General features: G+C 46.3%; 51 protein-coding genes, 2 CRISPR repeat arrays and 1 other annotated feature (2 of these 54 running past the window's edge). Of the genes, 22 read left to right on the top strand and 29 right to left on the bottom strand.

Translation table 11 applies throughout. The features are described from left to right. Positions 1-379 carry the 5' portion of a DUF554 domain-containing protein gene (locus tag ACYVUU_RS05600; protein ID WP_484500241.1) on the bottom strand. Its footprint begins 347 nt before the window's first position, so the window shows 379 of its 726 coding nt (coding positions 1-379); the start codon lies at positions 377-379; the stop codon falls past the left edge of the window. Positions 380-768: 389 nt separating this feature from the next. On the opposite strand from ACYVUU_RS05600, the gene ACYVUU_RS05595 reads away from it, so the two are divergent. From ACYVUU_RS05595 to ACYVUU_RS05575, 5 genes are all read left to right on the top strand, one after another. Continuing rightward, on the top strand, positions 769-1,845 hold the full coding sequence (locus ACYVUU_RS05595; RefSeq protein WP_484500239.1) for a carbamoyl phosphate synthase small subunit: 1,077 nt from the start codon (positions 769-771) through the stop codon (positions 1,843-1,845). Beyond that, on the top strand, positions 1,838-5,038 hold the full coding sequence (carB, locus tag ACYVUU_RS05590; RefSeq protein WP_484500238.1) for a carbamoyl-phosphate synthase large subunit: 3,201 nt from the start codon (positions 1,838-1,840) through the stop codon (positions 5,036-5,038). Before ACYVUU_RS05595 ends, carB begins: the two co-directional genes overlap by 8 nt. Positions 5,039-5,283: 245 nt before the next feature. Beyond that, a complete protein-coding gene (locus ACYVUU_RS05585) occupies positions 5,284-5,694 on the top strand; it encodes a MarR family winged helix-turn-helix transcriptional regulator (RefSeq protein ID WP_484500237.1) in 411 nt (136 codons plus the stop codon). Further along, a complete protein-coding gene (locus ACYVUU_RS05580) occupies positions 5,681-8,035 on the top strand; it encodes an ATP-binding cassette domain-containing protein (protein WP_484500236.1) in 2,355 nt (784 codons plus the stop codon). The genes ACYVUU_RS05585 and ACYVUU_RS05580 overlap by 14 nt, the downstream gene beginning before the upstream one ends. Next, positions 8,028-9,842, top strand: coding sequence for an ABC transporter ATP-binding protein (locus tag ACYVUU_RS05575; protein WP_484500235.1), 1,815 nt, complete (start codon positions 8,028-8,030; stop codon positions 9,840-9,842). The genes ACYVUU_RS05580 and ACYVUU_RS05575 overlap by 8 nt, the downstream gene beginning before the upstream one ends. Before the next feature lie 295 nt (positions 9,843-10,137). Here the strand turns inward: ACYVUU_RS05575 and ACYVUU_RS05570 are convergent, their stop codons facing one another. Then, a complete protein-coding gene (locus ACYVUU_RS05570; RefSeq protein WP_484500234.1) occupies positions 10,138-11,214 on the bottom strand; it encodes a DUF4767 domain-containing protein in 1,077 nt (358 codons plus the stop codon). Positions 11,215-11,708: 494 nt separating this feature from the next. Further along, the gene (locus ACYVUU_RS05565) at positions 11,709-12,458 is read right to left on the bottom strand and encodes a class I SAM-dependent methyltransferase (RefSeq protein WP_484500233.1); all 750 of its coding nucleotides are present in this window, start codon (positions 12,456-12,458) and stop codon (positions 11,709-11,711) included. Positions 12,459-12,606: 148 nt separating this feature from the next. After that, positions 12,607-12,822: a binding site (T-box leader), on the top strand. 60 nt (positions 12,823-12,882) lie between these two features. On the opposite strand from ACYVUU_RS05565, the gene ACYVUU_RS05560 reads away from it, so the two are divergent. Then, on the top strand, positions 12,883-14,502 hold the full coding sequence (locus ACYVUU_RS05560; protein ID WP_484500232.1) for a peptide ABC transporter substrate-binding protein: 1,620 nt from the start codon (positions 12,883-12,885) through the stop codon (positions 14,500-14,502). Between the two features lie 30 nt (positions 14,503-14,532). Beyond that, positions 14,533-15,438 carry a proline-specific peptidase family protein gene (locus tag ACYVUU_RS05555; RefSeq protein ID WP_484500231.1) on the top strand — a complete coding sequence of 302 codons (906 nt, stop codon included), beginning with the start codon at positions 14,533-14,535 and terminating at the stop codon, positions 15,436-15,438. A 51-nt stretch (positions 15,439-15,489) separates the two neighbouring features. Here ACYVUU_RS05555 and ACYVUU_RS05550 read toward each other — a convergent pair whose 3' ends face one another. The 3 genes from ACYVUU_RS05550 to ACYVUU_RS05540 form a co-directional block, all read right to left on the bottom strand. After that, a complete protein-coding gene (locus ACYVUU_RS05550) occupies positions 15,490-15,870 on the bottom strand; it encodes a VOC family protein (RefSeq protein WP_484500230.1) in 381 nt (126 codons plus the stop codon). A 143-nt stretch (positions 15,871-16,013) separates the two neighbouring features. After that, entirely contained in the window at positions 16,014-16,715 is a 702-nt protein-coding gene (locus ACYVUU_RS05545; protein ID WP_484500891.1) for a TIGR00266 family protein, read from the bottom strand. A gap of 173 nt (positions 16,716-16,888) precedes the next feature. Next, complete coding sequence (locus ACYVUU_RS05540) at positions 16,889-17,467, bottom strand: histidine phosphatase family protein (RefSeq protein ID WP_484500228.1); 579 nt, start codon at positions 17,465-17,467, stop codon at positions 16,889-16,891. Between the two features lie 358 nt (positions 17,468-17,825). Here ACYVUU_RS05540 and ACYVUU_RS05535 point away from each other — a divergent pair, with 358 nt between their 5' ends. The 6 genes from ACYVUU_RS05535 to ACYVUU_RS05510 all read left to right on the top strand — a co-directional run bounded on the left by ACYVUU_RS05535 (position 17,826) and on the right by ACYVUU_RS05510 (position 26,731). After that, on the top strand, positions 17,826-18,890 hold the full coding sequence (locus ACYVUU_RS05535; protein ID WP_484500227.1) for a DUF2399 domain-containing protein: 1,065 nt from the start codon (positions 17,826-17,828) through the stop codon (positions 18,888-18,890). Beyond that, the gene (locus ACYVUU_RS05530) at positions 18,877-20,397 is read left to right on the top strand and encodes a hypothetical protein (protein WP_484500226.1); all 1,521 of its coding nucleotides are present in this window, start codon (positions 18,877-18,879) and stop codon (positions 20,395-20,397) included. The genes ACYVUU_RS05535 and ACYVUU_RS05530 overlap by 14 nt, the downstream gene beginning before the upstream one ends. Next, complete coding sequence (locus ACYVUU_RS05525; RefSeq protein ID WP_484500225.1) at positions 20,385-21,383, top strand: hypothetical protein; 999 nt, start codon at positions 20,385-20,387, stop codon at positions 21,381-21,383. Before ACYVUU_RS05530 ends, ACYVUU_RS05525 begins: the two co-directional genes overlap by 13 nt. Further along, positions 21,370-24,264, top strand: a complete 2,895-nt coding sequence (locus tag ACYVUU_RS05520) for a coiled-coil domain-containing protein (RefSeq protein WP_484500224.1) — start codon at positions 21,370-21,372, stop codon at positions 24,262-24,264. Before ACYVUU_RS05525 ends, ACYVUU_RS05520 begins: the two co-directional genes overlap by 14 nt. 109 nt (positions 24,265-24,373) lie before the next feature. Then, positions 24,374-25,765, top strand: a complete 1,392-nt coding sequence (locus ACYVUU_RS05515) for an IS4 family transposase (protein ID WP_484499835.1) — start codon at positions 24,374-24,376, stop codon at positions 25,763-25,765. Between the two features lie 102 nt (positions 25,766-25,867). Then, complete coding sequence (locus ACYVUU_RS05510; protein WP_484500223.1) at positions 25,868-26,731, top strand: SbcC/MukB-like Walker B domain-containing protein; 864 nt, start codon at positions 25,868-25,870, stop codon at positions 26,729-26,731. Positions 26,732-26,786: 55 nt separating this feature from the next. Here ACYVUU_RS05510 and ACYVUU_RS05505 read toward each other — a convergent pair whose 3' ends face one another. The 6 genes from ACYVUU_RS05505 to ACYVUU_RS05480 form a co-directional block, all read right to left on the bottom strand. Then, entirely contained in the window at positions 26,787-27,134 is a 348-nt protein-coding gene (locus tag ACYVUU_RS05505) for a hypothetical protein (protein WP_484500221.1), read from the bottom strand. Positions 27,135-27,181: 47 nt separating this feature from the next. After that, positions 27,182-27,553, bottom strand: coding sequence for a hypothetical protein (locus ACYVUU_RS05500; RefSeq protein WP_484500220.1), 372 nt, complete (start codon positions 27,551-27,553; stop codon positions 27,182-27,184). Positions 27,554-27,698: 145 nt separating this feature from the next. Then, positions 27,699-28,268 (bottom strand): sugar O-acetyltransferase, encoded by a 570-nt coding sequence (locus tag ACYVUU_RS05495; RefSeq protein ID WP_484500218.1) that lies wholly within the window; start codon positions 28,266-28,268, stop codon positions 27,699-27,701. Positions 28,269-28,296: 28 nt separating this feature from the next. Then, positions 28,297-28,791, bottom strand: a complete 495-nt coding sequence (locus tag ACYVUU_RS05490) for a cyclophilin-like fold protein (protein ID WP_439775638.1) — start codon at positions 28,789-28,791, stop codon at positions 28,297-28,299. Positions 28,792-28,798: 7 nt separating this feature from the next. Further along, positions 28,799-29,791: an alpha/beta hydrolase gene (locus ACYVUU_RS05485; protein WP_484500890.1), complete on the bottom strand. Its 993-nt coding sequence runs from the start codon at positions 29,789-29,791 to the stop codon at positions 28,799-28,801. 21 nt (positions 29,792-29,812) lie between these two features. Continuing rightward, entirely contained in the window at positions 29,813-30,040 is a 228-nt protein-coding gene (locus ACYVUU_RS05480) for a hypothetical protein (RefSeq protein ID WP_439775639.1), read from the bottom strand. Positions 30,041-30,158: 118 nt separating this feature from the next. Here ACYVUU_RS05480 and ACYVUU_RS05475 point away from each other — a divergent pair, with 118 nt between their 5' ends. The 3 genes from ACYVUU_RS05475 to ACYVUU_RS05465 all read left to right on the top strand — a co-directional run bounded on the left by ACYVUU_RS05475 (position 30,159) and on the right by ACYVUU_RS05465 (position 32,190). After that, the gene (locus ACYVUU_RS05475; RefSeq protein ID WP_484500216.1) at positions 30,159-31,052 is read left to right on the top strand and encodes a LysR family transcriptional regulator; all 894 of its coding nucleotides are present in this window, start codon (positions 30,159-30,161) and stop codon (positions 31,050-31,052) included. Beyond that, a complete protein-coding gene (locus tag ACYVUU_RS05470; protein ID WP_439775641.1) occupies positions 31,049-31,471 on the top strand; it encodes a hypothetical protein in 423 nt (140 codons plus the stop codon). The genes ACYVUU_RS05475 and ACYVUU_RS05470 overlap by 4 nt, the downstream gene beginning before the upstream one ends. 80 nt (positions 31,472-31,551) lie before the next feature. Beyond that, on the top strand, positions 31,552-32,190 hold the full coding sequence (locus ACYVUU_RS05465; protein ID WP_439775642.1) for an NAD(P)H-binding protein: 639 nt from the start codon (positions 31,552-31,554) through the stop codon (positions 32,188-32,190). Between the two features lie 56 nt (positions 32,191-32,246). Here the strand turns inward: ACYVUU_RS05465 and ACYVUU_RS05460 are convergent, their stop codons facing one another. The 12 genes from ACYVUU_RS05460 to cas6 all read right to left on the bottom strand — a co-directional run bounded on the left by ACYVUU_RS05460 (position 32,247) and on the right by cas6 (position 48,870). Continuing rightward, on the bottom strand, positions 32,247-33,842 hold the full coding sequence (locus tag ACYVUU_RS05460) for an ABC transporter ATP-binding protein (protein WP_484500215.1): 1,596 nt from the start codon (positions 33,840-33,842) through the stop codon (positions 32,247-32,249). Next, positions 33,835-35,553 (bottom strand): ABC transporter ATP-binding protein, encoded by a 1,719-nt coding sequence (locus tag ACYVUU_RS05455; protein ID WP_484500214.1) that lies wholly within the window; start codon positions 35,551-35,553, stop codon positions 33,835-33,837. Before ACYVUU_RS05455 ends, ACYVUU_RS05460 begins: the two co-directional genes overlap by 8 nt. Before the next feature lie 762 nt (positions 35,554-36,315). Continuing rightward, positions 36,316-37,494: an IS256 family transposase gene (locus ACYVUU_RS05450; protein ID WP_484500213.1), complete on the bottom strand. Its 1,179-nt coding sequence runs from the start codon at positions 37,492-37,494 to the stop codon at positions 36,316-36,318. Between the two features lie 215 nt (positions 37,495-37,709). Further along, positions 37,710-38,676: a CRISPR direct-repeat array (repeat unit 36 nt; unit sequence GTTCTCGTCTCCTTCTAGCGGAGATAAGTTGTTAGC). 148 nt (positions 38,677-38,824) lie between these two features. Next, on the bottom strand, positions 38,825-40,285 hold the full coding sequence (locus tag ACYVUU_RS05445; RefSeq protein WP_484500212.1) for a hypothetical protein: 1,461 nt from the start codon (positions 40,283-40,285) through the stop codon (positions 38,825-38,827). Between the two features lie 538 nt (positions 40,286-40,823). Continuing rightward, positions 40,824-41,299: a CRISPR direct-repeat array (repeat unit 36 nt; unit sequence GTTCTCGTCTCCTTCTAGCGGAGATAAGTTGTTAGC). A 159-nt stretch (positions 41,300-41,458) separates the two neighbouring features. Beyond that, positions 41,459-41,764 (bottom strand): CRISPR-associated endonuclease Cas2, encoded by a 306-nt coding sequence (cas2, locus tag ACYVUU_RS05440; protein ID WP_484500889.1) that lies wholly within the window; start codon positions 41,762-41,764, stop codon positions 41,459-41,461. After that, positions 41,764-42,678 (bottom strand): type II CRISPR-associated endonuclease Cas1, encoded by a 915-nt coding sequence (gene cas1, locus ACYVUU_RS05435; RefSeq protein WP_484500211.1) that lies wholly within the window; start codon positions 42,676-42,678, stop codon positions 41,764-41,766. Before cas1 ends, cas2 begins: the two co-directional genes overlap by 1 nt. A 3-nt stretch (positions 42,679-42,681) precedes the next feature. After that, on the bottom strand, positions 42,682-43,725 hold the full coding sequence (gene csm5, locus ACYVUU_RS05430) for a type III-A CRISPR-associated RAMP protein Csm5 (protein ID WP_484500209.1): 1,044 nt from the start codon (positions 43,723-43,725) through the stop codon (positions 42,682-42,684). 2 nt (positions 43,726-43,727) lie between these two features. Then, positions 43,728-44,627, bottom strand: coding sequence for a type III-A CRISPR-associated RAMP protein Csm4 (csm4, locus tag ACYVUU_RS05425; RefSeq protein WP_484500208.1), 900 nt, complete (start codon positions 44,625-44,627; stop codon positions 43,728-43,730). 1 nt (position 44,628) lies between these two features. Then, the gene (csm3, locus tag ACYVUU_RS05420) at positions 44,629-45,297 is read right to left on the bottom strand and encodes a type III-A CRISPR-associated RAMP protein Csm3 (protein ID WP_484500207.1); all 669 of its coding nucleotides are present in this window, start codon (positions 45,295-45,297) and stop codon (positions 44,629-44,631) included. Between the two features lie 3 nt (positions 45,298-45,300). After that, entirely contained in the window at positions 45,301-45,792 is a 492-nt protein-coding gene (csm2, locus tag ACYVUU_RS05415; RefSeq protein ID WP_484500205.1) for a type III-A CRISPR-associated protein Csm2, read from the bottom strand. A 2-nt stretch (positions 45,793-45,794) separates the two neighbouring features. Beyond that, complete coding sequence (gene cas10, locus ACYVUU_RS05410) at positions 45,795-48,125, bottom strand: type III-A CRISPR-associated protein Cas10/Csm1 (RefSeq protein ID WP_484500203.1); 2,331 nt, start codon at positions 48,123-48,125, stop codon at positions 45,795-45,797. Then, the gene (cas6, locus tag ACYVUU_RS05405; RefSeq protein WP_484500202.1) at positions 48,118-48,870 is read right to left on the bottom strand and encodes a CRISPR-associated endoribonuclease Cas6; all 753 of its coding nucleotides are present in this window, start codon (positions 48,868-48,870) and stop codon (positions 48,118-48,120) included. Before cas6 ends, cas10 begins: the two co-directional genes overlap by 8 nt. A 181-nt stretch (positions 48,871-49,051) precedes the next feature. Between cas6 and ACYVUU_RS05400 the strand changes: the two genes are divergently transcribed. From ACYVUU_RS05400 to ACYVUU_RS05390, 3 genes are read left to right on the top strand one after another with little or no spacing between them, the layout of a single operon-like run. Then, positions 49,052-49,516 (top strand): MarR family winged helix-turn-helix transcriptional regulator, encoded by a 465-nt coding sequence (locus tag ACYVUU_RS05400; RefSeq protein WP_484500201.1) that lies wholly within the window; start codon positions 49,052-49,054, stop codon positions 49,514-49,516. Next, positions 49,513-51,240, top strand: a complete 1,728-nt coding sequence (locus ACYVUU_RS05395) for an ABC transporter ATP-binding protein (protein WP_484500199.1) — start codon at positions 49,513-49,515, stop codon at positions 51,238-51,240. Before ACYVUU_RS05400 ends, ACYVUU_RS05395 begins: the two co-directional genes overlap by 4 nt. Then, a complete protein-coding gene (locus tag ACYVUU_RS05390; RefSeq protein ID WP_484500197.1) occupies positions 51,240-52,997 on the top strand; it encodes an ABC transporter ATP-binding protein in 1,758 nt (585 codons plus the stop codon). Before ACYVUU_RS05395 ends, ACYVUU_RS05390 begins: the two co-directional genes overlap by 1 nt. A gap of 67 nt (positions 52,998-53,064) precedes the next feature. Here ACYVUU_RS05390 and ACYVUU_RS05385 read toward each other — a convergent pair whose 3' ends face one another. The 4 genes from ACYVUU_RS05385 to ACYVUU_RS05370 all read right to left on the bottom strand — a co-directional run bounded on the left by ACYVUU_RS05385 (position 53,065) and on the right by ACYVUU_RS05370 (position 55,831). Then, positions 53,065-53,373, bottom strand: a complete 309-nt coding sequence (locus ACYVUU_RS05385) for a rhodanese-like domain-containing protein (RefSeq protein ID WP_484500196.1) — start codon at positions 53,371-53,373, stop codon at positions 53,065-53,067. Positions 53,374-53,408: 35 nt separating this feature from the next. Then, on the bottom strand, positions 53,409-53,930 hold the full coding sequence (locus ACYVUU_RS05380) for a GNAT family N-acetyltransferase (RefSeq protein WP_439775822.1): 522 nt from the start codon (positions 53,928-53,930) through the stop codon (positions 53,409-53,411). A 258-nt stretch (positions 53,931-54,188) separates the two neighbouring features. Beyond that, positions 54,189-55,229 (bottom strand): YdcF family protein, encoded by a 1,041-nt coding sequence (locus ACYVUU_RS05375; RefSeq protein ID WP_484500195.1) that lies wholly within the window; start codon positions 55,227-55,229, stop codon positions 54,189-54,191. 71 nt (positions 55,230-55,300) lie between these two features. Then, a complete protein-coding gene (locus ACYVUU_RS05370; protein ID WP_484500194.1) occupies positions 55,301-55,831 on the bottom strand; it encodes a GNAT family N-acetyltransferase in 531 nt (176 codons plus the stop codon). Positions 55,832-55,998: 167 nt separating this feature from the next. Here ACYVUU_RS05370 and ACYVUU_RS05365 point away from each other — a divergent pair, with 167 nt between their 5' ends. The 3 genes from ACYVUU_RS05365 (at position 55,999) to ACYVUU_RS05355 (ending at position 57,441) form a co-directional block, all read left to right on the top strand. Then, the gene (locus ACYVUU_RS05365; RefSeq protein WP_484500193.1) at positions 55,999-56,475 is read left to right on the top strand and encodes a hypothetical protein; all 477 of its coding nucleotides are present in this window, start codon (positions 55,999-56,001) and stop codon (positions 56,473-56,475) included. A 165-nt stretch (positions 56,476-56,640) separates the two neighbouring features. Beyond that, a complete protein-coding gene (locus tag ACYVUU_RS05360) occupies positions 56,641-56,976 on the top strand; it encodes an ABC transporter ATP-binding protein (protein ID WP_484500192.1) in 336 nt (111 codons plus the stop codon). Between the two features lie 21 nt (positions 56,977-56,997). Further along, positions 56,998-57,441, top strand: coding sequence for a DUF1751 domain-containing protein (locus tag ACYVUU_RS05355; protein WP_484500191.1), 444 nt, complete (start codon positions 56,998-57,000; stop codon positions 57,439-57,441). Between the two features lie 50 nt (positions 57,442-57,491). On the opposite strand, the gene ACYVUU_RS05350 is transcribed toward ACYVUU_RS05355, so the two are convergent. Next, positions 57,492-57,671, bottom strand: the 3' end of a protein-coding gene (locus ACYVUU_RS05350) for a MurR/RpiR family transcriptional regulator (RefSeq protein WP_484500190.1). 660 nt of this gene lie beyond the right edge of the window; 180 of the gene's 840 nt are visible here — the last part of the coding sequence; its start codon lies off the right edge, out of view — the gene reads right to left on this strand; the stop codon is at positions 57,492-57,494.

Genomic DNA, 57,671 nt, shown 5'->3' with positions numbered 1-57,671 from the left:
CCATAGCGCCGATGCATACGACCAGGGATGCATCAACAAAAGCCGTGGTAAAGGCCGGGTCCTTGCTATTGCCGGTCTTATGCTTGAGGAAGTGACCAAAGGATTCAAAGTAGGCCTCAATGTTGAGTAATTCCCCCACCAAGCCTCCGATTGCTAGAGACAAAATCATCATCAAGCTGGAACCACTGGTCAGCTGACCGTTTTTGACCTGCAGCATTTTTTCTATCGCCCCTGCGATCCCTAAAAACATGGTCCCCAGACCGCAGGCGACCATTAGTGTTTCCTGCACCCGGGCCTTTAGCAGATGGCCGAAGTTCAAGCCCAGCAAACCACCGCAGATGATGGCGGTGACGTTGATTACAGTTCCGATTCCTGGCATGTGTTTCACCTCAGTCAAAAGTATAGCATAGGAAAAAGCGCTTTTTAATTTAAATATCATTTCAATAATTGAAAGGCGAATGTTCGTGATTATCCAGGCAAAAATTGTTTTTTCACTGTCACATCAACGATTACCAACTAAATGCATACAAAATATACGCCTTTCTTAATGAAAATCAAGAAAACTACTTGCATGCCTTGCATCTATCCTTTATACTATTGAAAAAACAGAAAGGAAGCAGCAAAAATGACCGCATTTATTAACGTTAATCCCGATATCTGCCCAGCTTCATTCGCTGTTTCTTTTCCATTTTTTCAATTTATTAATATTTCATCACTTAAGACATGTCACTCGTTGATATGTCTTTTTTTATAGGAGTCAAACAATCAATGAAAGCGCGTTTAATACTGGAAGATGGACACGTTTTTGAAGGCGAAAGCTTCGGCGCGGTCCATGATGTCATCAGCGAATTCGTCTTCAACACGGCGATGACTGGTTATGTAGAAGTCCTGACTGACCCTTCATATGCTGGCCAAAGCGTAGTCATGACCTATCCCTTGATCGGCAACTATGGCGTTCCCCTGGATGACCAGGAATCTGCCCACCCCTTTGTAGAAGCCTTTGTAGTAAGCGAGCTTTCCCGGCTGGGGTCCAATTTCCGCATGAACATGAGTCTGAATGACTACATGATTGAAAACAACATCCCCGGCATCCAAGGCGTCGACACCCGGGCAATTACCCGGATTCTGCGTAAAGAAGGCTGCATGAACGGGATGATCACCACCAAGGATTACGAAGTCAGCGAAGTAATCGACCAGATCAAGGCTTTCAAGATCCACGGTGTCGTTGAAAAATGTAGCTGCCTTGAACCCTACCATGTCGGTCAAGGTGACTACGAAGTTGCCCTCTACGACTTCGGTGCCAAGCGCAATATCGCTAGAGAACTAGCCAAAAGAGGCTGCCATGTCACTGTCCTGCCAGCTGACACCCCTGCCCAATATGTCTTAGACCACAACTTTGATGGAATCATGCTGTCAAACGGCCCGGGCGACCCAAGCGAATACACGGAAATCATTGACCAGCTGAAGATCCTCTCTTCTTCCGGTATCCCGATCTTTGCCATCTGCCTTGGCCACCAGCTTTTGGCCTTAGCCCACGGCTTTGCGACGGAAAAAATGGTCTACGGCCACCACGGCAGCAACCACCCAGTAAAGGATCTGACTACTGGCCGCGTCTACATTTCCTCGCAAAACCACAACTATGTGATCAAGGAAGACACAATCGACCCTGAGCAAGCCAAGGTTTGGTTCAGAAACGTCAACGACAAGACCATCGAAGGCCTGGAATACTTAAATGAAAACATCAAGTCCGTCCAGTTCCACCCGGAAGCCTGCGGCGGCCCGCACGACACGGAATATCTCTTTAACAGCTTTATTGAAATGATGGGAGAACACAAGAATGCCTAAGCGTGACGATATCAAAAAAGTTTTAGTGATTGGTTCAGGCCCGATCATCATCGGCCAGGCCGCTGAATTCGACTATGCCGGCACCCAGGCCTGCCGGGCCCTCAGAGAAGAAGGCATCGAGGTTGTCCTGATCAACTCCAACCCAGCCACGATCATGACTGACGGCGACATGGCTGACCACGTCTACATCGAACCTTTGACTGTCCCAGTCGTTAAGCAATTGATCGAAAAGGAAAAGCCAGACGCCCTTCTGCCAACGATGGGCGGGCAAAATGCCTTGAACATTGCCATGGCCTTAGCCGACGAAGGCTTTTTGGAAAAGCACAATGTCAAAACGATCGGTACTGACACCGACACCATCAAGATGGCTGAAGACCGGCTGGAATTCAAGAACTTGATGGAAAGAATCGGTGAACCGGTTGCTAAGTCAGTTGTTGTCAACTACGTTGAAGATGCCATCGCTTTTGCTAAGGAAATCGGCTATCCGGTAGTTGTCCGCCCAGCCTACACTTTGGGCGGTACTGGCGGCGGGATCGCCCACAACGAACAAGAACTGCATGAAATCTGTTCTAACGGCCTCCGCCTTTCCCGAGTTACTGAATGTTTGATTGAACAATCAATCGCCGGCTGGAAGGAAGTTGAATACGAAGTCATGCGCGACGGTGCTGGCAACTGCATCACCGTCTGCAACATGGAAAACATGGACCCGGTTGGTGTCCACACCGGTGACAGTATCGTGGTCGCGCCATCTCAAACCTTGTCAGACAAGGACTACCAGATGCTCCGGTCTTCCGCCCTCAACATCATCACTGCCTTGAACATCAAAGGTGGCTGCAATGTCCAATTTGCCCTTAACCCAGACTCCTTTGAATACTGCGTCATTGAAGTTAACCCTCGTGTTTCCCGGTCTTCTGCCCTGGCTTCAAAAGCAACCGGCTACCCTATCGCTAAATTAGCAACCAAGATTGCCCTTGGCTACACCCTGGACGAAATCGTCAACGCCGTGACCGGCAAGACCTATGCTTCTTACGAACCAACCCTTGACTACATCGTCTGCAAGATTCCTAAGTGGCCTTTTGACAAGTTCTACGACGCCTCCCGCCAGCTGGGCACGCAGATGAAGGCCACCGGGGAAGTCATGGCTATCTGCAACAACTTTGAAGGTGCCTTTATGAAGGCTCTCCGGTCTCTTGAACAAGACAGCTACTACCTCTACAATGAAGAAATTGCCCAGTTATCAGCCGATGAACTCCGGAAAGACCTCCGCAAGATTGACGACAAGCGGGCCTTCAGAATCGCTGAAGCCTTGAGAAAAGGCGTCTCCATCCAGGAAATCCACGCCATTACCAAGATCGACGTCTGGTTCATTGACAAAATCAAACACCTGGTTGAAATTGAAGACCGGCTGAAGGCTGAAGAACTGACTCTTGACCTTTTGAAACTGGCCAAGCGTTGCGAATTCCCAGACCGGGTTATTGCCAAGCTTTCCGGCAAGACGGCTGATGAAGTCTACTACCTCAGAAAGGGCTTGAAGATTACGGCTGCCTTCAAGACTGTCGACACCTGCGCGGCTGAATTTGACGCCGAAACTCCATACTTCTACAGCGTCTATGGCGGTGAACATGAAATCCAGCCAGACCAATCCAAGAAAAAAGTGATCGTCTTCGGCTCCGGCCCAATCAGAATCGGCCAAGGGATTGAATTTGACTACTGCTGCGTGCACAGCGTATGGGCCTTAAAGGAAGCCGGCTACGAAACTATTATCGTCAACAACAACCCGGAAACCGTCTCCACTGACTTTGACATCGCCGACCGCCTCTACTTTGAACCTTTAACGGCGGAAGACGTGCAGAGCATCATTGAACTTGAACAGCCAGACGGTGCAATCGTCCAATTCGGCGGACAGACAGCCATCAAGCTCTCCCAGGACTTGATGAAGATGGGCGTGCCGATCCTGGGGACCTCTGCCGACAGCGTTGACGCGGCTGAAGACCGGGAAAGATTCGACGAGATTTTGGAAAAGTGCCAGATCGACCGGCCAAAGGGGCAAACCGTCTTTACGGCTGAAGAAGCCTTAAAGGCCGCAAACGACTTGGGCTACCCGGTTTTGGTCCGTCCTTCCTACGTTTTAGGCGGGGCCGGGATGGAAATTGCCTTAAATGACGGCGACCTCAAGCGGTTTATCGACCACATTACGAGTCAATTCAACATTGAAGACCACCCGATCTTGATCGACAAGTACCTGGCCGGCAAGGAATGTGAAGTCGACGCCATCTGCGATGACGAAGGCATCTTGATCCCTGGGATCATGGAACACGTAGAAAGAGCTGGTGTCCACTCTGGTGACTCTATCTCCATCTACCCGCCGCAAAAAATCTCTCAGGAGATGAAAGACCGGATCGTTGAATACTCCAAGCGCCTGGCCAAGGCCTTAAAAGTCAAGGGTTTGATGAACATCCAGTTTATCGTTTACGAAAACGAAGTCTACGTGATTGAAGTCAACCCCCGCTCCTCCAGAACTATCCCTTACATCTCCAAGGTAACCGGGATTCCTCTGGTCGACGTGGCAACTAACGTCATCATTGGCAAGTCCATCAAGGAGCAAGGCTATGACTACGGCCTTGCTCCGGAAAAGAAGACGGTTGCCGTCAAGATGCCAGTCTTCTCCTTTGAAAAGATTACTGGGGCGGAAATTGCCCTGGGACCGGAAATGAAGTCAACTGGTGAAGTTCTGGGGATTTCTGAAGACGTTGAAGAAGCCATGTACAAGGCCTTTATGGGTACTGGCCTGGACCTGCCTAAGCACAAGAAGGTCATCTGCACGGTCAAGGATTCAGCTAAGGAAGAATTTTTGCCAATCGCCAAGGAATACCATGACTTCGGCTACGACCTTTACGCGACCCAGGGTACTTACGACTTCCTGCAAGAACACGGCATCCCTGCCCACCTGGTCAACCGGATCAACGACAAGGAGAACACCATTTTTGACTTGATCCTGACGGAAACGGTCGACCTGGTCATCGACATCCCAACCAGAAACAACAACTTGAAGGACGGCTTCCTGATCCGCCGCTTCGCCGTTGAAGCCGGCGTGCCGATCTACACTTCCCTTGACACGGCGCGTGCCTTGATCCACGCCCTGGAAGCCAAGCACGACAACAAGATCTCCTTGGTCGACATCACCAAGTTGTAAAAACGTGTATTCCTTAATACTCAATAGTTTAAGCGTCAGCGTTTGCTGGCGTTTTTTCTTTGCAAAAGTTACCTGATTTCCGCTTGTAATTGCTTAGCATATTAAGTATAATACTTAATGCGCTAATAATTAGGTTTCTAACAGTTAATCACCTAAGTAATGAATTGTGAGGTGTCATTGAATTGGATTCTTCAGAGAATTCCCAACAACAAAGTATTTTGAAAATTATCAGAAAGCAGGGTTATATGACCATGCTTTTGCACAAGGTCTACCATGCTGAGTTTAAGGACATGCAGCTGACCAGAGAATCAGGCGGCCTGCTCTACGCGATCAAGACCACCAAGTTCAATCAGACAGAACTTGCCCGCCTTTTTCACATTACCCAGGCCAGCCTATCTGGCCGGATCAAGCGGCTGGAAAGAGACGGCTACTTGATCCGGGTCACTGATCCAAAAGACAGGCGCAAGTACCGGCTGGAATTGACCTACAAGGCCAACCAGGAACTTGATGAGGTCATCGATAAAATGAACAAGTGTAACGCACAGATCTTCCAGGGAGTGAATGATCAGGATTTTGAACAGATCATGAGATTTTTTGACATGATCAGCCACAATCTGGAAGCAATGGTCGAGGAGGACGAGGATGATCAAGCTTAGAAAATACCTATTGCCCTACCTGCTTCCGATTTTATTGGCAATCGCTTTTATCTTCGGGCAGGCCCAGACGGAACTAGCTCTGCCGGACTATATGAGTGATATCGTCACCAACGGGATCCAGGCCGGCGGCTTTAAAGACAGCGTTGCTGATGTCTTGTCGCCTCAGACCTACCGGCAGCTACTGACTTATTCAAGTAAAAGTCACCAGCAGACGATCAAGGCCAGCTACCGCTATGTTAAAGCAGCTGACGTCTCAAGTGACTTGAAACAGACTTTTCCCAAAGGCAAAAATCTCTATGTCTTAAAGAAAAATGCCGACAGAGACAAGCTGAATAAGGCCATGCTGCGGGGGATGATCCTCTACTACACCCTCACGGGCAATAAGAATTCATCAACCAGCAAGAAGTTCCTTAAGAATATCTCCAAGGGCATCAAGACTGCCAAAGACCAATACGCCAAGGGTGAAAAAGCTTATCAGCAAATAGCTAAAGTTGCCCCGACCAGCCCGCAAGCCGTAAAAATGAAGAAGCAGCTAGGCCAGGCTAAAAAGCAGATCGCCGAAATGGAAGCTGCTTACCGGAAAAAGGACTTGGCCTACTTCTTCAAGCAGATGAGTACAAAACAAAAGCAGAAGATTTTTGACTCTATCGACAAGCAGATGAAGAATATGGGGACCAGCACCATGAACATGGCCGGCGGCCGGGCGGTCAAGCTGGAATACAAGCGCCTGGGTGCTTCAACCAGCAAGCTGCAGACCAGCTACATTAAAAATGCAGGTCTGAAGATGTTGGGCATTGCCCTGCTAGGTTCTGTTGTGACTATTCTGGCTGGACTTTTAGCTTCCAGAGTCGGGGCCGGCGTGGCCCGGGACTTGCGGCTGGCCCTTTTTGAAAAAGTTGAATCTTTTTCCAATACGGAAATGGACCGCTTTTCAACCGCTTCCTTGATCACCCGGTCAACCAATGACATTACTCAGATCCAGCAGGTCATTGTTTTGATGATCCGGATGGTGGCTTACGCGCCGATCTTAGGCATCGGGGCCCTCCTGCATGCTTTGGATTCCTCCCCATCGATGACTTGGATCATCGGTTTAGTCGTTTTGCTGATTTTAGTCATCCTCATGATTACCATGGGCCTGGCTATGCCGAAGTTCAAGATTGTCCAAAAGCTGATCGACAAATTGAACTTGTCCATGCGGGAAAACTTGACCGGGATGCTGGTCATCCGGGCCTTTGGCAATGAAAAAGTCAGTGAAGACCGCTTTGATGAGTCAAACCGCAATTTGACCAAGGTCAACCTCTTTACCAACCGGGTCATGTCAGCCTTGATGCCGATCATGATGTTTATCATGAATGCAGTTACTCTGGTAATCGTTTATGCTGGCGCCAAGCAGATCGACTTGGGTAAGATGCAAATTGGCGAAATGATGGCCTTCGTGCAATACGCGATGATGATCATCATGGCCTTCTTAATGGTTGCCATGATTGCCATCTTTATCCCCCGGGCCAGTATCTCAGCCGGCCGGGTGGCGGAAGTCCTAGAAACCGAACCGGAAATTGAATCTCCGGCTGAATACAAGGCAGGCAAGGAAAATACGGGTGTCGTTTTTGATGACGTGACCTTCACTTACCCCGGCAGCCAGGAAGCAGCCTTGGAGCATATCAGCTTCACTGCCCCAGCCGGCAAGACGACAGCCTTTATCGGGTCAACCGGGTCTGGCAAGTCCAGCTTAATTAACTTGATCCCCCGCTTTTATGACGCGACAAGCGGCAAAGTCCTGGTTGACGGAACAGACGTTAAAGATTATAACCTGCAAGACCTGCGGGAGCGGATCGGTTTAGTGCCGCAAAAAGGCCAGCTTTTGACCGGGACCGTTAAGTCAAATGTCTTATATGGGGCAAAGGATGATTCGCATTTAGAAGAAGCCCTGCGGGTATCGCAGTCAGAGGAATTTGTTGACCGCCTGCCAGGCAAAGTGGACGCCCCAATCTCCCAAGGCGGCAGCAACATTTCCGGTGGCCAAAGACAGCGGTTGGCAATCGCCCGTGCTTTGGCCAAGGATCCGGAGATCTTAGTCTTTGACGATTCCTTCAGTGCCCTGGACTTTAAGACTGACGCCAAGGTCCGCCGGGAACTGACTAAGATGGCTGCCAAGGAAAAGAAGACGGTTCTTTTGGTTGGCCAGCGGATCGCGTCAATCATGGATGCCGACCAGATCATCGTTTTGGATGAAGGCAAGATTGTCGGCAAGGGCACGCACCAGGACCTGCTCAAGAATTGCCGGGTCTACCGGGAAATTGCCTACTCACAGCTTTCAAAGGAGGAATTAGCTGATGCATAACCATGGCAACGCAAGAGGCAATGAAAAAGCAAAAGACTTTTCCGGCACTTTTGCCAGATTATTCCGCTACCTTAAGCCATATTACTGGTCTTTACTGGTGGTAGTGATCTTCGCGATCGCTTCGACCATCTTCTCCATTATTGGGCCGAAAATTTTATCAAAGGCAACTGACAAGCTGATCGCCGGGATCAGCGCCAAGATCCAGAATACTGGGGGAATCGATTTTACCTACATCAACAAGATTCTGCTGCTTCTCCTGGGCCTTTATCTCCTGTCCATGCTTTTCAACTACGTGCAAAGCTGGATTACCTCGGGCATTTCCCAGAAGGTCGCCTATTCCTTGCGAAAAGATATCGCGGAAAAAATCGACCGTCTGCCGCTCAGCTTTTTTGACAAGCATCCCAGTGGCGATATCTTGTCCCGGATTACCAACGACGTGGACACGATCGCCCAGTCGCTCAACCAATCCATGGCCCAGATCATTACTTCAACCGTAACAGTGGTTGGCGTTTTGGTCATGATGTTTTCGATCTCCTGGCAGCTGACCTTGATTGCTTTAGCGATATTGCCAGTGACTTTCGGCATACTTGGTATTGTCATGAGCCGGTCACAAAAGTACTATATCGGCCAGCAAAAGTCTCTGGGTGACGCGGATGGTCACATTGAAGAAATGTACGGGGCCCACCAGATCGTCCAGGCCTTTAACGGTGAAGCTGCCTCGGTGGCAACTTTTAAAAAGTACAATGACGAGCTTTACACTTCCGGCTGGAAGTCCCAGTTCTTCGGCTCCTTGATGATGCCGATTTCCAACTTGATCGGCAATATCGGCTACGTAGCAATCTGTATCGTGGGTGGCTTTTTAGCAGTAAACAGCGTGGTTACGATTGGTGACATTCAAGCCTTTATCCAATACGTCAAGAGCTTTACCCAGCCGATTTCCCAGATGGCTCAGATCATGAACATGCTGCAGTCAACGGCAGCGGCCAGTGAACGTGTCTTTGACTTCCTGGAAGCTGAAGAAATGCCGGAAGAAGTGGTCGAAATTTCTACTGAAGAAGTAGCTAAGCTGCCAAGCAATGTGACTTTTGACCATGTCCGCTTTGGCTACAATCCAGACAAGATCATCATCAAGGACTTCAGCCTGGATGTTTCTGCCGGGCAAAAGATTGCTATCGTTGGGCCGACTGGGGCCGGCAAGACCACCCTGGTCAAACTCTTGATGCGCTTTTACGAGTTAAACAGCGGGAAGATTATGATTGGCGGCCAGGATATCAGTAAGATGAAGCGGTCTGACCTCCGGTCCATGTTTGGGATGGTCCTGCAGGATACTTGGCTCTTCAACGGCACGATCAAGGAAAACCTCCGCTACGGGAATCTCAAGGCCAGTGATGAAGAATTGCGGCAGGCGGCAATTGATGCCCATGCTGACCATTTTATCGAGCAGATGCCAGAGGGCTATGACAGCATGATCAACGAAGAGTCCAGCAATATCTCTGCTGGGCAAAAGCAGCTGCTCACGATTGCCCGGGCTTTTGTGAAGGATCCAAAGATCTTGATTCTGGACGAAGCAACGTCTTCAGTTGACACGCGGACGGAACTTTTGATTCAGCAAGGAATGGACCGGCTGATGCAGGGGCGGACGGCTTTTGTCATCGCCCACCGCTTGTCTACGATTAGGGATGCAGACAGCATCATCGTTTTGAAGGACGGGGATATCGTGGAAGTTGGCAACCATGACAGCTTGATGGCAAAGAAGGGCTTTTACGCTGACCTTTATCAGTCACAGTTTGAACATGGCGAAGAATAAGAAAAAAGTAAAATTATTTGGATACAGTAAAAGAGTCTGGGAAAAAACTAGACTTTAGATAATTGAAAAAAGTGAAACTCGATGTAATATTTCGAGCTTCACCTTTTTTGCTTGTCGGTAAGATTCCCAATGCATGATAAAAAGAGAGCTTTAGCAGCTCTCTGCTCCAGTATTTCACTAGATTCATCATCATAAAGGCTAATCCTACATCAGTTTCTACTTTCTTCCTTCCGCGGAGGTGAACTCGGCGCATGCCAAATACATTCTTGCAATTAGCGATAAAATTGTATTAAGTCTATTGCTTTAAATTTGTAACCCATTGGTCAACCGCAGCCAATTGACCTTGGTAAGCTTGAATCAGTTCTGCTTTAGTATATGTCTTTGATGAAGTGCCAGAGTCAATAACCTTCCCGCTATCAATTTCAGTGGCAGTTAAGGCAGCGGCAAGTGATGATACTTTAACTCGATCACCTGAAATTATTACTCCATAGTTACTATCCATAGCCATATGGACGCGTCTGGTATCATTGGAAGATGTACATACAAAGAAACGACCATTACCATAATCTTTCATGGTTATCCCTGCATTTTCAGCTTCTGGAGTTGAGCTCTTGGTTGGTGCTGAAGGAACTTGGGCATTATTATCAAACTTCATTATCGCCATGATTGCTAGTTCCTCATTAGTAACTGAGCTAGAATTTGTTTGGCTAGATGACGTAGTATTGCTAATATCGCCTACAATTTGAGTAAAGCCGTTCTTTAGTTCATTATTCTTAGTTTCGCCAAAAACATAGCTGTTCTTTTCATTCCCTTGGTTCTGTTCAGAAATTAAGACAACAGGCTTACCATTGTAAATGGTGAACAGATAGACATGGTAGCCAAAGGTAGTCTTCACATTAGCAAAGTCTGAGTAGCAAGCCACTATTAAATATGTGTTACTAGCGCCTTGGCCATTCTCTGACCAAGCAGATGAAACTTGGTTATCAATATCAGAAATTGCTAAATGCCATGTACCATTGTAAATATCATTTGGAATTTCAACTCCATATACATTCCCAGGATTATTAGGAGTATACTTCACATACTTCTGATTCATGGTTGCTCCCCAGCTTGACATAAAGCTAGCAAGTTGCTGATCTTTAGCTGAGTTCCATGGCGTCTCTGCCTTCTTACTGTGACTAGTTGATTTACTAGTAGCTGAACTAGCAGATTTGGATGATGCTGACTTCTTTTCTTTAGACTTACTTGCTTTTTTACTTGATACCTTACTCTGTGAGCTCTCCTTAGTTTGTGACGATTGTTGCTTGCTGCAACCAGTTAATGCAATTGCACTTATTGCAGATACAACGATCAAAAATTCCTTAATTTCCATTTTTTCCACACCTCAGTTAAAAATACTTATACACTTAATTATATCATTAGTGACATCCGAAATATTCTTAGCACTGCCTAATGTTTCAATGATTTTCAACGGCAGGCAAGCCCGGAATTCCACCTGTTTCAATGGGTGGAGAAATAGGGCTTGACTGCCTTCCTTCTTACTTAAATTCGTACAGAGAAAGCTTTTGCTCTGCTTTTTGCCAGTTGCCGTTATACATGATCAGCCGGCACTGCTTTCTATTAATGTAATTCTTGCCATTGTTCAGTACGTAATTGCCTAAGCCATCCGTCAAATATACAAAATATCCGTTCGACTTAAAGCCTTGAACGTAGCCCTTGGCATTATTTCCAAGTACGCGAACGTAGTCATTCAGCCATATGCCGCGGGCATATTTCGTGTTCTTCTCATGCGCTTGGATGACGTATTCGGCTGCTTTCTGCCTTTTCTTACTTTTCTATGGCACTTCATAAACTTGATGGCTTTTGCTATTTCACGCTTCTGGTGGCAATGAAAGTCGGGACATTTAATTCGTGCAGGCGGCCTTCGCCATTGGTATCTTCATAGAGATTGGTTAAAGTAAATCCAGCCTCCAGCTGGCCGCCGATCTGTTCGTCCAAGGTATGAGAGAATTGGACACCAGAATCATCTTTTTCCAGCTGCTTCATCTGGTTAGGATTTTTCAGCGGATTAAAAGGCAAGGAGTTGGCGACATACTTTTCTTCATCGCTATCAAACAGGTAGTTGATCCCGTTATCCAGGCCAACCAAGAGGACTCCGCCCTTTTTCAAGACCCGGTAGCACTCTTTCCAGATCGGCTTAACTTCTTCAACGTAGCAGTTAGCAACTGGCTGGATGATCATGTCAAAGCTTTCGTCAGCAAAAGGAAGCGGCTGAGTCATATCGGCCTTGACTATATCGATATCGTAGCCTTCGCGCTTTGCAACCAGGCGCTCGCTTTCCAGCTGCTGGTCAGAATAGTCCAGGACTGTGCATTCTGCTCCCAAGGCAGTCAGGATCGGCATCTGCTGGCCACCCCCGCTGGCCAAGCCAAGAACCTTTTTGCCTTTTAAGTCGCCAAACCAGCTGTGAGGGACGTATTTAACAGGAGTTAGCTTGATCTCCCACTTTCCCTCTTTAGCAGCTTGGAAAATTTCGTGGTCAATCGCCTTCCCCCACTCCCAGCCTTCTTTGACCCAGCGGTCAATCGTTTCAGCGTTGATGTCTTGGTAGTTCATGGTTGGTTTTCCTCCTCGTAATTCATATTTTTAGTTTAACAAAGCGTTAAAATTCTTTCTAGTACTTATAACTTTAGGTTAACTTTTTTGTCATTTACTGTTGACTTTCTCAGATTTAGGATTAAGATATTAGACATGAAATCAAAACAACATTGCTTTGAAAAGGAAAAGTAGTTTTGGCGAGACCTGCAGAGAGCTTCTGGTTGGTGTGAAGAAGCGGTCAGACCAAGTGCGAAAATCACCTTTGAGCGGAAACTGCGATATTAGTGGTTTCGGGGTCCGCCCCTTAAAGCGGCAGCGCATTATCTGTGCGTGAAGGCCTAACGGCGAAAATAGGTGGTACCGCGCTAATAGCGCCCTATTGGATCGATTTGATCCAGTGGGGCGCTTTTCTTTTCCATGAAAGATGAAAAGAGGAACACAAATGAAAGTTAGAAAAATGGCAACAGTTGCACTACTTGGCATGTCAGCTTGCACGCTGGCTGCCTGCGGCAATAACAATTCCCAAGCATCCAACACCAAAACAAGTCTGAACTTGATGGAGACTGATGTAGTCAGCTCCCTCGATACCTCTGTGACTGCCTCAATCCCTCAATGGGACACTTTGGTGCAAACTATGGCCGGCCTTTACCGTTCAGATAAAAATGACCAGCCAGTTCCCGCGGTTGCCACTAGCTATCATAAGTCCAGTGACGGTAAGACCTATACTTTCAATCTGAGGCACAATGCCAAATGGTCAAATGGCGACACTGTAACCGCGCAAGACTTTGTGACTGCCTGGCGAAAAGGCGTTTCTCCCAAAGCAATGTCTGGCTATAACTACATCTTCAGCAACATCAAGAATGCTGACCAAATCTCTCAAGGCAAAAAGGCGGTCAGCAGCTTAGGCGTCAAAGCTGTTGGTAAGTATAAACTGGTCGTGCAGCTTGAGAATCCAGAACCGACCTTCATCGACAAGATGGTTATGCCAGCCTTTTACCCGCAAAACACCCGCCTGGTTAAAAAATACGGTGCCAAATATGGTACGGCTGCTAAATATACTGCTTTTGACGGGGCCTTCAAGGTCACCAAGTGGACCAACACCAGCGAAAAGTGGACTGCCGTCAAGAACCCATACTACTACGCTAAAAACGCGGTCAAGCTGCAAAAGCTTAATTACCAAGTCGTCAAAGACTCAAACACTGCCCACCAGCTCTTCCAGCAAGGAAGCTTAGATGACGCTGTAGTTTCCGGTACGACGGCACAAGGCCTACAAAACAACAAGAACCTGTACCACCTCTACCGGTCTGGCAACAACTTCGTAAATCTGAATATGGCTAAAGGTGCTACCTTGGCCAACAAGCAACTTCGGCAAGCCCTTTACCTGGCTGTTAATCGTAATCAGCTATCCAAAAAGGTTTTGGCCGATGGTTCAAAACCTTCCTACACCTTCTCAGCACCAAACGCCGCCAAGGATCCAGCCAGTGGTAAAGACTTCGCTGCAGCTGCTCAGCCAAAAGAAACTTACAATGTTGCCAAGGCTAAAAAGCTTTGGCAAGCTGGTTTAAAGCAACTGGGCAAGTCAAAGGTTGAATTGACCCTGGTGGCAAGTGACACGACTACTGACAAGAATGTCAGTGAATTCCTGCAGTCGCAGCTGGAAAGTAAGCTGCCAGGACTTAAAGTTACTGTCAAGAATCTGCCATCCAAGTCAGCCTACAATTTGGTCGCCAATGGCAAGTATGACCTCTACCTTTCCCTGTGGCTCAACGACTACGCTGACCCATACAGCGAACTGCAGACTTTGGAAAAGACCAACAGCCACAATTACGGTAAATACGCTAGTGCCGCTTACAACAATGAGCTTAGCCAAGCTAGAAAGAATGCCGCGACCAGATCAGTCTACTTCAGCCACCTGTTAAAGGCACAAGAGCAAATGAATCAAGATTACCCTGTTCTTCCGCTTTACACCATGGTTGAAGACCACCTGGTAAACTCCAACTTAAAGGGTGTACTTTGGCACAAGGTTGGCATGGTTGACTACACGAGAGCATATTTCAAGTAACAAGAGAATATTTGACTGAAGGAGAAAATCATGGATCAAACGAGAATCGTTACTTTAGACAATGGCTATCACCTTTTCACCCGCAAGGTCAACGAAGGACCGGTCAAGTTGCTCTGCGTACATGGAGGACCTGGTGACAACCATGAAGACTTTGACAATTTCAAGAATGGCTTAGCTGGCAAAGGCGTTGAGGTTTATTCTTACGATCAATTAGGTTCGTACTGGTCAGATCAACCAGATTTTTCCAAAGAGGAAAACAGGAAGTATTTAAACATTGACTACTTTGTTGATGAACTTGAGGAAGTCCGCCAGAAGCTCGGTTTGGAAGACTTCTACCTGTTAGGGCACTCCTGGGGCGGTCTACTGGCCCAGGAATACGCGGTCAAGTATGGCCAACACCTCAAGGCCGTTATTATTGAATCGATGATTGATAATTTGGATGAGTACACGGAGAACATCAACCGGGAAAGAGATGAAATGTTCAGCCCGGCTCAAGTGGAATACATGCGGGAATGTGAAGCAGAAGAAAATTTTGACGATGCCATGTACCAGGAACTGGTTGCCAAGCTTTACTCCGTTTACTTGATCCGTCACCCGGAAAATGGAAGCCGGCACGTTGTTAGCACGACGAATACACAAGTATACAATTACTTCCAAGGCAATAATGAATTCATGATGGTCGGCAAGTTAACTGAGTGGGATTTCAGAGACCGTTTGGGACAGATTACTCTCCCTACCCTCCTAACGGTTGGTGAATTTGACACCATGCCCCTTGACGCTGTCCGCCGGATGCACAAAACTTTGAAAAACTCACGGATGGTTGTAACGCCAGATGGCGGTCACTGCCACCACATTGATAATCCAAAGGCATTCTTTTCTTCCTTATATAAGTTCATCAGTGATGTGGAAGCAGGAAAGTTTACTAAGCATGAATAGAGAAAACAACAAGACCGCCACAATCGTGACGGTCTTTTGCTTGAAAATTTGTTATTTCTTCAAGCTCTTGAAGGCAAAGTAATGGCCTTCTGGGTCCGCGAAGTTGCAAGTTTCAGCACTGCCCATATCAACGACATCACCAACAGTGACGCCCTTATCCAGCAACTTTTGGCGAGTTTCCTTCATGTCTTCGCAGCTGAAAAGCAGTGATGGAGTAGCCAGGTCAAGTTCTGGTGAGTACTTGGCAATTACTTCCCGGTCAAACAGGCGCAGGCTGGCATCTGCATTGTCGCTGGCTGCAAGCAAGTAGGTCTTGCTTTGGTCTGGGCCTTCGCCTTCTTCCTTTAAAGCAAAGCCAACTTGGTCAGTCCAAAACTTAGCACATTTTTCCGGGTCACTCACGTAGAGCATGATTTCGACCTGATTGAACATTTTTTGGGGATCCTCCATTTTGAGTAATATCTTTACTAGTAATTTAGCATAAGCCAGCACTTAAAACAATTTTACAGCTTTGTGAAAAAATCATTCCCTTTAGTGAGCAAGAAACGGGATCAGCTACGCCGATCCCGTTTTCTTTAATCGTTACTTTCCTTGTCAACAATAAAAGGTTGCAAGGCTTCTGCTAGTGAATGCAAGTTACGAGTTTGGATAATAACCTTGCCATCCCCGGTAAAGTGGTTGACCAGGCCTTCACCTGAGGTAAAGCCAAACATCCCCGAGGCTACTTTAATGTCGTAGTCAAGGTTTGCATCCCAGGCAACGACATGTTCATTGTCGATTGAGATCGGCTTATCGCTGGTCACGGTCAGTTCTACCAGGTCACCAAAGGCGTTAACCAACATGTCGCCTTCGCCTTCAGTCTGCATTACGAAGAAACCACCGGTTCCCCCAAAGGCAGCCTTGCTAAAATTTTGTTTTTGCATCTTGTAGCTAACGCTGTCATCACTTGCTAAAAATGCCCCAGTGTTTAGGCAGTACTGCTGCTTGCCAACGGAAAGCTTTGCAATCTTGCCAGGAATTGCTGGTGCAACCCCAATTTGTCCGCCATCCTCATCACCAGTTGCCTGGGTGATAAACATGCTTTCACCACTGGTCAAGCTCCGGCCAATCGCGCCGAGCAAGCCGCCCAGGCCCTTCTTGCTGGAGTTCATCTTCCCGGCGATGGTAACATCTTTCATGTAGACCATGGCGCCGTTTTCGACTTTGATGCTTTCTCCCTTATCGAGGGTTACAGTTGCTAATGGACAGGTATTCCCGCCGCTCAATTCGTACTTTATGATGTCCCTCTGCTTTTCTATTGCTTTCGCAAAATATGATATTTATGTTCAAAATTTCTTTCTTGTCTATATTATATCAAGAAAGGGCTTTTTCTCGCAAAAACAATTACTGTGAAAAAAGCAAAGAAAAGGGATACCAAATGTTTAATAAGAAAATTTTTGCATCTCGGCGACTACTTTTCGAGCCCGCTGAAATCGGGATCAAACCGGTCAAGCAAGGTAAAATGACCATCCTCATACTTCAGCTTAAAAATAGTGCAGTTGCCAATATGATGGTCAATGGGAAGCTTGTTGTAGCGTAAGAAGCAGGCCAGAGCACCGCCGTGAGATACTGCTAAAACCGAATGGTGATCTTCTTGCTCCATGACATCGCTCAAAGTCCTAGTTATTCTTTCACTTACGCCTTTTTCGCTTTCCCCGCCAAACTTAACGAAGAAGTCCCCATAAGGAACAGGTGGATTCAAAAAGTCATCCATCGCTTCAAAACGGCCAAAATTCCATTCCTTGATTCCCTTGAGCCGGGTATAAGGTAGTTTGCCGCCGGTCACTAACTCCAAGGTGTCGCAGGCACGTTCACTGGTACTTGAATAGCAGTGGTCCAGCTGGATCTTGTTGTCTGTAAAGTAGCGGCTAGCGATCTTGGCCTGGTTGATCCCCAATTCAGTTAATGGTGAGTCGCACCAACCCTGGATCTTGTGTTCAAGGTTGAATAAGGTTTGCCCATGACGCATGAGATACAAGATTTTTTCCATTTAAGTTTGCTCCTTTTCACATTCCTATAGCGCTTTCAAAGAAAATTATAGCATTTTTTGAAAGCTAATGGAAAAATCTTTGGGAGACAAAGTAGCGTAAACTGTGCTATATCAAGTTTTTTACACTATATTTGCACTGTAAAAATGGCCTTATGGGCCAGACTAAATTCAACTTGCCCCCTCTTTAATTTCTTGGCCTTTTCGCATATTCTGGATCCGAAGCGATGGAATCATAAAGAAGATCCTCTTTTCCCGCTAAAGCCCCGCCCTATCTGGTATCATGGAAATGACAAAGCATCATGCCCAGATTATTCAGCAGTTAAACTGAAACAGCTTAGAAGGAAAAGGAACGAAATTCATGATCGATTGGCTTGCTCTGACTAGAGACCTCTATCTTGAGAAAGGTGAAGACCAGCAGCTTAAAAATTGGCGGATTACATTGACCAAGGATGACCTGCTCGACCTCGGCCTGTTGACTAAGGCCAAACTTGATAAAGACGGCAATTACAGCATCCCTTGCTACAAAATTTTTAAGCAATATGACGTGAGCCCAGCTGAAGTTTATCAAGAACTGGAAGACAAATACGGCACCCTGCTCTCTAAAAAAGACAAGAGAAAGAAGAAAGCCAAGGTTGACCAGCTTAAATTAAACAAGTTCAAAGAAGACCTAGCTCCAGCTTATGCGGCTTTTCTTGCCGAAAATTTCTCAGAGAAACAGATTATCAGCGACCTCCCCTTTTACCAAAAGATGGCAAAGGCCTGGGAGAGGCCAGCCGAAGGAGTACTGCTGCCAACTTTTGCCTTGCAAGTGCTAGGAGACCCCCATGCTTTTGACCGGGGAAGACGGGGCCGCGGACTTTTGGAAAAAATCATCCAAGCCCAGCTAGGCGAAGAAGCAACTTTAGAAGACTTCAACGTCTATCCTGACCAGCTCTACAATTTCGCGATGACCGCTAACCTGCTGGACACTCCTTTGACCTACGACATTATTGCCCTGCCGGATATTGACAAAATTGCTTTACCGGAAAAGATCAAGGTTTACCTGCATGAAAACTCTGGCGTGACTACTGCACTGGCCAGTAAGTTTCCTAACCGGGCCTTCGTCTGCACGGGTGGACAGATCAATCTTGCCACGAAAAAGCTGATCAAGCGCCTGCTTACAAATTCCTGCCAGCTTTATTATTCGGGTGATTTAGACCAAAGCGGTATCAAAATTGCAGACAATCTTTTATTAGAATTCCCAGAGATTCACCTTCTTAATATGGATCTGAAGACCTATAAAGAGTACTACCAAGCCAGCGTCCCGCCGGCAAAAGACAAGCAGATCAAGGAAGTAGAAAATCCAGATTTGCAGCAAGTTTTGTCTGAGATCCACAAAAAGAAACGCGTGATTTTTGAAGAGGTCATCCATGATTTTTTATGATAACCAAAGCTTCATGTCCCAAGCGGACGGATTTTTAAAAGCCGTGTCCGCCCCAGGCCTGGCCCGGGACATTGTCGTCTATTTAAACAGCCACCCCATGGGCGAATACACTCCCCTCCAGCTTAGTGAGCAGCTTTCAGCCGACTATGACGAAGTCATTAAAATTCTCAAGAAGCTGTCAGAGAGCAAGAACTTAAAATCGATCCCCTTAACCAACCAGGCTAAGGCCCGGTCGATGAAGGAAGCCATGCAAACCACGGCTTATGCCTTAACCAGTGAAAGTATGGAGCTCTTCCAGGCTTTTGATAAGATCGCCAACCTGCAAAAGCAGATCAGAGAATCCCTGTCCATGACGGAAACCGATGAACTGATCAAGAATTTACGGGAATTAAAGGAAAGTCTTGAGGGACTGCTGACAGATCCAGAGAATTTGGAATTGAAGCAGCAGCTTTTTAAAGATGGTATCTCCCTTTATGACTTGTCTTTTGGCTACAACAATGGTATCTATAATCGGCTGAAGAACCGGATCGACAGCTTTGCGACCAACATCCACGACTTGAACATGCAGGTCTTCCGTCTGGAAACTGACGCAAATACCACTGGCGACTTGAACCAGGAATTGTTTAAGTTGCGGGATGTAGTCAAGGAAGTGCTCGACAAGGTTGAAAGTAAGATCCCAGAAGTCCTAGAAGCAATTTTTGCTTTGGAAGAAAGCCAGACAAAGATTGGTCCTAAGCTCTTTTACCAGCCCCTGGCCGATGAGCTCCTTGCCTTCAACGCTACTAAAACTAGCGACGAATTATCCGAAATCATGGCTGGCAATATCGCAGACATTGCCCAAAGTGAACGGGATGGCAGCGGCCTCTACGCCAGCCTTTTAGACCGTTTGAGCGACATGTTCTTTGCCTTGATCGACCTTATCTCCCAAAATCGGGAAATCCAGGTCAGCAAGGAGCGGGCTGAACGCTTTTTAGCCCAGGCTCAGAGCTTTCAAACTGGCATGACGGCCCAGGAAATGGCCCTCCTTTTTGATCAATATGAAGGCACGCCTGTCTACCACCATTGGTACATGTCCAAGCACGCCAATTACAGCCTGGATGATGAGAAGATCCACTACAACTTTACGCCAAAAGAGCGCAAGCGGGCCGAAGTGAAACTGGCCCGGTCCATGGAACTGACAGATAAGGAAAAAGCAGAACTTGTAGCTGAGCAAAAGCGGCACGCGGCGGAAAAAGCCAAGCAGGCCCAACTAGGACAAAATTTGATCAATAAGCCACTAGAAAATTTGACTGATGAGGAGTTTGCCTTCTTGCAAAAGCTGCTGGGGCAAAGCCATTTTGACTACCGCTTCTCAGCTGAAGGTGACTTATTGAGTGCGAGTGCTACGACTGGCGACTATCTTTTGATCAAGCAATTCCAAACGGAAAACATGACCATTGAATCACCGAAACAGAGCTTGATTTTATGCAATTGCAGACTGGAGGTAAAAAGCAGATGGCAGAAATAGACTGGAGCCAAGTCATGCCGAATCTTCTGGCTGGCAAGACGACCGCTTATATCAGGCAAAACCGCCTGGCAATCAGCAAATATTTGAAAGACAAGTTCAATTTGGTCTTGGACCAGGACCTGCATCTGCGGGCTTACTCCAAGACCCGGCCGGTTGGCATTGAAGCTGACAAGCGGGTCCAGGCTGACCCTCTCTTATACCGGGTCTACTATGAAACTTTAGCCAGATTGTCCAGCCTGCAAACAGGCATGACCATCCTCTATCAGGATATCGTGGCTTATATTAATGACAAAGAAAATCTGTCAGAAGCAAGTTCAGTGGAACTGTCCAAGTACTTGAAGCCAGTCATTGCCAAGTTGGAAAATGACGGAGTGATTGAGCTCCGGGACCAGGATGACAAGGACTCCCTGTATGTCTTGACCAAGCAGCCAAAGCCACAAGATCCGATTGACCTGGAGAAAGGGATGCAGACTGGCAATGATCTTGCCCGGCAAGAACTTCTGCTGAACGGCTTCTTCCGTAAGGAAAACATGGGCAAAAACGAATACAATTACCTGCAGAATTCTTTTGAACCCTTTTTTAATCATGAAACAAGGCAAGGCCTGCGCCTAGTCAACGTTGACGACTATTTCATCCTGCTCAACTATTCCCAACTGGATTTCCCTAACACGGTGCAAAGTAAGCTGGATGCCATGGCAGTTGAATTGGTCCAATTGATCAACGACAGCGGACAGAGCAGTTTTCAGCTGCCAGAATTAGTTAACCTGGCCAAGCAGACTGGCAGCTACAAGACCATGACCGGATCACAGAAATCAACTGGCTTGAAGATGAAAGTAAGTGAACTCTTGAATGAACTGACCTATTTTGGTCTGCTTTCTAAAGAGCAGAATACCGGCCTTTTGACTAAAGAGCAGGATACCTGGTTTACCACTTCTTTAACCGGATTAATCGTAAAAGATGAGGAAATGACTGATGACGAATTATAAGCTTAACCGCTTTGGTTTCTACAACTATTTCAACTACAGAAATCAGACTTTTGACGCTAATACCCAGTCGATTGTATTTAACGGGGAAAACGGGTCCGGGAAGACCGCGACCATGCTCTCCCTTTTCCCAACGATCTTCTTAGGCAGCATGCGGGTTGTCGACAACAAGAGAAGTTTGGACTACTACATCAAGGCCGGTGAAGCTGGCTTTGCCTGGGTTGAATTTAAGGCAGACGATTTGATTCAGACCCTGCTATTGGCTTACAGCAAGTCGGCAGACGGATCCAACACTAACCACTATTACTACGTCTTAAAGCAAGGCGTTAAAGGTGACGACCTCCCCTACTCGACCAGCTGGCCGGAATTCCGGGGAGCCGTCAAGCCTTATGTTGAACGCCGCTATGAGACCCAGGCAGACTACCAAAATGCCATCAACCAGCTCTTCTTTGGCTTTGCCTCACAAAGCGAGATGCAGGAGTACTTTGAACACCTGGCCGCTTTTGAAAAGCCGCCGCTAAAGCAAACTGGCAGCACAGCTGAATTGGACAGTGCCTTAAAGACTGCCCTACCAAATCTCAGCCACTACGCGGACCGGGCAACGGTTGAAAACTTTATCGACAACGCTCTGGCCATGGTTGAAGAAGAGAAGAAAAAGGCAGCTCTGGACAAGCTGAACAATGCCTTGGCTAAGACGGAAGAATGGGAAACTCTGACCAACAAGCCAACTCTGGCCCAGATCCAGAACTTCTACGGCAAGGCTAAAACTGAGTTGGGTCAGAAGCGAGAGAAGTTTGAAGCCTTAAAGAAAAGACTAGCTGAAACTGAGGAAGCAATCGCCCAGCTGAAGAGTGACCAGGCAAGTGTCAGTCAGGACTTAAAGGCTAAAGAAGGTGAACGGCAAGCTCTGCAGACCGTAATTGATGCTAAGAACCTTGACCAGTTGTCACGTGAGATCGATCAAACTAAAAATGAGCGAGACAACCGGGAAAGAGATTTAGAATCAGCCCAAAAGGACCGCAAGAATGCAGAAGAGCGCTTGCTCGCTTATACCGAGGACGCAAGAAAAGAGAAGAACGCTCTCGTTATCCTTGAAGGCCGCCTGGCAACGATCAAGTCAGAGCTCGCCAAGTATCAAGTTCAAGCTGATTTTGAAGAAAAGTACCCAGACGCTAAAGAGTTGCTGAATAAGCAAAAGCAGCTTTTAGAAGAACTGGAGAAATTGGCCAAACAAAACCAAGAGTTGGTTACTAAGTTAGACATTGTAAATAAAGAAATTAAGGCTTTTGACGAAACCGTCTACACGGATAACATTGCCTCTGCCCTGGCTGAACTGGATCAGGAGACTAGCGCCTGGCTCAAGGAAAGAGAGATCAGTTTTGATCAAGTGGCAGAATTTGACCTTGAGGTCTATGAAGACAGACGGCATTTAGTGGAAAACGCCAGAGGTCAGTACCAAGAAGCCATCGCTGAGACCAAAAACGATATCCGGCTTGAAAAGACCCAGTTAAAGCAACTGAGCTCTGACTTGGTAAAGCTACAAGAGCAGCCAAAGCCGGAAACGACGGCAGAGTTCAAGAACGGCAAGCAGCTTTTTGAACTGGTTGACTTTAAAGAAGGCGTGCCAAGGGACCTTCAGTTACAACTAGAAAGCGACTTAAAGTATTCTAACCTCCTCTATGCCATCTTTGATGGCCATGAAATCAAGACTGGCTTGGAAGCTGATAATTCTACTGCCAATACTAGCAATGTAAATAAAGGTGATCTCTCAACTCTTGCCGACTACTTAGTTAGTCAAGATGATCGGGTTAACTCCTTTTTACAAACGGTTGCGGTTAAAGACGGCCATATCAGTTATGCCAGCGTCAAGGTGCATAGCGAAAAAGGCACAGCGATCACCCATATCGGTGAAAGCAACCGGCAAAAAGAACGGGAAAGACAGATTGCCCAACTGACGGAAGAAATTAATCAAGTTAAGCTGCACTTAGAGGAACTGGCAGATAAGCTGGCCAGCTATCAAGAACTGTTTAAACAAGCAGATCCTGCTGCTTTCCCGAAGAGTGCCAAGGTCACCGAAGCACAAATCGCCTATAATAATGCCCTAGATGAACAAGACAAACGCTTAAAGAAACAGGAAAAGCTGGAAGTACAGTTAGCCGACTTCCACCGGCAAAAAGAACAACTTACTAGCGAGCTCTGCCCTGATTTGCCAGCTGAGAGCAAGGAATTTGCTGACTACCGTCTGGCCTGGGACAAATACCAGGACAAGCAAATCCAGCGGATTATGCAAGAAAATGACTTGCTTAAGCAAAAGGACCGGCTGGCTAGTGCTGAAAGCCGGATCAAGCAAGCTCACGCTGAATTATCTGAAAAGACAAAGCAGGTCCAGGATAAGCAAGACCGGTTGACTGAAATTAAAGCTCAAATTGAGACTCTTGAAAAACAACTGGAAGAAATCCAAAATGATCCAGAAACCAAAAAGCAGCTGGCCAGAAAGGAAGAACTGGACCAACTGCTCAAAGAGCTTGAAAAGCAACTTACTGAAATTGGATTCAAGTTGGAGCAAGAAAACAACCTTCTTATTGACTACCAAGAGCATTTGCCAGAAAAGCAGGCAGCCTATGAAAAACTAGACCATGAGTACAAGGCGGTAACTGATCTGCTGGAAAAACTGGATTTAACTGAAAAAGTTAAGGACGCATCCCCTAACGACTGGAACAGTGAGCAGGTCAAGGCAAACAACCAAAATAAGGCCAACCTGGCTATGATTGCCGTTAACAGCATTAACGGTGAAACAGACTACCGGGTCGACAACAGCAAACGCTTGGAATTTGAAGACATTGAACTCAGTGACTTAAACTTCCCACTTGCAAAAGTGGGCTAGTACCTTGAAAATTCAATAGTTTTGCCAACAAAAAAGCACAAGGCCTTCGTTCGCTTGATATAATTAAGTCGACCAAAACATCATCAATATCAAACGAAAGGCTTGTGCTATGTCTAGTTTACCATCATTCGATACTGAAAACGAACCTAAAATTGCCCGCTCTGTTGAAAAGTTCTTTAAGGACTACAAAGTTATGGAGCTTCTCCGCAGATCTGGGCTCCGCAAGTCCAAAGGAGTCCCGCTTTGGTCGATCCTTTCATACATCTTCAGTAATGTGTTTCGAGACAGAAGCATGTACATGCAACAGAAGTCTGGCAAGTGTACTGCTGGCTTCTCCAAAAATACCTACTATCGATTCATGCAGAACCCACATATCAACTGGCTTCGCTTCACTATTCTGCTAGCTGAGAGGATCGTCAATGGGCATCTGAAAGATCTGACCTCTGACCAACGTGCGGATTGCTTCGTCTTTGACGATTCGCTCTACTCCAGAACTGGATACAAGAAGACTGAGCTGGCTGCCAAAGTATTCGACCACGTTTCGATGACCTACAAGAAGGGGTTTCGGATGATGACCATGGGTTGGACTGATGGATCCTCCTTCGTCCCAATCGCTTCATCTCTCCTGTCCTCAAAGAACGATCAGAATGTCATCGGGACAACCAAGAAGATCGACAAGCGCACAATTGCGGCCAAGAGGCGGATTATGGCCCAATCAAAGGGGACCGATGTAGTTATCCAGCTGCTCGATCAAGCCTTGAAAGCAGGGCTCACTGCCAAGTACGTCATGTTTGACACTTGGTTTTCCAATCCGCATCAGATTGTCCAAATCAGTCAACGTGGTTTGAACGTAATCGCCATGGTGAAGAAAAGCTCCAAGATCACATACGAGTTCGAAGGAAAGCGGATGAACGTCAAGCAGATCTTCAACGCATGCAAGAAGCGTAGAGGTCGCTCAAGATATCTCCTGTCCGTCCCTGTAAAGGTTGGAGATCCTGCCAAAGATGGTGCCCAGATTGATGCCAGAATAGTCTGTGTGAGAAATCGCTCCAACCGCAAAGACTGGATCGCTCTTATTTGTACGGACATGACGATCGATGAAAATGAGATCATCAGAATTTACGGCAAAAGATGGGACATCGAGGTCTTCTTCAAGACCTGCAAGAGCTTCTTGAAGCTTGGCACTGAATACCATGGACTCTCATATGATGCATTGACTGCCCATACGGCTTTCGTCTTTCTGCGCTACATGTTCATGTCAGTTGAGAAGCGAGACGATGAAGACGATAGGACAATAGGCGAGCTCTTTTATTGCATGGTAGACGAGCTTGCGGACATCACTTTCAATCACTCGCTTCAGATCCTGGTGGAAGCCATGTTCGAGAGTGTGAAAGAGATCTTCCAACCAACAGAAGAGCAGATGGAAAGGTTCACCAAAGCTTTCATTTCCCGCCTCCCGAAGTACATGCAAGAGGCATTATCGCCATCACTAGCAGCTTAATTGAATATTTACTGGCTAAACTATTGAGTTTTCAAGGCTTCATAGTTCTTTTTGGTGTGGGAAGTTTAAGTCAGTGACTACCTGCTTGTTCAAGTCCAAAACTTGTTGCATGAAATTGCAGTAGTTCACTACTACTACGGTGAACAGGAGTTAGAGCTCAGCAAGTTCTATGACGATATTCGCCAGCAGCTTGAATCATTCCAGGCTTCAGCCGACGATGAAGTTCAGCGTCTGGCCCGCTACCTTAACAACTCGACGATTCTGCAAAAGATCCGCCAGGCCACTGCTGAAGCGACTACTTTAACCAAACAGATCAACAAGTCCTTGAAGGAAAAGGAACAGACAAGCCACATCTCCTTCTATACCAGCTTCAGTGAAATTCCAGACTACAGAAAGGACTACCTGGCAGCTTTTGGGAATACTTCAATCGACAGTCCGGAAAGCCAGAACGCGGTTACCCTCTTGATGGACCGCTTCTGGACTTACATTAAGGACAATAACGATGAGATGACCAGGGATGAGCTGGTTGACCACTTCTATGAGGAATTTGACTACAAGAAATGGTACAGATTTAACATCAGCTTCCGCCGTCATGCTGGTGACGCCACGGAAAAGATGACTGACCGGAAGCTTAATGCCTTCTCTGAAGGGCAAAGAAGCCGGGCGATCCTTGAACCACTTTTGATCGTCTTGGAACTGGACGAAAAGAAGATGAGCAATCCGCTTGCTCCGAAGATCATCTTGATGGACGAATCCTTCTCTGGTATCGATGATGAACAGCAAGAGCTGCTGCTGAAAAATATCTACGATATCGCGGACAACTTTATCGCTACTGGCTACAACGCCCGCCTTGCGGTACCAGAAAACAGCAAGGACACGACTTACTTCACCTTGATCGACCACACGGTTGACGGCAAGAATCACTTTATCTCTGTAGAACAGAGCATCGTCAGAAAAAATCGCTAAAAAAAGGCATGATTCCGAATTAACGGAGTCATGCCTTTTGATTGCCTAATGGCGTCTATAAATTCATTGCAACTGGATATACTCTGGGAATAAGATGCATCCCGATCCACAGCACTATATATTGCGTAGCTCCAGTTGCATCGGGATCATCAGTTATCAAATTGCTGATTTTATGAAATTCCTTTTGAAAATCATGTACAGTCAACGCCATTGGATCCTTTGCATTGTGAACAAGCTCATATGTCTTCTTTATCAATTTATCTTTTACTTTAGAATCAGTAATACCTAAATCAAGGAGATATAAGCTTAATGAGACCGGATTCTCATTGCTGTCCTGTAGCAGGATCGCCAGCTCTTGCACTGCTTCATGCAGCATTTTAATTTTTTCAGTATTCGTATCCATCTCTTTCCTCTTTTAATCAAAATAGCCGCACTAAAGGCGGTCAATAACTAGGCGTGTTTCTTCAGTTGAAGCTGCTGCTTTTGGTAAAGTACGGTTAACACAGCCCAGATAATATTAATGATTGCCCAAGCGTTGCTATATCTTGCATAGGCCGACTGTCCTGGAAAGGCAAGCTGAACTACCGCCAAGATGACCACAATCACCATCATAACAGACACTGCCTTGAAAAACTTCGGCCGGTCAATCCAAACAGCTGCTAGAATCAGCGCGACAATCGACAGCAAATTAGCAATCAAGAAGAAATTGTTGCTTGGATTGTCTTGCGTTGCGTAGCCAAAAGTATAATTTGGCCCCAAAGCAACCAGGTAAATTGCCATCAAAACCCAATAGGCAATCGTTTTTTGCTTCTGTGTAAACAATTTTTCTCATCCCCTTCTATCACACACCACGGTCAACTTCTGTTGGTCAAGTTCATTATACATCTTTTTAGTATAAACAATATATTTTTTGAAAAAATACACATTACAAAAAGCAGCATCCCTATTCCCAGAATGCTGCTCTCCTCTATTCAGTTATTTCTTTCACTACGCGCGCCGGGACACCTGCCGCGATCGTTCTGGCTGGAACATCTTTTGTCACTACTGCACCAGCCGCGATAATCGCTCCATCACCAATCGTGACGCCTGGCAAAACAGTGACGTTAGCGCCAAGCCAAACCCTTTTGCCAATATGCACTGCTGCTGGCAGCAGCTCCCCTCTTTTGGCTGGATCTTGCTCGTGATTCAAAGTCGCGATCATGGCATGGTGGCCAATCAATGCACCGTCCCCAATATAGACTCCGCCCTGGTCCTGGATAGTGCAACCAGTATTGATGAACACGTTTTTTCCAACATGGATGTTCTTTCCGCAATCCGTATAAAATGGTGGTACCAAAGACAAGCTGCGATTGACCTTGCTACTCGTCAGTTTGGCAAACAAGTTCTGCACCTCTTCTCGCGTATGATAAGCATTATTCAGCTCCATCGTCACCTTCAAGGCTTCTTGCGTCAAATATGAGCTGTATTCCAGTTCTTCTGAAGGATCAACAATCCTTTTCCCGCTGTTTACGTATGCTAAAAATTCTTCCAGCTTCATTATTACCTCAAAATCATCGTAAGCCCTGCTATTTAAGGGTTACGGTAACATTGTTCCGATCCAGCAGATCACGGATTTCTTCTTTGCTTAGGTCAATATGGCCCAAGCGCGTGTATGCCCAAGAATTAGTACCATAGAACATGACCAGTTGCCTGCTCGAATACAATACGATATCGCCTGGCTTTGTCTTGGTCTGCCGATCGCTGCTGACGATCTTATGGCCCAGACTCCCTACTTGCTCAAAGCCGCCAAACTTCGACATACTGATGGTCAAGGGAAGCAGCTTTTTTAGTGCGGCAACGGAGTCATTGCTTTCCCATTTGACTGGAATTTCCTTATTTCCGATATACAAATGCATTTTTGCTCCTTGTCTGGCTGAACTGGTCCTTACTGCTGAAGTGCTTGCTGATTTCTGGCTCCGGCCGCTCTGCTCCTGGCTGCCACTTGTGCCGCAGGCGGTCAGAAGGAAAAGGGAAGCACCAGCAACCAGCAGACTTTTCAGCCGCTTAGCCCGCTTTTTCATTTCTGGCCTAGTTCAGGTATTTGTCAAAGAATGATTGGATCTTATCAAAAGGAATAATGTCCTTTTGGTCGTAAAGGTCAGTGTGACTTGCCCCCGGGATCAAGAGCAATTCCTTGTTGTCGGTGTACTTGCTGTCCTTAATCATGTTGGCGTAAGCATCTTTTGAAAAGTAGCATGAGTGCGCCTTGTCGCCATGAATCATCAAGACGGCATTTCTGATTTCGTTTGAGTAGGTAAACAGGCGAGTGTTCAACAAGGAAGTAGAAGTCGTCACGTTCCAGCCTTCATTGGAGTTGACGCTGCGCTTGTGGTAGCCGCGCGGAGTCTTGTAGTAAGCGTGGTAGTCCTTGACGAATTGCGGAGCATCTTCTGGAACTGGGTCAACCACCCCGCCGGCCTTGGCATAGCTGCCAGCCTTGTAGTCGGCAGTTCTTTGTTCATTCAAGGCAACTCTCATCTTGTGGCGGGCTTCTTCATTGTCATCCGCGTCAAAGTAGCCGTTGCCAGTCACTCTGGACATATCGTACATGGTTGAGGTTACGGTTGCCTTGATTCTGGTGTCAATTGCAGCCGTCTGCAGAGCCATTCCGCCCCAGCCGCAGATCCCGATGATCCCAATTCTTTCTGGGTCAACATTGTCTTGCACTGACAAAAAGTCAACCGCTGCCTGGAAGTCTTCGACGTTGATGTCTGGGCTGTTGATGCCTCTTGGACTGCCGCCTGATTCGCCAGTGTAAGATGGGTCAAAAGCAATTGCCAAAAAGCCTCTTTCAGCCATTTCTTGAGCGTAAAGGCCGCTTGATTGTTCTTTGACAGCCCCAAAAGGACCAGCAACGGCAATGGCTGGCAGTTTGTCTGCGGCATCCTTTGGCGTATACATGTCAGCTGCCAAAGTGATGCCGAAGTGGTTGATGAAAGTTACCTTTTGGTGGTCAACCTTGTCGCTCTTAGGAAAGACCTTGTCCCATTCTTCAGTCAGATTAAGTTTTTCTGTTTGCATCATGATTTTTGCCTCCATTTACTATTTTTTCAGCTTGATTTCTTTTTCGGTCTTCCGGATCAGATAATCCAGCAGATCGACCCTACGGCTGCTTGCATGCAGATCGCACAATGCGTGACATCTGGCCAGCTTCATTTTCAGCAGAGCGTCATCATACTGCCCGCCGGCCCACATTTTGATAATTTCCTCGGCCAAAGCTGCATCACAGCCCGCGTCAGCCAGATTTTGCTTGATTGCTGGCAAGTCCATCCCACACCTCCTTGCTTTTCTGCCTTGCTTGATTATTAGTATATTTCCTTGCAGACTTATGCGCTAATGGTTATAATCTATGACATGATATTCCTTTTTAGAATGATGGGAGGAAACAATGGAAATACGGACCTTACGCTATTTTCTGGCGGTAGCCAGAGACGAGAACATGACCCGAGCCGCCGAGAGCCTGCACGTCACCCAGCCAACCCTGTCCAAGGCCATTAAGTCCCTGGAAGAAGAATTGGGTCAGAAGCTTTTTACCAGGCAGTCCTTCAGCATCAAACTGACCGACGAAGGATTTCTTTTAAGAAACCGGGCTGAAGACCTGGTATCCATGGCCGACAAGATTGAACAGGAATTTTTGGCCCTAGATGACATCACGGGCGGAGACCTGTACTTTGGCCTAGCCGAATCCTACCAGATCAGCTTCCTGGCCCGGGAGATCAGCTCTTTCAAGCAGCTCTACCCAGACCTGCGCTACCACATTACCAGTGGCGACACTTCGCAAGTGGCCGAGAAACTGGACAAGGGCCTGTTGGACTTCGTCGTCCTGGCGGAAATGCCCGACACTAGCAAGTATGAATCACTGATTTTTCCGGAAACTGACACTTGGGGCGTGGTCATGCCGGCAGACGTTCCCTTGGCGCAAAAAGAAGCAATTTCCGTTGACGACCTGGTCGGCCTGCCGCTTTTCTGCTCAGGCCAGGGCTGGAAAAACGACATTCCCCGCTGGGCCAAGGACAAAATGGAGGATCTCCACTTGGAAGGGTCTTTTGGCCTGGTTTACAACGCCTCGGTTTTTGCTAAAGAACACCTGGGCTACCTCCTGTCTTTTGACAAGCTGGTCGACACTTCCCCGGAAAGCGGGATGGTCTTTCGGCCATTGACGCCAAAACTGGAGACCAATCTTTATCTCGTTTGGAAAAAATACCAGACCTTCTCCCCAATCGCTGACCGCTTTTTGAAGAAGGTTCAGAAGTCCTTTGGACAAAAAGGGGAAGAATCATGACGGATCCAGCCGTAAAAGAAGCCTTGAAGGCCGCCTTCTTCGCGCTTGCCCAGAATCAGAGCATTAGCACGATTACCGTTCGCCAACTCTGCAGGCAGGCCCATGGAACGATGATCAAGGCCCCTTCAAGCGCTCTTATGACGTCTTTGGGGACGGCCGTGATCAACATTCCTGGCCATACCGACGGCCTGGTCGCAACCAAGATCACGCAAGATGATGGGAAATTCTTTCTTTATTATGGTGATGGCGGCTATGGCGACAAGTCTTGGCAGGCAATGATTACTTCTGGCATCTCCACCGACAAGGCAGCACAAAAGAAATCCTTGGCCTGGATCAGAGAACAGTCGCTCTCACCGAACTGCATCGCCTCCCTCTCTTGCCATGGTAAGGAAATCAAGCCAGGAACCATCAGCTTCTAGCTGCCGAGGGCAATTGCTTGTTATTTTTTTAGCAGATGTTATCATACGTTTAACAAGTAAAATAACAGGAGGAAAAGCTGATGAAAGTATTTATTGCTGGAGGAAGCGGCCGGGTGGCGACTGCCGTGATTGAGAACCTGGTCAAAGAAGGCCACGAGGTGTATGCCGGCTCGCGGCACAAGGATTCAATCGTCAAGTTGCCGGGGGTCACGGCGTTTATGCTTGACCTGCACGAGAGCGTCTCAGACCTGGCCAGCCGGCTCAAAGGAATGGACGCTGTCTACTTTTTGGCGGGGTCCCGGGGAAAAGACCTGCTGCAGACCGACGCTTTTGGTGCCGTCAAGCTGATGCAGGCCAGTGAAAAGGCCGGGGTCAAGCGCTACATTCAGCTGAGCTCGATTTTCGCGACCGAGCCTGACAAGTGGCAGGAAGAACCGTCATTGAGCGGCATCATTGATTACGACATCGCCAAGTTCTTCTCAGACGAGTGGCTGATCAACAACACGAATTTGGATTACACCATCGTAGCTCCCGGCGTTTTGGAGGAAAAGCCGGCAACTGGCAAAATTCAGCTGAATCCGGAACATTCCGGGCCAAACCCGATTCCAGACGTAGCCGCGGTTCTGGCCGGCGTTTTGGACAAAAAGAATACATATAAGAAGCTGATCAAAATGATCGGCGGCGACACCCCAATCGATGACGCCATCGCGAAAATTTAAGAATAAGCAACCCCTCTGGCAAATGCCAGAGGGGTTTTTGGTGTATCGTTGCTTTTTTAAAGCTTGATGAGGCGGCCGTCATGGGCACCGCGGCGGTGGGAAATCGACAGAACCGTCCGCCCGCTGCTGGCAGCATCGATTGCCTTGAGGACTTTGGCTTCTGTTTCCCTGTCCAGGGATGCGGTCATTTCGTCTAATAGCAAAATCTGAGGGTCACAAACAACGCTGCGGGCAATCATCAGAAGCTGCAGCTGCCCTTGCGAGAGGTTGATGTCATTTACCGGTGTGTTCAAGCCTTGCGGAAGATTTTTGACAATATCGGTTAGGCCAACCATGGCTAACGCCTTGTCGATCATCTCAGTAGTAATCGTGTCGTCATATAAAGTGATCTGGTCTTTAACCGTCCCGTCGACCAGGGCAACTCCTTGCTCGCAAATTGCCAAAAAATGGCGCTGATTCATTGGATGATCGTCTGGTGAATGGCCATCCAGCAGGATCTTCCCCTTTTGCGGCTGGTAGAGGCCCAGAAGGAGTTTAAAAATCGTGCTCTTCCCCTTCCCGGTCCGGCCGACAAAGGTTACGTGCTCGCCTTTTGCCACTTTAAATGAGTAGTCTTTTAAAATCGGCTGGTCTGGCAAGTAACCGAAGGTGACATGGTCAAAAGTAATGTAGTCCCCTTCCCCTTGATAGATGTCCGGTTTGCTGTCTGCTTCATTTAAAAAGTCCTGGATCCGGCTCATCCCGGCCATGGCGTCTTGAATGCTCTGGATTTCCATGCCAATTGATTCCAAGGGGGTAAAAATCTGCCCGACATAGGCAATCAAGGCCACGGCGCTGCCGGCGTTGATACCAAAAAAGGCCTGCATCTTCTGCCCTTGGGCAGCCCCAATCATCAAGAGGCCAATAACGACGGCTTCGATGGTTAAGATGATTGGTGAATAGACGCTGTCCAGCCAGTTTGACTTATTCTGGGCCCGGTAGGATTCTTCGATATATTGATCATACTTGTCTTCCATGTAGTCTTCTTTTTCAAAGATATGGATCATGGAGAGAACCCGAAGAGTTTCGGGAATATGGTGGTTGACCTTGGCGATGGCTGCCCGGTTTTGCTTCTGGGAAGCCAGGGAGGCCTTCTGGAAGTGCCTGGTCATGACTAAGATCAAGGGCATTACGATTAAGATGATGAAGCCCAGACCAATGCTGCGGGTAAAGACGACAAAGAGCAGGCCGATCAGCTGGAAGAGGTCAGCGATCATCCCGACTACTCCCTCGCTATAGAGGCTGTTGATGGTATCAGCGTCGTTGACAAAGACTGAGGCGATTGCTCCGCTTTCGTGATTGGTCAAATAACCGGTCGTGATGGTATTCAGTTTTTGGACTAAGGCACTCCGCATGCCGTGGGTCAATTTTTGGCCAAAAATCGTAATGGAAATATTCTGGGCTGAGGCAAAAAGGTCTGAGAGGACGATTAAGCCCAGGTAGGCCAGGGCAAAAAGCAGGGAAACCTCCTTTTGATCAGTCAAATGGTCGACGATCTGCTCCAGAGCCAGGGGCGGCAAAAGCGAAGTGATGATGCTTAAAATGATGAGCAGGACCATGGAGATAAAGCTCTTGGGATGGTCATGAATGACTGTTTTAGCGATATTACGCATGTTGCTGCCCCCCTTCAATCAACTTTGCATAATCAGCATTCTTTTCTAGCAGGTCATCATGCTTGCCAACGGTAACCTGGTGGTCATGGATAAAGATAATCTGGTCCAGCTGGCTGAAGCAGTCAACCCGGTGGGTCATCAGCAAGATGACATGGCCTTCAAGGCTTTTCAGATTATCCAGAATCTTCTGTTCAGTTGCGTAGTCAACAGCGGAAAATGGGTCATCCAAAACAATGATGGGCTTAGCGTGAGCCAAGGTCCGGGCTAGGGCAACCCGCTGCTGCTGACCACCTGACAGGGTCATCCCGCCGTTGCCGATAAGGGTGTCCGGCCCATTTTTGAGCTCTCCTACTTCTTGGTCTAAGCAAACCAGCTTTAGGTAATGGTCAAGGTCTATGTCATCGCCTAAGCAGATGTTGTTCTTGATGCTGTCGCTTAAGAGCATGGGGTCATGGCCCATATAGGTGATCCATTGGTGGGCAGAGTGAGGAGAGAGCTTTTTGAAATCAAGGCCATTTATAAGGATCTGTCCTTGGTAATCAGCTTCATCAATTAAGGCTTTACCTAGCAGGCTTTTCCCGCAAGCAACTTCACCGGTAATGCCGATGATTTCATTAGCAGAAGCGGTAAAATTGATGTCTTTGACTGCCGTTTCGGGGTAGCCATGGTAAAAAGTGGTCACATGATCAAAAGTGAGCTTGTTAATTGCTTTCTCTTCCTTTTCATAATGGTCATAGATCGGGTCGCTCATCAGTGGTCTGATCCGGACCCAGGAGACTTGGGCTTTTTGAACAGCGTTGAAGAGCTTAGCGGCGTGGGAGACCTTGGTAGCGAGTTTGGTAAAGCAGGCTAAGAAAGTCGTGAAGCTGGCCAGGTCCCAGGCCTTCCAGCCGATGTGGAGGACATTGCGGCCGCCAAAGTAGATGATCAAGACGATGCCGAACATGGCAATGGCGTCGTAAAGCGGAGTCAAGGCACCTTCAAAGATGTTGGAGACAGCACTTTTTTGCTCATAGTCAGTCAGCTGCTTTTCATAGCGATCATTAAGGGCTTGCTCCCGGCCGGTGATCCGGTAGGTCATGGCGTGGACGATCCGGTCAAGGGTCATCGTGTTTAAGACAGACTCGCTCTCCTTATAGGCCTTGTTGGCTTTGACGACTTTTTTCTTAAGGACATTGGCGATCACGTAAGCCAGAGGGGTAAACATGCAGGCTAAGATGGTCAAGCGGACATCGTAGTAAAGAAGCATGGCCAGGTAAGCAATCATAACGACGCCAGTGTCAAAAATTTCCGTGGTAAACTTCCGCATCCCTTCCACGCAGCTATCGACATCGCTAATAGCTTTGGTCATAAGGGAGCCAGTGTCATCGCCAAATTGCCGGTGCAAAAGCGCGTTATAGAGCAAGCGCCGCATCCGGCGGGAGGTGTGGTTGGCAAAAATCCGCACGCTAAAGCGTTTAACCGCCCGGCAGACTTGCACCAGGGCAATTACCAGCATGTAAAGAAGGGATAATTGGATCAAACGGTTGGCCAGGATCTTATGGTTCAGAAGATCATAGAGTCCTTGGACCAGCTGCCCTTGAAAGTATGGTTCAGCCACCATGCCGATGTTGTAGATTAAGCCTGAAATTGTAACGACCACAAGAATTGGCGCTTCATACCAGAAGTAGCTGCTCATTTTCTTGGGGTCGCGGGTATTTTTCTGTACCATCTCGCTGCCTCCTCATATTGGATTCTTGCCCATTTTCTGTATCCGTTATCAGTAATTCTACTTTCATCATAGCACCGATTCTTCTTCAGTCTAGTCCATTTTGGATGGGATGAAGGAGAATTTTTTATACGAAAAACGGCCAGCAACTGGATACTACCCAGCAACTGGCCGCTTTTATTATGACTCCTTTTAACGGAGATTATGTATTGAGAATAGGTTGATTAATAATATAGCGCTCTTCTCTAATTGTTTTCGTCCCCTTTTAGCGGAGATAAGTTTGTGTAATGTGCAAAGCAGAATGAGTCTCCGTAAGGAATAAAAGTTCTAGTCTCCTTCTAGCGGAGACAAAGTTGTTAGCTACAATTTGTTCTCGCCTTGAACCAGCGGAAATGTATTAAGTTTTAATGCGTGATTATAATCATAGGCAACGTCTACATTCTCATTTTACACTTGGGCATCTTGATGGTTGGTTTCTGCCAGCCATGATATAACTGCATTGCCAACATCAGTACGATGCACATCATGGACTGATTTGCCATCGCCAACATCTAATACTGGCTCTAAGCCTTCCGACTCGTTAATTCTATTTGCGGTTGCAAGATTTGCAATTACTGCATCATGTTGGCGCCGTCTAGCATTATCAAGTCTGGCATATTCTTCTCGGTAGGAATTTGTATCATTAGCTTCTTTGGCTTTAGCTAGACACTGTCAATTCTTTTGTGTAAATAAATCTTTCCGATAGATTGATTCTTTAATTATGTTTTAATCGAAGTATGATTCCAACGTGTCTGTCACCTGGCCAAAGCCTCTATGAGTCCTATTGGCATTCCGGTCATTGTAACCGATAGCCTGTACACCTAAGAAGTTGTCTAGGGACTCCTCAGTCGGAAACTCTGCCTTTGGCTTTGTCTTGCGTTTGATCATGTTGTTTATCGATTCGATCATGTTCGTTGAGTAGATCGAGGGACGAATCTGCTTAGGGTACTGGTAAAAGACCAGCAGGTCTTCCTCAATCTTCTGCAGATTCTTGATCATGCTCGAGTACTTTGAGTCGTATTTGTCGTAGAAAGCGTGGAGAACCGTTTCTGCCTCTTTTAAGCTAGATTGCTTATGAACTTGCTTGAAGTCGTCCAGAACCTCTTTACGATCGCTTACACGGACTTTGCCCTTGATATTCCGCATGACATGAACCAGGCAACGTTGGAATTTGGATTTTGGGTAATACTGCTTTAGCATGTTTTTAATGCCTACAAACCCATCTGACAGGAATAGCTCAACTTGCTCAAGGCCGCGCTCCTTGAAGTTGGCAATCATTTCACCCCAAATTTCGATATTCTCCATCGGGGCGATACGATAGTCAATAATCTCCTTATGGCCATCAGGCTTAATCCCAACAGCCACATAGACTGCCTCGCGCTGGTATGTATCCCTACGCAGAGGAATGTAAGTAGCGTCGAGGTACACGCAGAAGAACTTATCGCTCAGCTGACGTTGGTGATAACTTTCGACCTGGCTGGCAACCTGCTTAGAGATGTTGGAGACAGTACCAGCGGAATAATAGCTGCCGTACATTTTCTCGATCAAATCAGAGATCTCACGGGTCGTTACGCCATGCGAATAGAGCTGAATCACGGTGGATTCTAGCGCGTCAGTGTGTTGACCATATGCTGGGAGAGTATGTTGGTGAAATTCACCTTTTCTGTCCCGGGGAACTTGAACTTTGATCGGTCCGAATTGAGTTTTTACTTGTCTAAAGTAACTACCGTTTCTAGAGTTCCCAGAGTTCCAGCCTTCTCGAGCATAGGGATCGTAACCAAGAAAGGCAGTCAATTCGCTTTCTAAGAGTTGATTGAGTCCTTCTTCAAGCTGATTACGCATGAATTCATCGAATTTCTCTTTGTTCAATAGCGCATTGAGGCATTCTTTGTTAAAATCAGTCATAAGGGATTTCCTTTCGTATTGATAGTGTTCAAATCAATTATACGGAAAGGGAGTCCCTTTTCTATACCCAATTAAGATTTAGTTTAAGGAACTGTTCATCCTTACACATAAAATTATACAGTTCCCGGTCAGTTTATATGTCATATTAATTTCTCCTTACTTTTTGTTTACGATGTTTCTTCATGTATGTTGAACTGGCAACTTCATCGGTAAAAGTTCTCGTCTCCTTCTAGCGGAGATAAGTTGTTAGCTTAGTACTTTGAAAACTGAAAAAAGTCCCGGAAATGTGGTGTTCTCGTCTCCTTCTAGCGGAGATAAGTTGTTAGCCTATTGTTGAAAAGTTTGACCGTAAAAACGCTGCTTTCAGTTCTCGTCTCCTTCTAGCGGAGATAAGTTGTTAGCGTGTCAAGAGCTTGCTATCAATTAAGGGGGGGTATTGTTATGGTTCTCGTCTCCTTCTAGCGGAGATAAGTTGTTAGCGCGTAACCGTCGTATCTACTACATGAATCGTGACGGATTCACCGTTCTCGTCTCCTTCTAGCGGAGATAAGTTGTTAGCAGCGGCCCGGCTATAGCACTTGTCAAAAAGAGCACTTGACACGGCCGGGGAAGTTCTCGTCTCCTTCTAGCGGAGATAAGTTGTTAGCAAAAGCTAAAGAGACTTTTCTTGTTTCCGAATCTGTAAAGGTTCTCGTCTCCTTCTAGCGGAGATAAGTTGTTAGCTTAAGTGCGAAGGCTATTGACGACACGATTAGCAAGGTCTATGAAGAGGTTCTCGTCTCCTTCTAGCGGAGATAAGTTGTTAGCTTCGGCAGCTGAACGGGCAAGGGGCTTTCCCAATTAGTCTTGTTCTCGTCTCCTTCTAGCGGAGATAAGTTGTTAGCTGTGATCCTATGGATTTTGTTGTCTTGCCTTACGGGGCGTTCTCGTCTCCTTCTAGCGGAGATAAGTTGTTAGCCCGCCATTTTTAATTTATCATTGTCCATTTTTTTAATATGTTCTCGTCTCCTTCTAGCGGAGATAAGTTGTTAGCCGCGCTTTTTATCTGCTGGTTGAAGCCGAAAAAGCGGTTCTCGTCTCCTTCTAGCGGAGATAAGTTGTTAGCGGTGGCATGTATTTTAATTAGGAGGAAACTACAATGTTATAGTTCTCGTCTCCTTCTAGCGGAGATAAGTTGTTAGCTTTAATATACTGTGCTATTGGGCGCTTACAAAAGTTGCAACTGACTATATGAAAAAAAGCACCAAGCAAACGATTTGCTTGATGCTTCATATATTAAGTTTGGTACCCCCTCTATAAGATCTTGCAGAGAATTAGAATCTCATTTATCTCAATCTTCATCCTCATCAGGATCGGGGATTTGAGTAAGATCCCAGTTTACAGTTACCGGATCTGACACGGCAACGCTGTTATCTTTGTATAGACACATTATACAAAGATCCGATTTATAATCAGCAAGTTCACCAACGTCCTCACCATAGTTTCCACCTTCATGATCACTAAAAAACGTAATACCTCCTCCAAACTCAGGTGAATCAGGTATATAAGTTGCCACGCCTGGCGCTTGCATTCTCCATTCGCGTGATATAGCTTCCTTGGTAGCCAAGCAAGCTTCTTTTATATCACCACCATTAATAAACAATTTTTGGGCGTTGCTTCCGCTTATAAGATAATCTTCATCCCAGCTTCGATCATTAGAATAAATCGGTATTTCATCTTGTAATTTCCAAGCTACATTCCACCCATCCTTCGTCTCTTTTCGAAAAGCTTTAATTTTGATAGACTTCGTCTTCAACTTTAATGGATAATGCTTTTGTGCTTCCACAGGCGTAACTGTAAGAGAAACCGGCCCTACAATATCTTCAGAAAAATCATCATACATTACTTTTAGTTTAGTTTCATATTGGCCAACAGGTCTCTTTAACGCCTGGTCACTCAATATTATGTCGTTAGGAAAGACATCAGAGTCTGGATAAGTCACATAAAGAATCGGAAGTTCTTTATAGTTTTTAAAAAGTTTTATATAGTTATAGTTCCAACCGCCATTTATATAATATGCTAACTCTCCATTTATATTCCCGTACGGTACAGAAATATGCGCGTTAGGAACTAAAACCGGAGTATACCGATCAGCATCTGTCTTTTTTTCATCAGATTTTGTCGATTCCTTGGCATCCTTATTTGCAGGCGTTGTTGACTCCTTGGTGTCCTTATTTGTAGGCGTTGTCGATTCCTTCGGAGTCTTGTTCGTAGGCGTCGTCGTCTTTGCAGGAGTTGTCGTCTTTGGAGTCGTGTTCGTAGGCGTCGTCGTCTTCTTAGCTACATTATTAGATGGCTTTTTAACGGATTTCTTTGTTTTCTTCTTAGAAGACTTCTTAGCAACTTTCTTCACAGCCTTTTTAGAAGTCTTCTTCGTTGCCTTCTTGGAAGACTTCTTAGTCGCTTTCTTAGCTGGCTTGGTCACCTTCTTAGCGACCTTCTTTACAGCCTTTTTAGCTGATCTCTTGGTGGTCTTCTTGGCTGCCTTTTTGGTAGACTTCTTCGCAGCTTTCTTAGCTGGCTTGGCAGCCTTCTTTGCTACCTTCTTTACAGACTTTCTAGCTGATTTCTTAGTAGCCTTCTTCGCTACCTTTTTAGAAGTCTTCTTAGCGGCTTTCTTGGTAGACTTCTTCGCCTTTTTTGCCGCTTCAACGGCTGCCGGCTGATTGGTATTCACCACAGCAACAGAGCCGAGCAAGGCTACTGACGCCAATACCTTGCACAGGCTCTTCAATATTCTTTTAGCTTTCATGAGTTTCCTCTTTACTACTTATAAAAATAACACACTATATTTAATTTCAAATCACACACTAACTACAGTTCCCACTTCCATTCTTGTTTTAAAAACAATAGCGGACAGTTTAAGTATTGATCTATGATCAATACTTTGTTAGGCGTAGTATAACAAGCACTTTTATAATCTATCCATTATATTTCTAATATGTAATAATGTTTCACGTTTTCATTTCTATCTTAGTGGCTGAAAAGTATCCCGGATATATCAGCTGATTAGCAATCGGTCCCCCGAGTGTAGTATCTGGCTCAACTAAGGTCCCATCGCTATAGTAGCTGTACCAATCAAGGTCTCCTGACTATATCAGCTGGATCAAACCAGGTCCCTTTTCTATCTTATCTAGTACAAACTTTCGACTTAACCGACTCTAGGTGATATACCTAGGGGACCTAACAACTGGCAGGTGATACACTCAGGGGACCCGCTCATCTCCAGTTGCTACACTCGGGGGGACCGATCCTAGGTTATCCCTGCCAAAAAGTAGCCTATCCAACGTGTTCTCGTCTCCTTCTAGCGGAGATAAGTTGTTAGCACTAGGCGTTGATTACAAAGTATTACTTCCATAGGAGGCGTTCTCGTCTCCTTCTAGCGGAGATAAGTTGTTAGCATTAGAAAGAGTGAATTAAAAATGAAGAAAACTAAGTTCTCGTCTCCTTCTAGCGGAGATAAGTTGTTAGCAGTACACCTTGAACAAGCGCGGAAAAGGCCGTAAGTTCTCGTCTCCTTCTAGCGGAGATAAGTTGTTAGCCCCCAGCGTGCTTTACAAAATTAGTGCGACAAAAGAAGAATCGGTTCTCGTCTCCTTCTAGCGGAGATAAGTTGTTAGCGGTGTTGTAGCTTTCAAGGGGCAAAAGTCTGCTGTTCTCGTCTCCTTCTAGCGGAGATAAGTTGTTAGCTCAATTAGCATTGAAAATAGTCATGAACTTCTAGAGCTTAGTTCTCGTCTCCTTCTAGCGGAGATAAGTTGTTAGCAGATCCTGTTTAAAACGTTATTACGTTGCGCATCCCCAAGCATTTGTCTCGTCTAAATCCTGGTCAACGCCCATCAAACAGCGTCCCTCTTTGTCCAATTTCCGGGCAAAAAGAGCATCTCTGCTAATTGAGAACATATAAATTATACCACACCAGATGCTATACCACGATCACCTTAGGTACTGACACTGCCTTCATTGGTGCGTCTGGACCCAAAATGTTAATCTGCTTGTTATTCACCTCATCTGGCAACAGATATAGAGTTATCATTCCATCATCTGGAACTTCTTTTTTCAAAATTCCAATCAAATGGTCTTTCGTACTGTCTGACTCTACCTCCCGTTCATACAGGCTGTATTGCTTCATATCAAATCCCAGCTCAACCAGCCGTTTCCTGTATTCCGCGGCTTTCTTTCTCTCTTCTTTGGTATTTCTAGGCAGATCAAAGCTTAAAAGAAGTACCATCATTTTCCCCCTTGAATGAAAGTCGGCAGCTTCAAGCTGCTAGCACTGTCAGCCTGTAGGCATGCCAAATACGACTTAATAGTCTCTTCAACTGCATCCCCGATTCGGAATATTTTGTCTCCGATTACACACTTTTCCAACATTATGCCTACAATCGCATGTTTATCTTCTGGAGTAAGCTCGACATCCTCAACGTCACGCTCCCGCAAATGCATCACAATCGAATAATCAATCAGCGGCCGGTAACATTCAATCAAGTCATCCGACAAATTAAACGGGTTCTCAGTTGAATGGTGGTTAACCCCATAGCTCGGTTCCAAGCCATGGACAACGATCTTTCTTCTAATCAAAGCGCGAATAATCGCATATCCATAGTTCAAACTTGCGTTAACCAAATCGTCATACCGGCCGCGCTTAAAGTCCTTGCCAAATAACGATTGAAAGTATTCTCTAGCCGCGTATGCCTCAGTATTATGTTTGTCACCCTCCGTGACATTCTTAACTGCTGATCTCAACAGGCCAACATCTTCACCTGGTCTTTCCAAGAGTTCTAAACAATCAGCTTGATTTTGGATCTTTCTGACAACAATCTTATGCCAGATGCGACTCTTTGCCTTTGCACTAAGCGCCAGTTGCTTTTGCAACATCTCCAGCCTGTGCTCCTGACCATAGATGTTATCAAACAGCACTAATGGCGAGTGCTTACTGTCGCAAAAAAGCAGCATAATATTGTTCTCCGCACACTTCTCAATCAGATGCTGGGTCAAATAGCTTTTTACATTGTCAAAGATGATCACGTCAAGGTCTTCATATGCAAAATACTTTTCCGTGTGATCCTGCAAGTTCGTTGTCTTGACGCCAAACTTGCTTACACCGACAAAATTTACGTTTTCAACATACAGGACATTCTTCATACATCATTTCTTTTCTTTGATAGTGAAGCAACACTTGCCCATTTCATAAAAGCCAATACCATCTCTAGTATCTGCTGCTCCGCCATTCTCTCCAACCAGTTCCCGTTCCTCTATAACACCCTTTATCTTTAAGCGATAAGATTGACGCTTGGCCTTGGTCAATTTGAATACGCCATTGCCCGTCATCTTCATTTTTCTTGGAGTGCGGGACCTGATTTGCTCAATGTTAATCCGGTCGTAATTTGCCTTAGTCCACAGACCACTGCCACCACCTAAATAAATTGGATGGTTATAGCCACTTTGCTGGTATTTTGGATCTAAGTCCTTCAAAAATCTTTCTTCGTAGCGTTTGTAAAATTCATCAGCAGCTTTGCTCAAACCACTAATAATTTCCGCTGCCTCGTCTCCAACTGTAGTAATCGTAAAAATAACCTTGGTGTAAGGCTTAAGGCACTCTCTGGTAAGCGGCAAAGGATTAGGACCATCTTTACGGGTGTTGTAATCCCACTTCTTAGTAATCACTAGTGAAGAAAGATCCAGCGGTTCACTGTCTGAAACGCGGATATCATGAAAAATATCATCGCTTCCGCCCCAAGGAATTTTATCAACTCCTTTAAAACTGGTGTTAATCAAAATAGTTCTGATGGCCCCCTTCAAAGAAGTACCTGGAATATAAGGACGGCCTTGTGGGTCTTTCATGAATTTCGCGATTTCATTTAATCGGTCAGGATCCCCGTTGTTTTCTACTTCAGCACCGGTAGCTTTGATCGTATAACCACCCAAGTCACGGTCAGTAAAGTTAATCCTGCGCAAGAACTCACCCAATCGCATATTCTTTTCTTGTCTTCTTGAAGACATGAGGTAATTTTCAAAGGCTTCTTGCTGACGTTGGTTTGAGCTAAGCTTGCAGTAGAGGGTTACAAAATTAGGGAAATAGTAAGCATCATTCTCATAAATGTACTCCCGTTGCTTGTAAAATTCCCCGCTGCCGATAAAGACTGGAGCCAAAGTTCTCAATTTAAATTCGAATTCTCTGTACTGCTTCATGTCTACACCTCAAAACTATAAAACAGGCCCTTAGCGAAGTTGTACACGGGATGCGCAAAATTAGACGGCCGGACGTCGACGATAGATCCCTTAAACGTGTTTTTAAAGACACTACCAGCTGCAAACTTATACAAATCCTGCTTTCTCAGCAATTCCTGCTCCGTTTCACTATAAGCAAAGCCACTGTCTTTCTTAATCTCATAAGCTGCATAAGCCATGGCCTGTTCCAGTTCAAAATTATGCGGCAAACTGCTTGTCAGCAAGAGATTATGGTCACTATAGCTGTCAGTACTAATTTGTCTCTTCATTTCCGTCGGCAAATCAATAATACTTAATCTAAAACCACCATAACCCGCGCTTCTCTTCCCGCCTAATCCACTAAACTGCAAACTCAGCATCAGCTTTTTCAACAGCTCACTTCTCTTCGCGATAACATAAAGATCACCCGAAAAGCTGGTAACTGCTACTTCATAAGGGTCTTGTCCTTTTTTAGTTACTTCAGTCGTTACCGCGAAAGCGGCTTGCTTAGCGGCTAACAGTTCAACATCAGCTTTACCATTGATGAAATCACTAAATTCAGACAGTGGTACCGCGTATAAGCTGCCCGCTGTCTTTTGATAATTCTCATCATGCTGGAAATTATCAAAGCTAAATCTCTTAGATCTTGGATAAGAAACCGGCTTTGGCAAGTATGGCTCATCAACGTACGGGAACGCGTCACTTAAGACAAAATCTTCCTCACTTGCTTCTTTAATGAACTCATCCAAACAGTCATTCTTTAGAGCTTCCAGGCATATTGCACTAAACAGTCTGCTCGCTTCAAAATGACCAACGCTAGTATTAAGATAGCCGTCACCAAAATGCGCCTTATCAAAGTGCATTCGATAGATTTTCAGACCCATCTCATGCCTCCAGCTTGCTGTTGATCTCACTGACGTCATAGTTGCCAAAGACAGTATCGGCGTGCATGTTTGCAAACTTGACCTTCCCATAGCCACGGCTACCGCTGCCACCCAGATAGTCTAATTCAAGCAACCTAAATCCAGTCAGAATGGTTTCCAAGTCTTCTTCTACTTGAGCTGAGTCCATAACATCATAAATCAGTTCAAAGTTAAACTTGCTCCCTCTAACTGCCCGTTCGATTTGCCGTGGATTGGCGATCATTTTAACCCGGTCGATCGTGTTTTCAAACTTAACTTCGCTATAGGTATTAATCCCCATATCCGTCAATTCTTTGCCATTAGTCAGAACGCTGTCTCTAAATAAAAGCCGCCCTTGAACCGGTGCTTTGCCATCTTGGCCACCACCAACTGATGCGCCAAATAAGCGAATGATCTTATAGCAATCCTGGTTTGGATTCGTCGCAGTCTTTTCATTGAGTGCTGCTGCCAAAAGTGACCGCATCTTACCCTTGAGACTGGAGCCAGGTATGATCGGAAGGTGAGTCAGTGGATCCTTAATCACCGGATTGTCGATCGCACCAATAGCCGCAAAAGCAGAACTTGCGCCAATATGCAGGCCGCTTTCCAGTACCAGTTCTCCAGTAAATCTGATTTTCGCCAAATTAGTCATTTTTTAATCCTTTCCGCCGTAATACTTGAAGTAGGCAACTAAAGCTTCCATATACTTGCATAAACGAATGATTTCGCGCCTTTGCTGTTTCTCATCATCAGCCCGCTTTTGATCAATTTTCTTTACGACCTCCAGCAGATGACTAGCCTCAATGAAACTCTTCATTGCTTCATTCCGGCCAGCAGTATATACCAGCTGAATCCGGAAATAAGTCAGTTTCTCATACACTGTCTTCAGATCAGCAATATTCGTTGCATCGAAAATCGCGCTGGTCATTCCTAACAGATTTCTCAGCTGGCTGTAGGTAATTTCGTCTCTTCCCCTACTGCCTGGAGCCTTAAAGTGATTTTTCTGGCAGTACTTAATTACTTCTTCTGCCTCATCAACATAGTGTTCATCGGTAAAGGTAATCTTGATATTTGGCTTAACTTCTTCATACCTTGAATTATTGTTGTAGCGTGGATTATTGTAGTGTGGACGTGGACTTCCGTACATGCTTATCCTTCCTCTCTGATACTGTAAACATACAAAGTCAAGGCCAGTTCTGTCTGGCTGATTTCTTTGTCGTCGTTGAACCAATTCATGATGTTCCGCTTAAACTTATTAAATCCTTCTTTATTGCTGCTTGCTTCTTCCAATCTGGTCAAAAAGTAAGCCAGTCTCGCAAATGAAATGCGGTCTTCTCTTTCTCGGATGAGACTAAGGAGTTTGTAAATGAAGGCCTTGCCTCGTTCTGATTCCCCATCAAAGAATTCTTGAATGATTCTAAGCTTGCCCATGACAATATCGTTCTTATACTCGTCAAAGGTCAAGATATTCTCCTTGCTGAACAACACAATCCGGTCCTTGCCGGCAAATTTTGCTATTCTTAACAGCTCTTTGGTCTTCCGGGCAATGATATTGATTGGCGTTGATTCTTGGAAAAGTCCGACTGCTGCTGAAAGGGTTATTTTATTGTCAGTCCAGCTAACGAACTCATCCCGCACATCCTGGACAAAATCGAGCAAATCATCCCAAGCACCTAAAATAAAGGCATCATCACCTTGTGAATAGATAATGCTCAAGTGATAGTCTTCAGCATATTGGTTCAGATATAGCTTGAAGAACATGTCGATTCTTCTGGAAAGTTCCGCAAATCTGCTGATCGTTGTATACTTGCCGTCTTCTTGCGGATAAAAGCCGGTTAAGAATTTGGCATGGAGGTCGTCAATATCGATCATCAAAGAAGCCAGCCGTTTAATCCCGGTTGGCTCTCCAAACTCAGCCTTCCATTCCCGGTCACTAAAGTAGCTGAAATTGTTGTGCGGTGCATTACTGTAATCGCTGATCCAGATATGGGTCGCTTGCTGCTTACCAGTAGCGTATGTGTTCTTAGTGTAAATCTTGCCTACAACATCTGACTTCTCTACCTCATCACTGTCAAGAGTATGCAAGTAATGCTCTGCGTCCAGGGGCAGGCCTGTCTTGTCTTCATTGACAACAAAGTACTTTTCGTCCTGGATATCTTGTGAGAAGCTTTCCAGCTTATCACAAAGGAGGCATTTGTTTTCACCTGGAAGGAGATTCATTACGCTATGACAAACTGCGCACTCCCGGCCACTCTTTTTGCCGAAAGCGTTCAATCTCTTCAAAGCGCCAATATCGTAACGCTTTTGCAAGCCATGTTCGATATCCCGGTCAAGGCTCTGGAAAAGCTCGGCATAATTTTGGGCGACCCGCTTATATTCGCCTTCCTTGCGATTCGGGTCTTTACTGTTAGCAGCTTTAATATCTGTAGCAGAAAATTCTTCCATACCTACCGCCAAATATAGCTTTGTTCCGAAATTCTTTAGCAAGAATTCATTGAAGCGGCCTTGCGCTTTGCGGACAATTTCTGCATTCCTAGTAGTATTGCCGATAATGAGCAGACCATCATGGCTGTTCTGGTAAAGGATATTGGCTGCTGTTAATCCAACCTCATCAAGCAAGCTGTCCAAGAACCAGCGCACTAGCATCTCAACGTAAAAAGCCCGGCTCCGCAGCTGCTTGTAAGCCCCTTGACTGGTGATCGTATTGATAAAGTTTTCGGTACCCGCAAGTTGATAGCTGACCATAAGGAATGCAGGTTTCTTGTAAAAGCTATTGGTGCGGTTAAGCAAAGTTGTCTTATAATCATGATTATTCTGCTCATCAAGATATTGCTTAATTGCGCAGGCAAAGGCAGCTGACAACTTCATATGGTCATACAAAGAAATGTCCGGTTCACCATCAACTGCTGTATCTGATGGAATTTGCCCCATTGTCTGTTCAACCAGATTCATGACGCTGGGAATGTATTCTTCCGTCAATTCAACTTTATTCAAGCCTTCCGCAAAAAGCTCCACCACGTCTTGGTATTTTTCAGGTGAAAAAGGATCTTTGTCATTGCTTGGATCCATAAAGCTTGGAAATTCCGGTCTCATCTCATAAGGATGCAGATAGCGTTGCCCTTGCTTGATGCCAAAACGGTTAAAGATGTCTGACAATGGTGTCTTAGGATCCCATCTGCCTTTTCCGCCTTCTTCATAGCGGCGGTCCGTCCCAGCTGCTATATTGTCACCAATATAAGTTAGATAAGCCACACTGTTAGCCGGAATGTCAGCCTCTCTAAGGTTTGTTCTTTTATTCTCCCGTTGATCATGGTGGTAATACAAGGCATCAATTATCTGCTCATCATTCGTATAGTTCGAGATGAATTTTGATCCGAGAGTTTGGTGATTATATTTCCGCCCTTCGCTCTGTCTTTGGACAGCTTTACCAATATCATGCAGAAACGATCCGTAGAAGGTTTCCACCATTTTCTTATCCATTATTTTCCTCCCTATTCACTGCAATTGAACCCATGCCTAAGCTGGTCTTGACGCCTACACCTGAAAATTCAGCAAATTTCAGCAGCATGGCAACGTAGTTAGCCAGAGTCTCAGCACCCTTGCAATAAAAGACCAACCTGCCGCAGAAACCATTGATATATGCTTTATGGATGTAGAAACGGCGGGAATTGATTCTAAAGTTAACAAGCTTTACCTTACTGCAAATTTCGTCTAACAAATCCAAGTCGATGTGCTCTGTGTTTTCAAAGATGGCATTATACTTCTTCATGATGCTTTGAAAGAATAAGCGAATGTCTGGCAAATTATAATATGTCCCATTGCTCTTAAAGGCAAGCGGAGTCATTACATTCACTTGAAAGAGTCGTTCAGCTTGGTCTTGTTGATAGAAAACTTGGGCTAAATCTTTGCTGTCCAGATTTTCTTTCACTTTTCTCAAGATCTTAAAATCACTTTGTTCTGCACTTTTTAAAGAAAAACTGGTGAATTCATCATCCATTAGCATCCCCGCAACTTCAGCCACGGCCTCATCGGTCAGCAAAGCCACTGAAAAGGTTACCTCTTCTTTCATGCCTTGAACCGCAATCGTAACTGGGTTGACACCCGTCTGATGCATCTTGTCAGCAAATTCTTCACTAACCTGTGACATCAACCAACCGTGAAAGTAGACGCTGTCGTTTAAATTGTATTTTCCCTTGCTTTGACAAACTAAGCTTATCCTCTGCACCTTACCATCTCCATCTATTTACGGTTCCGCTATCATTAAGCTATTTTAATAATAACACCTATTCGGTGACAGTCTAGTCCATTTCGGATAAGCCAAAATATAAATTGATCTCCCTGTTCTCCCTTGACATTAGTCTACACAGGGACTAAAATCTAGTTATTGTCCATGAGGAGACTTTTTTATGACTTTAGAAACACACGAAAGCATTTCAGAATTAGTAACCCTGGCCAGTGTCCGGGCTAATCACGCCTACAGCCAGTATGACAGGCTGATGGGGATCAGCCAGTACGAGAGCATCATTCTTTATGAGCTCTTGACTCATTCCCGCCTTGCGCAAAAAGAGCTGATCTACAGGAGCGGCATTCCCAAGCAATCCATCAGCAAGGGCATCCACAATCTCAGCGAGCGCGGCTACTTGGAAATTACCACTGACGCTCAAGACAAGCGAGTCAAGTACTGCAGCTTAACCCAGTCCGGCCAGGCTTATGCCAAAGAAAAAGAAAGTGAAATCCTGGCTATCGAAAAACGGGTCATTGACAAGCTTGGCTTTGACCGGGCTGCCTTAGCCTGCCAGATTCTGAATGAGTGGACCGATCTTCTCAGCGACGAAATAGCTAACTTAAAGGAGGAAAAACAGAAAAAATGAAACTGCTATTGCCCTACTTCAAGCGTTATAAAACTGACGTTTTCGCGACCTTAGTCACGATATTATTCTCAGTCTTTGCCACTCTCTACCAGCCCCGCCTGCTCCAGCAGGTGCAAAATGAGCTGCTGGCAGACCAGCAACAGGCTGTCATCCGCGATACCGCCCTTTTGATTGGCCTGGGCCTTTTGTCGATCCTTACCGGTGTCCTTAACGTCTACTACGCTGCCCGGATCACCCAGGGCGTAGTCAGCGACCTCAGAGAAGACACCTATGCCAAAATCCAGACTTTCTCCCTGGCCAATGTGCAAAAATTCTCCTCTGAATCACTCAGTGTTCGCTTGATCAACGACATGCAGCAGATCATGAACATGATCATGACCATCTTCATGCAGCTGATCCGGATGCCACTTATTTTGATCGGATCAATCGTCATGGCCATCGTCACCATCCCCCGCTACTGGTGGGCGGTTGTTGTTCTCTTGGTCTTGATCATGGGCTTGGGCGTTGTGGCAGTTAAGCAAATGACCGCCATGTTCGACAAGTTCCAGATGTACATGGACAAAATCTCCGGCCGGACCGGGGAATTTTTGCAAGGGGTCCGGGTGGTAAAATCCTTCAACCAAAGTCCCCAGGAAATTGCCAAAATGAACAAGGATTCTGATGAATTAAACGAAGTCAACATCAAGGTCGGCTACTGGTTCTCCACCATCCTGCCTGGTGCCCAGCTGATCTCCTACCTGGTTATCAGTTTAGTGGTCTATTTGCTTGGAACCAGCATTCTGCAGCATCCCCAAGACGTTTCCGTCATCACTCCTTACGTCAATTACGTCTTGACCATGCTCTTTGCCATCCTGCTCGTCGGCATGGCCGTTATGCAGATTTCCCGTGGTAACGTCTCCTTAAAGCGGATCCAGGAAATCATGGACACCCAGCCAGATGTTGTCTTTAATGAAAAAGCCCCAGAAGACGCCTTGGGCGGTTCAATTGAATTTGATGACGTCTCATTTACCTACCCTGATGGCCAGCAGCCGGTCTTAAAGCACATCTCATTTGATGTTGAACCTGGCCAGATGGTCGGCATCGTCGGGGCAACCGGGTCGGGTAAGTCGACCCTTGCCCAATTGATCGCCCGCCTCTATGACCCGACTACCGGGAAGGTCAAGATCGGCGGCAGCGACCTGCGGCAGGTCAATGAGAATGCCCTTAGAAAGACGGTTTCCTACGTCTTGCAAAAGGCTGTCCTCTTCTCAGGAACGATTGCTGACAACCTCCGCCAAGGCAAAAAGGACGCCACCCCATATGAACTGGAGCGGGCGGCGCAAATGGCTCAAGCCAACGAATTTATCCAGCGCTACGATGAAACTTTTGACCACGAGGTTGAAGAAAGAAGCACCAACTTCTCCGGCGGGCAAAAGCAGCGTCTGTCCATCGCCCGGGGGATCATTGCCGGCAGTCCAATCTTGATCCTGGATGACTCCACTTCCGCCCTGGACGCAGAAAGTGAAAAGCTGGTCCAAGAAGCCCTTGAAAAGCAGCTGCCGGACACAACTACGATCATGATCGCCGAAAAGATCGTTTCTGTCATGCATGCTGACAAGATCCTGGTACTAGACAACGGCCGCCTGGTTGCTGAAGGCACCCACGAAGAATTGCTCAAGACCTCCCCGGTTTACCAAGAAATCTACCAAACGCAGAAAGCCAAGGAAAGAAAGGAGGAAATCTAATGTCAGACAAGCAAAAGTCCCTTACTTATCTGAAAAAATATCTAAGAAACTACAAGAAGCCAATCGCTATTTCAGTTGTCTTCTACTTGATCGCGACGATCGCCCAGGTAATCGCCCCGTCTCTTTTAGGCAGAGCGGTCACGGACTTGTCTGCTTTCGTTAAAGGCGGAGGATCCCTCACCGTCTTTTACCAAGCCCTGGCCTGGATGGCTGGCTTTTACGCGCTGAATTCCATTGCCACCTACATCGCCTGGATGCTGATGACCCAGTTTAACGCCAATGCCAACAATGACATGCGCAAGGGCCTTTTTGGCAAACTTCAGCGGATGACTATCCGCTACTTTGATACCCACCAGGACGGGCAGATTTTGTCCTTGTTCAACAGTGACCTGGACAACATCTTCAACGCTTTGAACAACGCCTTTTTTGAAATCATCTCCCAGTCCCTGCTCTTCTTTGGCACGATCATCGTGATGTTTGTTATCAACTGGAAGATGGCTATTTCCGTTGTGGCTACTACCCCTTTGATCTTGCTTTTAAGCTGGATCATCATGAAAAAAGCCCGCGTCTACCTGGATAAGCAGCAAGACCGGGTTGGTGAGCTTAACGCCTACATCAACGAACAGCTCAACGGGGAAAACGTGATCATCACCCAGGGCCTCAGAGACCAGTCAGTTGCCGGCTTCAAAAAGGAAAACGCCAAGGTGCGGGAAGCCATGTTCAAGGGCCAGTTCTACTCTGGCATTCTTAACCCCTTGGTTACCGGCTTCTCCCTGTTGAACTTCGCCATTGTCATCGCTGCTGGTGCTTACATGATAATGACCAAGCAAGTCAGCCAGGCTGCCGGTCTGGGCTTGATTGTTACTTTTACTGAGTACTCCTGGACCTACTTCCAGCCGCTGACGCAGGTAACTTCCATCTACTCCATGCTGCAATTGGCTTTGACCGGTGCCCGCCGGCTTGAGACGGTTGAAGATCAAGACGAAGAAAACACGGTTCCAAACGGCAAGACCATCTCAGGTATTGATGACGCGGTCCGCTTGGAAGACGTCCACTTTGGCTACACTCCAGACAAGGAAATCCTCCATGGGGTATCAATTAAAGTACCTAAGGGGCAGTCAGTCGCTGTTGTTGGCCCGACGGGGTCTGGTAAGACGACGATCATGAACTTGATCAACCGTTTCTACGACGTAAACAGCGGGGCCGTAACTTTTGACGGCACTGACGTTCGCGAACTCAAGCTGGAGAATCTGCGGAGTAACGTCGGGATTGTCTTGCAAGATTCCGTCCTCTTTTCTGGGACGGTTGCTGATAACATCCGCTACGGCAAGCCGGATGCATCCATGGATGAAGTTATTGCCGCGGCCAAGGAGGCCCAGCTGCACGACTTTGTCATGACCCTGCCAGAGCAATACAACACGCCGATTGAGAACGGCCAGGCCAATTTCTCAACTGGGCAAAAGCAGCTTTTGTCGATTGCCAGAACGATCCTGGTCGATCCAGCCTTCTTGATTCTTGACGAAGCAACCAGCAATGTTGACACGGTTACTGAAGAAAAGATCCAAAAGGCCATGGACAACGTGATCGCTGGCCGGACCAGCTTCGTAATTGCCCACCGCTTGAAGACGATCCTGAATTCCGACAAGATCGTCGTCTTGAAAGACGGCAAGGTCATTGAAGAAGGACCGCACGCTGACTTGATCAAGAAGCGCGGCTTCTACTACAAGCTCTACACCAGCCAGATGACTTTTGAATAAAACTAAAAAGGACACCTTGTCACGAATAGTGATGGGTGTCCTTTTTTGCATCTCGCTCAATTCTGTTTTATTCGGTCTCACCGCGGTAGTCGACAATTCCGCCGATATTTTTCACATTGGAGTAGCCCATTTGCTTAAGCAGGTCAACTGCTTGAGCGCTTCTGTTGCCGCTCCTGCAATGAATAAACAGCGGCGTATCAAGATCTGTGATCTCTTCTCTAGCTGCCCCAATACTGCTCAAGGGAATATTGATGCTGGCCGGGATGTGCCCCGCCTCGTATTCATCCTTTTCTCTTACATCGATCAGTTTGGCATGAGGCGTTTTACGAAATTCAGCTACTCCTTTGTTGATGTCATTTTCTTGAAGTTGATCCATTTTCTTTACCCCTTTCATTATGTAAAAAGTATCTCTTACAGCTTCTTTTCCAAAAGAACAAGCGGGATGTCCTTAAGCCCGTTAAAGTTGCACGGAATGATACCTATTTCCTTGTAGCCAAGTTTCTTGTACATTCCCCGGGCGTTCTTGTTGTGGGCGTTGGTATCCATGCGCAGGTAGCTGGCAGCAGCCTTCCGCGCGTAGTCTTCATAAAAAGCTACAAAAGCCTTCCCATAGCCGCGGTGAGCTGCGTATGGATCAACCACCAATGTATGCAGCACCATGACTTCATCGTCTTTAGCCGCATACTCCCAGTTCCCCTGCGCGTAAGCATCAACCTGCTTATCGTTGATGATAGCAGTAGCAACGACCTTGCCCTGGTCGTCTTCCAAGACGAACAGGTCGCCTCTTTCCAGTGCATCCTGTGCGGTATTTCTGGTCGGGTAAATCGCTCTGTCCCAGCCGATTTCTACTTTTCCTGCTTCCTCGAAGTCGTGTATATGGCTGTAAATGTCAGCCACTGCATCAAGGTCCTTGTCTTGCGCTTTCCTAATCAAAAAAATCACCTTTTCCGTTTTTCTTACGATGATAACAAAAAGCTTTCTCTTCTGTCTATAGAAAAATTAGTTAGCAAATTGGTGACACTGGCCTGTTTATTCTGCTATGCGTTTTATCAGCAGCTTGTCAACAAAGTCGCTGCCTGCATCGCTGACATTGCTTCTTAACCATTCAAATTTCAGCTTGGCGGTATCGAATTTGGCCAGTTCACGGTCAATTTCCAGCCAAGAAAATAGCTTTGCAGCTCAAAGTCATCATTACGCTGTCAGCATGATGACGATGACCGGACTGACGAAAAGCAGATAACCAATGGCAAAAAGGATCAAGTGCTTGCGTTCTTTGTGAACTGCCACAAATTCACGGATCAAGGCACTTGGATAGTAGTAAGGCGCGACGCGAGAGCCGATTCCGACGGCTTTTAGCTGCGCCCTTTTGGCGTAGCGCATGGCCCGGTAGATATGGTAGTTGCTCGTCACCAAAGCTGTATACCTGCGGCCTGGTCTTTTTTCAATCAAGGCCTTGGAAAAAGTCACGTTCTCCATGGTGGTCTTTGATTTGTCCTCCAGCAAGATCTTGTCTTCAGGGATGCCTTGAGAAACAAGGTACTTGCGCATGGCTTCCGCCTCGCTGCAAACCTCATCGCTGCCTTGCCCGCCCGAAGGAACCAGGTAAGGCGAGGTTGGATCCTTACGGTAAATTTCAATTGCTTTGTCGCAGCGGTCTGCCAGTAGTTTGGTCACGGTGCCATCTTTTTTAATCCCAGCCCCATGAATTATCACGTAATCGAAATCCCGACGGTGCGGAATAATCTGCAAAAAGAGGCAGTAAAGCAAGAAAGACACGAAGGTAACCGACAGGTAGCCAGAAGAAAGGCCAAAGAAGGCCAAAAACGGCGAATACGGCTCCAGAGCACACATTTTAATGCCCAGCTCTGGTCCAACCAAGAGGCCAAAGAACCAGAGGAAAAATGACAGTTCACCGGCAATTAAGATTAGGCCTAGTAAAAAGGACAAGAGATTGCCCAAAGACCGCCCTTCCCGCTTGATCATGTACAAACCATTAACAAATAAGAAGAAAGGCAAGATCAAGAAAGCCAGCCCAACCAAGGCCGTTGTAATCAAGATCAAAACGCCGCTAACTTCAGAGCTGAACAGCGAATAGATGAAACCCAGAACCGACATGCCTGTCAAAAGCAGCAAGACGACATTTCGATACCTGCTGCGGTCCCGGTACATCGAATACGCAAAAAGGCCGCCCCAAAAAACTGTTGGCAGAATTTTCGATATAATATCCCTCATTATTCCCACTCCAATTAGCAATAGATTGTTATTTTTTTATCATAACATCGATCCCGCCAAAGTAATAGCAACTATTTCCGCCAACTTTCCCGCTTTAGGACATTTTCGACTTCTGGCAATTTATAGCCAAGCAGAGTATCGCCCTCTGGGTCAGTTTTGACATAGGTGAAGCCAAGTTTTTCCTGGACCCGCTTTGACTGGTCATTGCCTTCGTAATAGCAGCACCAAACGGCCTGGCTGCCCAGGTCGGCGAATGCATGGTCAATGAGGCAGGCCGCGGCTTCTGGCGCGTAGCCGTGGCCCCAGTATTCTTTACCAATCCAGTAACCCAGTTCTGGCTCTTCATCTTTTTCTGAGCAGGCATCCTCGCCAAATCTTAAGCCCGCGCAGCCGATCAAAAGATTGTCGTCTTTCCGCAAAACCGCATAGGTTTCCGGGGCTTGCAAGTTTTCTTGAATCAACCGCAGGCTCTCTTCTACCGATTTATGGGTCGGCCAGCCGGCGGCAGGACCGACAGCTGGATCCTTAGCCAAGTCATAAAGGCGGGCAGCATCCCTGTCTTCCCAAGGCCGCAGGCGTAATCTTGCAGTAGTCAGTTCCATTTTTTCCTCCTGTTTATTAAACATTATCAGTTAAAAACAATCTTACCATAGTGACAGGAATTTCCAGTCACTATTTTTCCTGTTCCCCTAGCCAAGCCGAACTGACGTGCTATAATCGAATTACAGCTATTAGAACAAGTGTTTCGTCTTTTGGAGGGAAGAGAAAAATGTCTGAGATACTGTTCATGATTGTCCGCTTTAGCCTGGTGTTGGTGATATGTCACCTGCTGGCCCTGCCGCAAGTCTGGAGAAATGGCTTAGTTGGCGACAGCATCCCTGCTTTAATCACTGAACTTTGCCTCCTGCTGATCCAGCTGGAGCTGGCCCTGCTTTTGATCGCGGCCGAGCTGATCACCCTCATCAATTTAGTATACGGCTACTTCGAATTTAACACCCAGACTCAGTTTATCCTATCCATTTTTGAATTGCTGATCTTATTTGATACCCGCTTGTACACATATCTTTTTGATGATGAAGCAGAATCTTTTAGTATCAAAGAATATTGGGGATATTTTGACAGGTCAGATCAAATCAAGCTTGTCATCTGTGTTTCTTCTCTGTTTGTCCCCTTCATCATTGCCAAGTTGACCGGCCTGCCTCCCTACCCGACTTTTCCAGAACTTGACCAGTTCTTTCACATCTAAGAGTGGGCAGCCAGCACTTTTTTGCTAGCTGATAAATGCTATAATTCATATAGTAATTTTACTCACTCTGGAGGGAACATGAATATAATATTCTTACTTTTAGTCGGAATCAGTTTGGCTTTGCTCTTGGCTGACTTGCTTGTTTTACTGAGAGCAAGAAAAAGCTTGTCTACTGGAAACAAGGAAACTGCTGCGCCTTACGACAGCTTCTCCAAGCTGACCATTTCTGCCTTTGTCATGCAGATCCTGCTCAACATGGTATACTTGTGGAACTATTGGAGCTCAGCTTTTTCAGTCACTGCCTTGCCGGTCTTCTTACTTTTTTCCGGCAATCTATTGCTGGAATTTGTCATCTTCTGCGACGATTTTTTGACAGATGCCAGATACAAGAGCCTTTGGGATTACTTCAAGAGTCTGAAAACGCGCCAAAAGTTTTGGCTGATCGTAGTTGTTGTAATCACTGCTTTTGCCGCCTTGATCAATTTCTTCCCGGCTCCTTAAACAAATTATCTGGAGAAAAATATGCTTATTGTTTTTATTATTATTTCTATCATCGGCCTGCTTTTAGCCATCACCTACCTGGCCTTATTGGCCAATACCAGGAAGCTTCTGATCGACGGGGCAGATATTGACCAATTCTGGCCAAAACGCAGACGCTTTATGTATTGGACCAACCTCTTCGTGTTGCTTCCAAACGCGATCTATCTGTTTCTTACAATTGCCAGTTACTTTTCAACCGACTTTGAGCCAACCCTGCTGCTCACCTTTTCGACCATGGCCATGGATCTCTTAATCGGCATCAGCATTATCTTTACCGACTATTTCATCACTGATGAGAAAGTCAGCTTCAAGGAATTCTGGTCCGGTAGCAAGACTAGCACGAAGGTCTACTCAATCAGCTTGATTCTGCTCGTGATTTTGACTGTTGTCTTAAACCTGCTGATCCATGCCTGGGGCCTGGACTAAAAAATACCCGCCAGCTTGCTAATAACAAGTCAGCGGGTATTTATTTTGCCTTAAACCTTCCGGTCAGCGATCAGTTTTTCGTGGGCCTGGATATGGGCCAGGCGTTTTTTATCCCGGTTCAAGAGCAAAAGGAAGATTGCTTCAACCAAAGACGATGAAGCCAGGCGGGAAAAGAGATATTCTTCCTGCAAGACTGTCTGGCCGATCGCGGTTGTCAGATGGTAATCGCT

It is taken from the genome of Lactobacillus sp. WILCCON 0058, assembly GCF_057198005.1.
This window is presented reverse-complemented; position numbering and strand designations above follow the sequence as displayed.

Bases quoted from the DNA above. Each gene is read 5' to 3' on its own strand.
- ACYVUU_RS05395 (WP_484500199.1), top strand. From the start codon at position 49,513: ATGAAACTGCTATTGCCCTACTTCAAGCGTTATAAAACTGACGTTTTC.
- ACYVUU_RS05520 (WP_484500224.1), top strand. From the start codon at position 21,370: ATGACGAATTATAAGCTTAACCGCTTTGGTTTCTACAACTATTTCAAC.
- ACYVUU_RS05535 (WP_484500227.1), top strand. From the start codon at position 17,826: ATGATCGATTGGCTTGCTCTGACTAGAGACCTCTATCTTGAGAAAGGT.
- csm4 (WP_484500208.1), bottom strand. From the start codon at position 44,627: ATGGGTCTGAAAATCTATCGAATGCACTTTGATAAGGCGCATTTTGGT.
- ACYVUU_RS05575 (WP_484500235.1), top strand. From the start codon at position 8,028: ATGCATAACCATGGCAACGCAAGAGGCAATGAAAAAGCAAAAGACTTT.
- csm3 (WP_484500207.1), bottom strand. From the start codon at position 45,297: ATGACTAATTTGGCGAAAATCAGATTTACTGGAGAACTGGTACTGGAA.
- cas2 (WP_484500889.1), bottom strand. From the start codon at position 41,764: ATGGTACTTCTTTTAAGCTTTGATCTGCCTAGAAATACCAAAGAAGAG.
- ACYVUU_RS05445 (WP_484500212.1), bottom strand. From the start codon at position 40,285: ATGAAAGCTAAAAGAATATTGAAGAGCCTGTGCAAGGTATTGGCGTCA.
- ACYVUU_RS05365 (WP_484500193.1), top strand. From the start codon at position 55,999: ATGTCTGAGATACTGTTCATGATTGTCCGCTTTAGCCTGGTGTTGGTG.
- ACYVUU_RS05580 (WP_484500236.1), top strand. From the start codon at position 5,681: ATGATCAAGCTTAGAAAATACCTATTGCCCTACCTGCTTCCGATTTTA.
- carB (WP_484500238.1), top strand. From the start codon at position 1,838: ATGCCTAAGCGTGACGATATCAAAAAAGTTTTAGTGATTGGTTCAGGC.
- ACYVUU_RS05525 (WP_484500225.1), top strand. From the start codon at position 20,385: ATGGCAGAAATAGACTGGAGCCAAGTCATGCCGAATCTTCTGGCTGGC.
- ACYVUU_RS05370 (WP_484500194.1), bottom strand. From the start codon at position 55,831: ATGGAACTGACTACTGCAAGATTACGCCTGCGGCCTTGGGAAGACAGG.
- csm2 (WP_484500205.1), bottom strand. From the start codon at position 45,792: ATGTACGGAAGTCCACGTCCACACTACAATAATCCACGCTACAACAAT.
- csm5 (WP_484500209.1), bottom strand. From the start codon at position 43,725: ATGAAGCAGTACAGAGAATTCGAATTTAAATTGAGAACTTTGGCTCCA.
- ACYVUU_RS05555 (WP_484500231.1), top strand. From the start codon at position 14,533: ATGGATCAAACGAGAATCGTTACTTTAGACAATGGCTATCACCTTTTC.
- ACYVUU_RS05530 (WP_484500226.1), top strand. From the start codon at position 18,877: ATGATTTTTTATGATAACCAAAGCTTCATGTCCCAAGCGGACGGATTT.
- cas1 (WP_484500211.1), bottom strand. From the start codon at position 42,678: ATGAAGAATGTCCTGTATGTTGAAAACGTAAATTTTGTCGGTGTAAGC.
- ACYVUU_RS05470 (WP_439775641.1), top strand. From the start codon at position 31,049: ATGACGGATCCAGCCGTAAAAGAAGCCTTGAAGGCCGCCTTCTTCGCG.
- ACYVUU_RS05485 (WP_484500890.1), bottom strand. From the start codon at position 29,791: ATGCAAACAGAAAAACTTAATCTGACTGAAGAATGGGACAAGGTCTTT.
- ACYVUU_RS05495 (WP_484500218.1), bottom strand. From the start codon at position 28,268: ATGAAGCTGGAAGAATTTTTAGCATACGTAAACAGCGGGAAAAGGATT.
- ACYVUU_RS05390 (WP_484500197.1), top strand. From the start codon at position 51,240: ATGTCAGACAAGCAAAAGTCCCTTACTTATCTGAAAAAATATCTAAGA.
- ACYVUU_RS05475 (WP_484500216.1), top strand. From the start codon at position 30,159: ATGGAAATACGGACCTTACGCTATTTTCTGGCGGTAGCCAGAGACGAG.
- ACYVUU_RS05450 (WP_484500213.1), bottom strand. From the start codon at position 37,494: ATGACTGATTTTAACAAAGAATGCCTCAATGCGCTATTGAACAAAGAG.
- ACYVUU_RS05480 (WP_439775639.1), bottom strand. From the start codon at position 30,040: ATGGACTTGCCAGCAATCAAGCAAAATCTGGCTGACGCGGGCTGTGAT.
- ACYVUU_RS05385 (WP_484500196.1), bottom strand. From the start codon at position 53,373: ATGGATCAACTTCAAGAAAATGACATCAACAAAGGAGTAGCTGAATTT.
- ACYVUU_RS05355 (WP_484500191.1), top strand. From the start codon at position 56,998: ATGCTTATTGTTTTTATTATTATTTCTATCATCGGCCTGCTTTTAGCC.
- ACYVUU_RS05560 (WP_484500232.1), top strand. From the start codon at position 12,883: ATGAAAGTTAGAAAAATGGCAACAGTTGCACTACTTGGCATGTCAGCT.
- ACYVUU_RS05460 (WP_484500215.1), bottom strand. From the start codon at position 33,842: ATGCGTAATATCGCTAAAACAGTCATTCATGACCATCCCAAGAGCTTT.
- ACYVUU_RS05595 (WP_484500239.1), top strand. From the start codon at position 769: ATGAAAGCGCGTTTAATACTGGAAGATGGACACGTTTTTGAAGGCGAA.
- ACYVUU_RS05455 (WP_484500214.1), bottom strand. From the start codon at position 35,553: ATGGTACAGAAAAATACCCGCGACCCCAAGAAAATGAGCAGCTACTTC.
- ACYVUU_RS05400 (WP_484500201.1), top strand. From the start codon at position 49,052: ATGACTTTAGAAACACACGAAAGCATTTCAGAATTAGTAACCCTGGCC.
- ACYVUU_RS05585 (WP_484500237.1), top strand. From the start codon at position 5,284: ATGACCATGCTTTTGCACAAGGTCTACCATGCTGAGTTTAAGGACATG.
- ACYVUU_RS05565 (WP_484500233.1), bottom strand. From the start codon at position 12,458: ATGAACTACCAAGACATCAACGCTGAAACGATTGACCGCTGGGTCAAA.
- ACYVUU_RS05505 (WP_484500221.1), bottom strand. From the start codon at position 27,134: ATGGATACGAATACTGAAAAAATTAAAATGCTGCATGAAGCAGTGCAA.
- ACYVUU_RS05550 (WP_484500230.1), bottom strand. From the start codon at position 15,870: ATGTTCAATCAGGTCGAAATCATGCTCTACGTGAGTGACCCGGAAAAA.
- ACYVUU_RS05570 (WP_484500234.1), bottom strand. From the start codon at position 11,214: ATGGAAATTAAGGAATTTTTGATCGTTGTATCTGCAATAAGTGCAATT.
- ACYVUU_RS05490 (WP_439775638.1), bottom strand. From the start codon at position 28,791: ATGAAAAAGCGGGCTAAGCGGCTGAAAAGTCTGCTGGTTGCTGGTGCT.
- ACYVUU_RS05375 (WP_484500195.1), bottom strand. From the start codon at position 55,229: ATGAGGGATATTATATCGAAAATTCTGCCAACAGTTTTTTGGGGCGGC.
- ACYVUU_RS05540 (WP_484500228.1), bottom strand. From the start codon at position 17,467: ATGGAAAAAATCTTGTATCTCATGCGTCATGGGCAAACCTTATTCAAC.
- ACYVUU_RS05465 (WP_439775642.1), top strand. From the start codon at position 31,552: ATGAAAGTATTTATTGCTGGAGGAAGCGGCCGGGTGGCGACTGCCGTG.
- ACYVUU_RS05515 (WP_484499835.1), top strand. From the start codon at position 24,374: ATGTCTAGTTTACCATCATTCGATACTGAAAACGAACCTAAAATTGCC.
- cas10 (WP_484500203.1), bottom strand. From the start codon at position 48,125: ATGGATAAGAAAATGGTGGAAACCTTCTACGGATCGTTTCTGCATGAT.